Consider the following 56,833-nt stretch of genomic DNA (forward strand, 5'->3'; position numbering starts at 1 on the left):
GACGGTCGAGCCCCCGAGGCGCCTCGGCTTCGGCTCCCGCCTCATCGAGCGCAGCATCCGGGACGAACTCGGCGGCTGCCTCGACCTGTGCTTCCAGCCCGAGGGCCTGCGCTGCTCGCTGCGCCTGCCCCTGTGACCCGGCCCTCCGGGGCCGCGCCGGGCGGTGCCCTCGTCGAACGGGGGAGCACCGGATCGGTCCCCAGGGCAGGGGCGTTGCCGGATCCGATGCTCCCGATGCGCTGGCCTTCGCCTCAGCGCCGGATCCATGACGGTTCGCGCATGGCCCGCTGGCGCTGGTCGCGCCAGAAGGCGCGATACTCGTCCAGCTCGTAGAGGAGCGCGTCGGCGAAGAGGTGGCGCCGCTGCAGGTAGCAGGGCGGCCCGAAGCCGCCCTGGCAGCTTTCGTTCTTCTGGCAGGCGCGCCGGCGGCAGATGCGGTGCATCAGGAACACGTCCGACAGGCGGCGCAGGGTGTCGTCGAAATCGGGCATGGTGAACAGGGGAATGTCGTCGTCGTCGATCATGACGGGCCTCGCGGGCAATGGGATGGATGGCAATGGGTGGACAAGACGATGGGGTGGACAGGACTATGGGGAGGAAAGGACCTTGGTGATGAAGGGACCATGGGTCTTCGCTCCCGGGGCCGGTCGGCCCCGGGGCTGAAGGTCAGTCGAGGGAGGTGCGCTGCATCGCCCGGCTCGCTGTGTGGTGTGGAAGTGGAAGAGCCAGGCGGCGCCTCGCACGCGGTTCTTTTCAGGTGGACCAACTGGGACGACGCCCAAGGTCGACCTCCCGCGACCACAGGTGTGCGAGACCTGCGGCGGGACCGCCTCCCGCCCCACTCTTGCGACGCCTCGCGAGCGCGCCCCTCGTGGGCGGGAGTAGGGAATGATATAGCCAAGCTTGCAGCCGCTGTCAAGAACAAAGTAAGAACATATCGCTGCGCGGATCGTTCCCGCGCCGTCATGGCCGCACTCGTTGCGGCCACCCACGTCTTCGGGATCTCACCGTCGCCAAGACGGGGATGGCCGTCCCCGGATCAAGTCCGGGGAGGTGATGACGTGGAGGGCGTCCCGCTAGCGACGTGCAGGTATCATCCCCGGCGGCCGTAGGCCGGGAAGGGGAACCACTCCCACGCGCCGAGCGATGGCTTCTTGTCCCCTTCGCGACGCGTCCTCCCGGGAATGACACGGGTGCGCCGTGACAAGCGGGTGGCCGGGGCCGATCCCCGGACCAGGTCCGGGCCGGCCGTGCCCAGGGAGGGTGGCCGGAACCTGTCGCGCGTCAGCCCGGCGCTCAGGCCTGCGGCTCGCCTGCGCCGTTCAGCAGGTCATAGACCCGCAGCCAGAAGCGCACGGCGGCCGGATTCCTGTCCCGCTCCTCCAGGAACGCCCGCAACAGCACCTCGGCCCCGGCCTCCTCGCCATAGCAATCCACGATCACGCGCACCGCCTGCACCGGATCGAGCCGGCGCCAGAGGGAGGTTTTGTGGGAGCGTATCCAGGAGACGGGCATGGCCCGAGTGGGTAACAGAATTAGCTAAAACAGCAAATAGCTATTTTGGCTAATTCGCTGTTTCAGCATATTTCGACTGCCCGTCACATTTGGGCTGGGCATGCAGAAATCCATTCATACGGAACGCCAGGAGCGCCTTCGCGCCCTGCTGAAGGCTGCCCGCAAAAAAGCCGGTCTGACGCAGGATGAACTCACTGAGCGCATGGGAGCCTACAAAACCTTCGTCAGCAAATACGAACGCGGCGAACGGCAGCTCGACGTGATCGAGTTTATCGCTTTGGCGGAGGCGTTGGAGCTGGATCCGAAGGTGGTGATTGATCAGCTGATGCAGGCGTAGAACCGCTCCGCCTGATCGATTTCAGGCATGAGAGCGCTAAGGCTGCACACCCATATTGTTGAGAGCTCATGGCGGGGCAATGACTGGGGTATTTAGGCTTTGTGGGAGCGGTATCAATGCGCTCGAAACTGTCCAATATGACAGTATTAACTTGTTTAAAACCCATCAGACACATAGCACGTGCTTATACGATCCATTAAATTTATAAATCTGCTTCTCGGTTTTTGAAGAATAGGTTCAGGTATGCAGATGCATTGGGCGAAATCCTCGCTGCTGGAGCAGGGGCCAATCGTCCTGATGAGCATTCGTCCCCAGTATGTAAGGAAAATATTAGAAGGCACTAAAACTGTCGAACTGCGACGAAAATTTTCACAGAATTTTCAATCTGGAGTGTTGCTAATCTATGCAACAGCACCTGTAATGGCAGTTGTTGGTGCCGCTCGAATTGTATTGGCAAAGGATATGCCCATCACACAAATTTGGAGAATGCATCGAAAGGAGTCTGGAGTGTGTAAGACTGAATTTGACGCATATTTTCATAATGTAGAGCGTGGGTATGTCTTGAGTTTAAGCCAGGTAATGCCTCTCGAGAATTGTGTTACTCGCGGTGAGATGTATGAGAGGTATGGCCTCGTTCCTCCTCAATCATATCGAATACTTGATGCACATATCGCCCGGGATATATTGAATGCCAATCGGGCGAATTCTGATTGACACAAATGTTCTCATCCCACTTGAGGATGCGACAGAGGTGCCGGAAACCCATGCTGCCTTGCTTCGCACGCTCGCTGAGCAAGGAATTACAGTCTTCGTGCATCGGGCATCATACGACGATATTAGTCGCGATAAAAACATAGCTAGACGTAAGCAGTCCATATCTAAGCTTGCTAAATATCCTGTCTTTGAAAAGGTTATCGTCTCGGAGGAGACCCTTTCAAAGGAGTTTGGGCAAATCAGCAACAAGAATGATCTTTGTGATTGCTACATACTTAAGACGATATCTGACGATCTATGTGACTTTCTGATATCGGAAGACAACGGCCTACATAAGAGGGCTGCTGCGGTAGGTCTAGGGCAGAGAGTTCTTCGTGTCAGAGAAGCGCTAGACCTGATTAAAGGTGTCTACGTTGATGCAGAAATCTCGCTCCATCGTGTCGAAGATGTGTTCTGCTATCAATTAGATAAAAACGATCCAATATTCTTTTCGCTTAGAGATGATTATGACGAGTTCGATGATTGGTTCGAGAAATGCTGCAAGCTGAATCGAAAAGCCTGGATTGTTCGCGATGGAAATGGCATTTGCGGACTGGTTATCGTTAAAGATGAAACCAACGAAACAGACATTCCTCGCTTCCAAGAGAGCCGCCTTCTCAAAGTTTGTACGTTCAAAATAGCGGACACTTACAGGGGAGGGCGCTTAGGGGAGCATCTCCTTAGAAAAATCCTTTGGTATGCTTTCGAATCCAAGTATCAGGTCGTCTACCTCACAGCCTTTGAGAAGCAGTATCATCTTCGCGAGTTGCTTGCGTACTTTGGATTCAAAGAGCTTGGGCAAAATGCTAGAGGAGAGATAATTACATACAAGGAATGGCCTGCTAATATAGAAGATGCTGAAGACGATTATGATTTTCATAGATTAGCTTATCCGGAAAGAAGAATTGGCACTAGTTCGGCTTATATTATTCCGATATGGCCAGTCTATCACCAGCGTTTGTTCCCCGAGGGGACTAAGAAAACTTCATCTCAATTAGAGCTATTTAGCGAGAACGATGCTGATCCACGCACGCCTCCCTCAAATTCAATTAGGAAGGTATATCTTTGCTCCTCGCCAACAAAGAAGATCAAGCGGGGGTCTTTCGTATATTTTTATATGACGCAAGATGACGCCTTCTCAGCTTCGCAACGTATTACATGTGTCGGTGTAGTTGACTCATTTCGGGAGATTAGCTGTATTTCTGAGTTAATCGCCGCTACAGCAAAGCGATCGGTCTATTCGATCGCGGAGCAGGAGGTATTACTGAGAAAAGGCCCCGTTAAGGTCCTCGATTTTATTATGCTTGGCTACTGCCAACCTGCTCTGAATTTGGAGAGATTACTTGAACTCAATATTTTAAGAGCGCACCCGCAATCCATAGTAAAAATAACTGAACGTCAGCATTCTGTGCTGCAGAGCGTAGTTAATATATCCTTGCGACCCGAATCCTAACACGCGGCCACCCCTGGCCCACGTAACGACGATCAGCCTCCCCATCCCTCGAACCCCACTACCATCTGCTACGTTCTCCCCGTCCAACGGAGAACGCGTCATGCCTCTTTCCATCCAGGCGGGGCTCTGGGCCTGCTCAGCGGGTCGGCCTTGGTGCTGGGGGCGCTCATCGGGACTTTCGCAAAGCTGCCGCAGCGGGCCATCGCGGCCGTGATGGCGTTCGGGGCGGGGGTGCTGATCTCGGCCTTGTCCTTCGACCTCATGGACGAGGCCTATCGCACGGGCGGCATTCTCTCCACGTCGCTGGGCTTTCTCGCGGGCGCGGCGGTCTACACGGGGGCGAACATCCTCGTGTCGCGCCGGGGCGCCAAGCACCGCAAGCGCTCCGGCTATGCGGAGGACGCCCGGCAGGCGCATAGCAGCGAGCAGGGGAGCGGGCTCGCCATCGCGCTCGGCGCGCTCCTCGACGGCATCCCGGAATCCATCGTCATCGGGGTGAGCCTTCTCGCGGGCGAGGGGGTGAGCCTGGTGGCCGTGGCGGCGGTGTTTCTCTCCAACCTGCCGGAGGGGCTCTCCAGCGCCGCCGGGATGCGCCGGGCCGGGCGCTCCATGGCCTATATCTTCGGCATCTGGATCGGCATCGCGCTGGCCTCGGGCGTCGCGGCGCTCCTCGGCTACGCGGTCTTTTCCCAGACGGGGCCCACCACCATCGCGTTCGTGACCGCCGTGGCGGCCGGGGCGATCCTCGCCATGCTCTCCGACACCATGGTGCCGGAGGCCTTCGAGACCGCCCACGAATTCGCCGGGCTCATCACCGTCGCGGGCTTCCTGGCCGCCTTCACCCTGTCGCGGGTTCTGGGGGCTTAGCGCATCGGGCATGAGTTCGACTTCATGTCCGATGCTCTAAGTTTTTGTTTTCTCGCATCTTTCCACGCAAAACCGGTTCCCACTTTTGCGTTCGATGCTTTAGAACCACGTCATCCCCGGCCTTGTGCCGGGGATCCACGCCTTCGATGCGGCTGAGGTCAGGAAGACGTGGGTGGCCGGAACAAGTCCGGCCATGACGGCGAGGGTTTCGGCGAGCGGATGGAGGCTCCGGCCGATGATGCCACGCCGCCCGTTCGAGCCTGTGCGGAATGGCACCTCTCTGCAATCGAAGCTTGCATGAAGCGATTGACGCAGTTTCCAATTGCTAGGAATATGTTACTTTATAGCGTTTAACTAGCAGAGGGGCCCCATGATCTACTCTCCCGATACTCCGCCGCTCCCCAGCGGGCCTGTCGCACGCCACTATCACATCGATGCGTCGAACTCCCGCATAACTTTTCAAAAACCCGCCTTGACGCTCGGCTCGAACGACACGTTGGATCTGGCAAGCGGCGGCAGTCTCGTGTCCCGCGGGTTCGCGTCTCTCGCGTATGGCGTCGCAGCCTTGGGCAACAACATTCGAATGAATGTTTCCGGCACCGTCGCCGCTGATGAAGTTGGAATCTACGCCTCGGGCAACAACAATCGCGTTTATATCGGGACGGGTGGCACCATCGTTGCGAGGACCGGTGTCGCGCTCAATGGTGAGAATGGGTGGATCGAGAACCACAGCCTCATTCTCGGAACGAGCATCGGCATCGATCTTTTGAGCTACAAGAGCAGCTACTATACGGGACAGATCCATAATTACGGCATCATCTCGGGTCCGACCGCCATTCGCGGTTCGCTCGCCCGCGAGGCCGTCTACAACTACGATCTGATCGACGGGAAGGTGCAGCTCCTGGGGGGAGACGATGTTTTCGTGAATTCCGGTGCCAATGCCCGGGTCGTGGGCACCATCGACTTGGGCGCCGGCAGGGACGTGGCCATCGGAGGAAACAAGACCGACATCATCTTGGGAGGCGACAACAACGACACGATCTATGGCGGCCAGGGCGAAGATGTCCTGTACGGCAACCAGGGGGCGGATACCTTCGTGTTCCACACCTCTCCGGGATTTGGAGCGGTCGACCGGCTTCCCGATTTCACCTCGGGCGAGGACCAGATCTCCCTGTCGTCGGCCATCTTCTCGGCGTTTCGGCCCGGCTCCATGCCCGTTGTCGTTCGCGGCCTAGAATATCTGCCAACGGCCGGGATCATCCATCACACGGATGGGCACGTCTATTACGATCCGGATGGGACCGCGGGACGCGCAGCGCCTCAGGTTTTCGCTTACATCAACCCGTCGGTTCATCTGAAGACCGGGGACGTCATCGTCTACTGAGCATGAAGGCGCCGCCCGGCTTGCTCGGGTGGCGCCTTTGGCAACGATTTCTCAGGCTGGAAGCCGCCGCGCGTATTCCTCCTTCAGCCGCGCCCAGCTCTCCCAGAACGGCTGCGGGGCCTCGTCGGACAGGCGGGCGGCCAGGATGTCCAGGTGGGCGTGCCAGCCGGCGCTGACGTTGAGCAGGGTCGCGCGGTCGGTGACGCGGCGATGGGTGAGGGTGAGCAGCACGTCGGCGCCCTGCTGTTCCAGGGTGAAGGTGACGCCGCCGGTCGTGCCCCAGGTGATGGCGAGGGTGTGGGGCGGGTCGAGCTCGGTGATCCGGCTCGTCATGCGGTGCTCTTCGGGGAAGCCGGGCGGGCGCGCGGCGGGCGGGTCCGTGAGCTCGTCGTTGCGCCAGACGAGTTCGAGCGGCGCCCCGAGGGTCAGGTCCATGGCGCCCGAGGCGAGCCAGCGGCCGCGCAGCTCGCTTTCGGTGAGATAGGCCCAGACCCGCTCGATGGGGCCGGGGAGAAGGCGCTGGATCGTGAGCGTCGCGGGCTCGGTCAGCGCACCATAGGTGTCGAGGGTGGCAAGGTCGGTCATGCATCGTCTCCTTCTTCGGCGGGGGGCAGGGATGTCGGGGGTGGGGATGGCCGGGCATCCTCCTCGCGGAGGAGCCGTTCCAGCACGTCCAGACGCTCGGTCCAGAAGTGTTCGTAGGCGGCGAGCCATTGGTGGGCGCTCGCCAGCGGTCCGGGGTCGAGGCGGCAGACATGGGTGCGGCCGCGGATCTCGCGCCGGAGCAGGCCTGCCTGCTCCAGCACCTTGATGTGCTTCGAGGCGGCCGCCAGCGAGATCGAGAACGGCTCGGCCAGCTGGCTCACCGTCCTGTCGCCGCCGCCCAGAGCGCTCAGCATCCGGCGCCGGGTGGAATCGGCCAGGGCGTGGAAGATGGTGTCGAGGGGGGATGTCTGTAATTCAACCATGTGGTTGAATATGCACGCATGGCTCGAAACATTCAACCGATTGGTTTAATATTCTTCGCCATACGGCGGGGTCTGCGAGACCGGAGCACGGGAGGGCATCTCCGGCCGGGGCGGCGGTCGCGGGTCGGGAAGGCTACGAAGCGTCAAAGCGAAAGCGAGCGGGGCAGCGGCCGTTCTCTCCGCCGGCCTCGCTTCGTGTCATCCGGCATCGCTTGCCGCGACAGCGGTTTCCGCTTTTCTCGCGCGGCGTTTCAGGCGGGACGACCTGCATGGCGCCCTCGCCGGGGGAGGGCGCGTGCCGTCCGGCCGGGATCCCGGATCAGGGCTCGCGCCGAACCCGGGATGACGGTCGAACGTGAGACAATCAGCGCTTCTCGGCGGTGTCGCTCTTCTCGCCTTTGGCGCCCTTGGCCTTGCTCGTCTTGCTCTTGCTGTGATCGCTGGAGCGGTTGACGTATTTGACCTTCTTGGGCTCGCCCCGGGCGTCCTGCTCGGCGCCGGATTCCTCACCCACGAGGCGCGCGGGCAGGAAGTGGCGGGCGGCTTCCGTCACCACGCCGGCGACGGCGCCGGCGGCCGTGTGGGTCAGGTCGGCACCTTCCGCGCCGGCCTGGGCGGCGGCGGATCCGGCCTTCTTGGCCGCGCGGGTCTTGGTGAGGGCGGCGGCGGCCGCGCCCGCGGCGGCGATCAGGGCATCGGCCAGGATTTCGCGGCCGAGATCCGAGTTGATGAGGTCCATGAGGCCGGACTTCTTCGCCGTCTTCGCCAGCTGCGTCCCGGGGCTCTTCTTCGCTTTCGAGCCGGACTTCTTGTCTTTGTCCTTAGCCTTGTCCTTGGCCTTCGCCATGTTCATCTCCTGATGGTCAAGCTTCCGGAACAACCCATATGGAACCACAGGGGTTCCAAAAGGCCAAGCTCATCCGAAATGGCGGGCCAGGACGTCGCGAACGGCCTTGACGAGATCGGTCTCGGGCACGGAGAACTGGGCCGGGCGGGCGGCCTTCCATTCCTCGTTGGACGCGATGGCCCCGGCCGCCTTGGCGCCTTCGATCAGGTCCTTGATCTCGACCTCGCCGCGCTCGCGCTCGTTGGAGCCCTGGATCACCACGCAGGGGCTCTGGCGCCGGTCGGCATATTTCATCTGCGCCTTCATGCCCGAGGAGCCGAGATAGAGCTCGGCCCGGATGCCGGCCTGGCGCAGGGTCGAGACCATGCGCTGGTAGGCGGCGACCTGGTCCTTGTCCATGACGAGCACCACCACCGGGCCGGGCTTCTCGGCGCCGGACACGATGGGGCTCTTGATCATCTGGAGCGCCGAGAGCAGACGCGAGACGCCGATGGAGAAGCCGGTCGCCGGAACCGGCTCGGAGCGGAAGCGCCCCACGAGGCCGTCATAGCGCCCGCCGCCGCCCACCGAGCCGAAGCGCACCGGGCGCCCGTCCTCGTCCTGCACCTGGAAGGTCAGCTCGGCCTCGTAGACCGGGCCGGTATAGTATTCGAGGCCGCGCACGACCGAGGGGTCGATAAGTATCCGACCGTCATCATAGCCTGCTGCAGCAGCTAGCTCGGCTATTTGACGCAACTCATTAACGCCTTCTTTAAAGATGGGGCTGGACCCATAAGCGTTATCCATCGCGGAAAGCATATCAAGCTCATAGGCCTCAGAGCCATCATCAGGCGCTAATCGTAAAGTTGGATTAACCCGGTTGATACTGCTCTCGGATAATCCAATGGGTTTGCTTCTCAACGTTACGAACCAGATTAAGCGGTTGATTTGGCCAGCCGTCAGATTTGCACCTGGAGTGATATCTCCGCTTTCATCAACTCGCTCCTTGCCAAGCAAAGCGCGAACTCCTGATTCCCCAAGGCGATCGTACTTATCTAGTGCTCGCAGAACGGTTAGACGCTGATCTGCCTTATCCTCGCCTCCAAGTCCGATGGCTTCCATGACACCATCGAGAACCTTGCGGTTGTTAACCTTGATCACGTAGTCGCCCCGCTTGAGGCCGAGCTTCTCCATCGTGTCGGCGGCCATCATGCAGATCTCCGCGTCAGCCGCCACGGAGGCGGCGCCCACCGTGTCGGCGTCGAACTGCATGAACTGGCGGAAGCGGCCCGGGCCCGGCTTCTCGTTGCGGAACACCCAGCCGACGCGATAGCTGCGATAGGGCTTGGGCAGGGCGTCGAAGTTCTCGGCCACGTAGCGGGCCAGCGGCGCCGTCAGGTCGTAGCGCAGCGACAGCCATTGCTCGTCGTCGTCCTGAAACGAGAACACACCCTCGTTGGGCCGGTCCTGGTCGGGCAGGAACTTGCCGAGGGAATCCGTGTACTCGACGAAGGGGGTCTCGACGCCCTCGAAGCCGTAGAGCTCGTAGGACTCGCGGATCGCCGCCAGCATGCGCTCGGTGGCGGCGAGGTCGGCGGGATTGCGGTCGGCAAAGCCGCGCGGCGCGCGGGCCTTGATTTTGTCGGCCTTGGACATGGTTTTACAGCAGCCGTTGAATTGGGAAAAACGTGCTGCGGTCCTACTCCCTGCGGCCGGGAGGGGCAAGGCTTATGCAGATGCCGGAGCCGTAAGCCCTGCAAGAATATCCGCCGCCGAGCGGACGCGAGCCACGCGGGGCAGAATCTTGTCGATGGAGAAGCGGTGCATGTCGGCATCGATGCTGGAAGAGGCATCCTCCGCGACGATGGCCGAATAGCTGTGCTGCCAGGCATCCCGCGCCGTGGATTCGACTCCGAAATTGGTCATGACGCCGCCGATAACGATCGTCGAAATGCCCCTGCGCCGGAGCTGAAGATCGAGTTCCGTACCGTGGAAGGCGCTCCAATGGCGCTTGGTGATGACCACATCGGATTCGACATCGAAGTCGCGGGAGAATGCGAGGGCTTCCGGAGACAACCCGCCTTCAGGCAGGGGCAGAGCCACGTCCACCGGTTGGCGCAGGGCATCGGCGTAGCCTGGCGAGAAGGCTGCGCGTGTCAGAATGATCGTGCCGCCAGCCTTCTTCAGACCGCGCGCCAGACGGCATGCCTGGCCCACGACCGTCGAGGCCTGATGCGGTGCGAGCGGCATCCCGAGCGTCCAGTTCTGCAGATCGATCAGGATAAGGGCAGTGCGGCGCGCATCAAGATCGTTCAGCATGGTGTGGCCCTGAAGTAAGAGAGAGATAGACAGGAGTTTCCACCCAAGTCAGCGGCATATATATGAGACCATCCTCATAAAGTGATTTATATGAGCATATCCTCACAAAAAGCAAGCAGGGCGGCCGATGCCACTCCGCGTACTCCCCAGCGAAAGCGGGGGCGCGAGCGCGTGACCGCTCTCCTGAAGGCGGGGGCCGAGGTGTTCTCCGAGAAAGGCTATGATGCGGCGACGATGACGGAGATCGCGGCCCGGGCCGGTGCGTCCATCGGCTCGCTCTATCAGTTCTTCCCCACCAAGGAGCTTCTGGCGAAGGCGCTGCACGAGGCCTATCTCGCCGATCTCTCGTCCATGCTGGAAGAATTGCGATCCGATGTTTCGGGCCGGGGCGCCGCCGGAATGGCGGACCGGCTGTTCGACGGGCTGCTTGCTTTCCTGGCCGAGCGTCCGGCCTTCAGTGCTCTCGCGGAAAGGCGCGACATCGACAAGGAGCAGAAGAGCCGGACAGGCGCTGCGATGCGGCAGCGGATTGCCGGCTTGCTTGCTGCTGCGTCGCCGCCCTTTCCTGAGCCTCGCCGTGAGGCCATGGCGGCTATCGTGCTGCAGTTGATGAAAGTCGCGGTTTCCCTCAGCTCCGAAGAGGATTCGGAACGGCGCCACGCCATTCAGGCCGAGTTGCGGCAGATGCTGAAAGGCCACCTGAACGGTGTCCAGGTGGCCTGAAAGTTAGGTCTCGACAGCCTCAAGCCACCGCCCTGATCACCTTGGTGAGCTTGTCGACGATCTCGCCGATCTGCTCCTCGGTGATGATGAGGGGCGGGGAGAGGGCGATGGTGTCGCCGGTGATGCGCATCATCAGGCCGTATTCCTGGAAGGCGCGGTCCATGGCCTCGAAGGCGCGCTTGCCCACCGCGTCGGGACGCGAGGCGAGGTCGATGGCGGCCACGAGTCCGATGGTGCGGATGTCGAGCACGTTCGGCAGGTCCTTCAGCGCGTGGATCGCATCGGCCCAGACCGGCTCCAGGGCCCGGGCGCGCTCGAACAGCTTCTCGTCCCGGTAGACGTCCTGGGTGGCCAGCGCCGCCGCGCAGGCGAGCGGGTGGCCGGAATAGGTGTAGCCGTGGAACAGCTCGATCACGTGCTCTGGGCCGTTCATGAAGGTGTCGTAGAGCCCCTCGCGCACCAGCACGCCGCCCATGGGAACGGTGCCGGAATTCACCCCCTTGGCGAAGGTGATCATGTCCGGGATCACGCCGTAGCGCTCGGCCGCGAAGGCGGTGCCGAGGCGGCCGAAGCCCGAGATCACCTCGTCGAAGATGAGCAGGATGCCGTGCTTGTCGCAGATCTCGCGCAGGCGCTTGAGATAGCCCTTCGGCGGCGGCAGCACGCCCGTGGAACCGGCCATCGGCTCGACGATGACGGCCGCGATCGTCGAGGCGTCGTGGAGCGCCACGATGCGCTCCAGCTCGTCCGCCAGGTGCGCGCCCCATTCGGGCTCGCCGCGGGAGAAGGCCTGCTCGGCCCGGTTATAGGTGTGGGGAAGGTGGTCGACTCCCGCCAGAAGGGTGCCGAAGAACTGCCGGTTCTTGACGATGCCGCCCACCGAGATGCCGCCGAAGCCGACGCCGTGATAGCCGCGCTCGCGGCCGATGAGGCGCGTCTTGCTGCCCTGGCCCTTCACGTTCCAATAGGCGAGCGCCACCTTGAGCGCCGTATCCACGGCCTCGGAGCCCGAGTTGCAGAAGAACACGTGGTTCAGGTCGCCCGGCGCGAGCCCTGCCAGGCGCGACGCGAGGGTGAAGCCGCCCGCATGGCCGAACTGGAAGGCGGGCGAGTAATCGAGCTCCTGCGCCTGGGCCTGGATGGCGGCGGTGATCTCGTCCCGGTTATGGCCGGCGTTGCAGCACCAGAGCCCGGCGGCCCCGTCGATCACCTCCCGGCCGTCGGGGGTGTAGTAGTACATGCCCTTGGCGCGGGCGATCATCCGGGGGCGCTGCTTGAACGAGCGGTTGGCCGTGAACGGAAGCCACCAGGCATCCAGGTCGTTGGGTGCAATGAGGTCGTTGGCGGCTCTGGATGTCTGTGCGGTCATCATGGTCCCCGAAGAAGGCTGATGGGCGGGAGCCTATCAGCCGTCTCGGGGCGCCGCAAAAGGAACTTTCGGCAGAGCTATGAACCGGATGCAGGGCTCCGCTCAACCGGTCATGGCGCGGGCCTCATAGCCGGCCGCGTCGAGGGCGCGCGCGACCTCGACGCTCTGCGCCCGGGTCGTCACGTGCACGCGGCCATGGTCGAGGTCCACGTCCACCGTGGCGCCGGGATCGAGGCGCTGGATGGCCTTGGTCACCGAGGCGACGCAGCCCTGGCAGGTCATGCCGTCGACCTGCATCAGCAGGTCCTTTCGAGGTTCTTCCATCGACAATGCCTTTCCATTCCGCCGCAGAATTCAGCGGATCTCACGGGCGGGAAACGCGCGATCGCGAAATAATATCCATTTCGGAAAGACGAAACTTGCCCCGCGAGTCGCGCTGATTCATTGTCTGTTAACACACTGATTCGCGCACATTTGCCGAGCCAGGGGAGCGGGGGCACCCATGGTGACGAACACAAAGAACATTCCTGTCCTGAAGGGCGGGAAAACGACGCTGCTTGCCTTCACGCCGGCGATTCTGACGGCCGTGGTTTCGGCCTGGGTGCCGCTGGAGACAGGCCATATCCTGCCGGTTTTCGGCTTCCTGGTCATGGCCGTCTTTTTCGGCCTCGTCATCCTGTGGTGGCAGGCCGAGACGGCGCGGCAGGCCAGGAGTCTGCAACCGGTCACCTTCGATCCGGAGGAGCCGGCTCGGGCCACGCCGCTCGTCGTGCGTCCGCCTGTGCGGGCCGATAGCCCGGTCTCGGTCCTGCGCGAGCTGGCGATGTCCGCCGGCGCGCAGGTTTATGGGGCCGCGCCCGCTCCGGGGCGGGCGGAAACGGTGCCGCCTGCGCATTTCCCCGAGCCGTCCCTGCTGCCGTCCATGCGCCAGCCCTCGACCGAGGAGATCAGTCATGTGCGGCTGGTCAATCAGGCCTTCGAGGCTGACCGGATCGAGCTGCACCTGCAGCCCGTGGTCTCGCTGCCGAAGCACAAGATCCGCTTCTACGAGGCCCTGGCCCGGCTGCGCCTCGCGGACGGAACCCTCCTGAGGCCGGCCGAATTCCTGCCGATCATCGAGGCGTCCGGCCGCGCATCGGCTTTCGACCGCCGGGTGCTGATGCGCACCATGGCCGTCGCCCGTCATCTCGTGGCCCGCGGCAGCGAGGCCATCGTCGGCGTGAACCTCACGGCTCATTCCATCGCCGAGCCCGGCTTCCTGTGGTCCCTGGCCCGGTCGTTCGACGCCAGTCCCGACCTTCTCGGCAAGATCGTCCTGGAAATGTCGCAGCAGAGCTGGCGCTCTCTCGACGCGGATCACAGGGCGGCGCTCGCGGCCCTGCGTGAGCGAGGCGTGCCGTTCTCCCTCGACCGCGCGACCGATCTCCGGTTCGACCCGGTGAGGCTGGCCGATCTCGGCATCCGGTTCATGAAGCTGCCGGCGGACCTCTTGATCGACGCCGCCGAGCGGGCCGATGGCCGCTATGCCGGACCGGAGCCCGACGTGCGCGACTTCGCCCCGGCGCTGCGCCGCCAGGGTATCCTGCTCATCGCCGACCGGGTCGAGGAGGAGAGCATGGTGCCGCTGCTCTGCGATCTCGGCGTGCCGCTGGCGCAAGGCTTCGCCTTCGCGGCCCCGCGTCCCGTCAAGCCGGAGATTGCCATCGAGCAGCCGGTTCAGCAATTCCCCGGCTTCGAAAACGCGCCGGAGCTTCTGCGGCAGGCCGGTTGAAGCAAGCGCGAGGGTTGAGCATGCGATGACCCGAGGTCGTCGGTTTGACTTGACTTGCGCATCGTTTGGCGGGGAAAACCGGGCCACTTTTCACATACGTGGCCCTTCGGGTCCGCACGATGCTCTGGTGAGACCCCATGACCGCTTTGACCCGCCCGGCCCATGTCGAGGGCCTGCATGCTCTCGCCGATCGATACGATCTCGTCCTGTGCGACGTCTGGGGCGTGCTGCACAACGGCGTCAAGGCCTATGAGGCGGCCAGCGATGCGCTCACGCGTTTTCGCGCCGGGGGAGGGCGGGTCGTTCTCGTGTCGAACGCGCCGCGCCCCGGCGCCTCCGTGGGAACGCAGCTCGACGGGTTCGGGGTGCCGCGCACGGCCTACGACGCCATCGTCACCTCCGGCGACCTGACGCGGCTCGCCATCGAAGAGCGCATCGACAGGGTCGTCCACCATATCGGACCGCCGCGCGACATGCCGATCTACAACGGTCTCGATGTCCGTTTCGGCTCCGTCGAGGAGGCCGATTACGTGGTCTGCTCCGGTTTCGACAACGACGAGGAGGAGACGGTCGAGGATTATCGGCATCAGCTCGAAGCCATGCTGCGACGCGACCTGCTGATGGTCTGCGCCAACCCGGACCTCATCGTCGAACGCGGCCACATGATCCTGCCCTGCGCGGGAACCATCGCGCTCGCCTACGAGGAGATGGGCGGCAAGGTGTTCTATGCCGGCAAGCCCCATGGCCCCGTTTACGACCGGGCGCTCTCCGTCGCGGCCGAGCTGAGCGGTCGGGCCGTTCCGAAGGACAGGGTTCTCGCCGTCGGCGATGCCATCCGCACCGACATCGCCGGGGCCGTGGGCTACGGCATCGACTCGCTCATGATCGCCCGCGGCATCCATGCGGAGGAGCTGGGCCTTCACAAGGGTGACCTGGTCTCGGATCACGTGCAGGATTGGGTGGACCGTCAACCCGTCCAGCCGACCGCCTTCATGGAAGTTCTGGCTTGGTGAGGTCGGTCTAGGCCATCTCCACGTCATCACCGGCCTCGTGCCGGTGATCTCGATTGGAAGAGCGCTGCGCTCCAGAGGATCGGGATGGCCGGCACAAGGCCGGCCATGACGTCAGACGGTTCGATGATCCCACAAGAGGATCGAATCGCCCGTGCTTCCCTTGACCCGAAGGCCGCTTTTCGACAGGGTCGCGCCCGCACCGATATCCGCACCGATGAGTTCCGAGATTTCTCCTCCGATGTCCCCTTCTTTCGCGGTCTGTCGCGATGGCGAGCCCGTTCCCGAGAGTCTCAGGGGCGCCATGGCGGCCATCGGCAATTTCGACGGGGTGCACCGGGGGCATCAGTATCTCCTGGGCATGGCTCGGAACTCCGGAAAGCCGGCGGCGGCCGTGACTTTCGAGCCGCATCCGCGAACCTTTTTCCAGCCCGACAGGCCCCTGTTCCGGATCACGCCCGAACCCGTGAAGCTCAAGATCTTCGCGCGTCTCGGCCTCGACGGCGTCTTCCAGCGGCGCTTCAGCGGCAATCTCGCGGCCCTGACGGCGGCGGGCTTCGTGGACCTGCTGGCGAACGAGCTGCAGCTCTCGGGCGTGGTGATCGGCCATGACTTTCATTTCGGCCGCGGGCGGGAAGGCAATCCGGCGCGCATGGCGGAGCTTTGCCGGGAGCGGGGGCTCGACTGCCTGATCGCTCCGGCGGTCGTGGAGGGGACGGAGCCCGTTTCCTCTAGCGCTATCAGGGTCGCCCTGGAGGCGGGCGACATCGCCACGGCCAACCGGCTTCTCGGCTATCGCTGGTTCGTTCAGGCTGAGGTGCGCCACGGGGACAAGCGCGGCCGGGTGCTCGGTTATCCCACGGCCAATATGCGCCTCCCCGACGATTGCCGCCTGCGGCACGGCATCTACGCGGTCCGGGCGTCCGTGGCGGGCCGGCCGGTCGACGGCGTCGCCAGCTTCGGCCGCAGGCCGACCTTCGACAATGGCGCCCCGCTGCTCGAGGTGCACCTCTTCGACTTCTCCGGCGACCTCTACGGGCAGGTCCTGGATGTGGAGTTCGTCGGCTGGATTCGCGGCGAGGAGCGCTTCGACGGGATCGACGCGCTGATCGCCCAGATGGACCGCGACTCGCTCGAGGCGAAGCGGGTGCTCGCCGAGGATAAGACGGTTTCGATGATCGGTTGAGCTGACGGTGTCATCCCCGGCGCACGCAGTGCGGGAAGGGGATCCATGGCGTTGCGCCTGATCGTGGATTCCCTTCCCCTCCGCTGCGCTTCGGCCGGGAATGACAAATGGGCCCGAAGCGGCATCCCTCACGTGGCCGGCTTCAGCGACCGCGCCGCCATGGCGTAGCCGCCCATGGCGCCGTCGACGAAATGGATGTGGTCGCTGCGGGTGGCCGAGGGGACGAAGCAGGTCATGAGGGCTGCGTTCTGGCGGTGCAGGCCGTAACGGGCAACGCCCTGCAGCCGCGCATCCGTCAGCAGCGCCTCCAGGCGGTCGGCGAGGGCGGGGGTGCAGTCGAGGGTCATGCGCAGGCCGTCGTCGAACTTGCGGAAATCCGTGTTCTCGACGAGCTGATGCCGGTAGCGGACCGGATCGAAACCGCCGACCTTGAGGCCAGACCGGAGGATCAGGAACGCGGCCAGGCGAAGGCTCGCGATCTTCGCCAGGGTGAAGAGGCCCGCGGCGGTCTTCCTGACGGTCTTCGCTTCGAGATCGAAACTCTTGAAGGGCGTGGACAGGGTGGGGCCGCCTTCCGGCACCGGTCGCCCGGCCTCCTTTCCCTCGGCCAGGGACAGGACCTGACCGACGAGAGCGTTGAAGGCGTCCAAGCCCGCCTCGCGACCGGGGAGCAGGATCAGGGACAGGATGATGCCGCGCTCCGGCTTGATCTCGTCGAAGCGGCAGGTCAGTCCGGACAGATCGGGCAGGGTGCCGGGGCGTGCCGGAGCAATGGCGAAGGCGCCTTCCTTCATTCGCCGCTCCGCATAGGCGAGGCCGCCGCCGGAGAACATGGCATAGGAGACGTCGGGCGACGCCGCGAAACGGGCGATCCGCACGTCGTGGCCCTCGGCGCGGATCGCGGAGACCGGGACGAGAGCGATGCGCAGCTCGAAGCCGAAGGAATCCCGCACCCAGGCGGCCACGGTGGAAAGGACTTCGCGGGCGAGATCGGCTTGCGTGGCGGGCAGCGCGAAGCTTGCCCCGTCGCCGCCGAACACGAACGGGAACGTGCTCGTGCCGAGCTTGTTGGAGACGGCGGCGATCACGGCGGCCGCTGCCGTGTTGACCTCCTTGTAGCGCCCGGCCTCCACGGCGGAGGTCGAGCGCACGATATCGCTGAGGCCCAGCACCCAATCGTCCGGGACCGGCATGTAGAGCTCGGGGTCGGTCAGCTGGGAGAAATGGTCGAAGACGGGCAGCCGGGCATAGAAGTCGGATCCGGCCCGGCTTCCCGTCGCATGTGCGGTGGTGCTCATGGGCCGTCAGCCCACGGTTTCACCTTCCGGCGCACCCCGGCCGAGCTCGTCCGGCAGCGGATCGCCGTCGGCCACGAAGCGCATGGAGACCGAATTCATGCAGTAGCGCTCGCCGGTCGGGGGCGGGCCGTCGTTGAACACGTGGCCGAGATGGCCCTCGCAGCGGGCGCAGCGGATCTCGGTGCGGACCATGCCGTAGCTGGTGTCGCGCACGAAGGCGATGTGGTCCCGGTCGATGGGGTCGAAGAAGCTCGGCCAGCCGGTGCCGGATTCGAACTTGGTGCCGGCATTGAACAGGGGCAGGCCGCAGAGGCGGCAGCAATAGGTGCCCTTCTCCTTCGCCTCGTTGAAGATGCCGCAGAACGGCCTCTCCGTGCCGTGCTCGAGCAGGACCCGGCGCTCCTCGTCATCGAGATTGGCCACGAGGGCGTGCATCTGCTCGGAACTGGGCGGGGTGAGGTCGAAACCGGCGTTCGAGCGCCGTTCGGCCGTAGAGGTCAAGTCTGCCATGATCAATCCTTCCTGCCCGTCGCTTCGTTCGGGTGACTATAGGGCTGGTTCCGCTCCTTAAATAGGGAGCCGCCCCGGCAATCACCACGCTTTATTATCCGGCCCGGCGCTGCTAAAAGGCTCGGCATGCCCATGGTTTCTCAGGCTCTGCATGCGGCCCGCATTGGCGCGGCGCGAATTATCGGCCCGGCTTTCGCATGATCTGCGAAGGTCCGGGATCCTAGCCGTTCGCCCTGAAAGAGAAGCCGTTGCGCCTGCCGATCGCAGGCCACCAAGACCGATTGACCGTCATGACCGATAAGCCCGAGAGCGCCGCCCGCGACTATTCCGAAACCCTGTTCCTGCCCCAGACCGAGTTCCCCATGCGGGCCGGCCTGCCGCAGCGCGAGCCGCAGTTCCTGCAGCGCTGGAACGAGAACCGGCTCTACGAGCGCCTGCGTGAGGTCCAGAAGGGCCGTCCGCGCTTCGTGCTGCACGACGGCCCTCCCTATGCCAACGGCAACATCCATATCGGCCACGCGCTCAACAAGATCCTGAAGGACATGGTGGTCCGCTCCCAGGGCATGCTCGGCTTCGATTCCAACTACGTGCCCGGCTGGGACTGCCACGGCCTGCCGATCGAGTGGAAGATCGAGGAGGAGTATCGCGCCAAGGGCAAGAACAAGGACGACGTGGACATCGTCGAGTTCCGCCGTGAGTGCCGCGCCTTCGCCGAGAAATGGATCGACGTGCAGCGCGAGGAGTTCAAGCGCCTCGGCGTCGAGGGCGACTGGACGAACCCGTATCAGACCATGAGCTATGACGCGGAAGCGCAGATCGCCCGCGAGATCATGAAGTTCGCCGTGAGCGACCAGCTCTATCGCGGCTCCAAGCCGGTCATGTGGTCCTCCGTCGAGAAGACCGCGCTCGCCGAGGCCGAGGTCGAGTATCACGAGAAGACCTCCACGACGATCTGGGTGAAGTTCAGGATCACCAACACGCTCGACGGCGATCTCGACGGTGCGTCGGTGGTCATCTGGACGACGACTCCCTGGACGATCCCGGCCAACCGCGCCATCGCCTATGGCGAGATCATCGCCTACGGCCTTTACGAGGTCACCGAGGCGGCGGACGACAATTGGGCGAAGCTGGGCGACCGTCTCGTCATCGCCGACAAGCTCGCGGCGGACGTGTTCGCGGCCGCGCGCGTCGCCGGGTACGAGCGCGTGAAGGACGTGCTGCCGGTGATGATCGAGCGCTGCGCGCATCCATTCCGCGGGCTGGAGGGCGCGAACGGCTACTGGGATTTCGGCGTTCCGGTGCTGCCGGCCGACTACGTCACCGACGATGCGGGCACGGGCTTCGTGCACACGGCCCCCGGCCACGGCGCGGACGACTACAACACCTATGTGAAGCACCGCGACGTGTTCGCCGCCTGCGGCACGAAGGAAGTGCCGCACACGGTCTCGCCGGATTCGTCCTACTTCCCCGACGTGCCGTTCTTCGCGGGCGAGCGCATCTACGACGACAAGGGCAAGGATGCGGGCGCCAACGAGGCGGTGATCAAGAAGCTCGTCGAGGTCGGCGCGCTCATCGCGCGCGGTCGCCTCAAGCACCAATATCCCCATTCCTGGCGCTCGAAAGGTCCGCTGATCTTCCGCAACACGCCGCAATGGTTCATCTCCATGGACAAGCCGCTCGACGAGAAGGGCGACACCCTGCGTCAGCGCGCGCTCCATGGCATCAAGACGGTCGAATGGGTGCCGGAATCGGGCGAGAACCGCATCACCGGCATGATCGAGAACCGACCCGACTGGGTGGTCTCGCGCCAGCGCGCCTGGGGCGTGCCGATCGCGGTGTTCGTGAAGAAGGGTACCAACGAGATCCTCAAGGACGAGCGCGTGAACGCCGCTATCGCGGACGCTTTCGAGAAGGAAGGCGCGGACGCATGGTACGCGGGTGACGGCTCGCGCTTCCTGGCGGCGGGCGGCTACGACCTCGCCGAATTCGACAAGATCAACGACATCCTCGACGTGTGGTTCGATTCCGGCTGCACCCATGCTTTCGCGCTCGAAAAGCGCGAGGACCTGAAGGTTCAGCGCAAGGTGGATGGCGGACCCGATCAGGTCATGTACCTGGAAGGCTCCGACCAGCATCGCGGCTGGTTCCACTCCTCGCTGCTGGAGAGCTGCGGCACGCGCGGACGCGCTCCTTACGACATCGTCCTGACCCACGGCTTCGTCCTCGACGAGAAGGGGCAGAAGATGTCGAAGTCGCTCGGCAACGTGGTGGCGCCGCAGAAGGTGATCCAGGATTCCGGCGCCGACATCCTTCGCCTGTGGGTGGCGGCGTCCGATTACTCGGATGATCTGCGCATCGGTCCGGAGATCCTGAAGACCTTCATCGAGACCTATCGCAAGCTGCGCAACACGATCCGCTGGATGCTGGGCTCGCTCGCGCATTTCCACGAAGCCGACAAGGTCGCCGTGAGCGAGATGCCGGAACTGGAGCGCTTCGTCCTGCACCGCCTCGCCGAACTCGACGGCGAGATGCGCGAGGCCTATGCCACGTTCGACTACAAGCGCGTGATCGCGTTGCTGAACTCGTTCATGACCACGGATCTGTCGGCCTTCTATTTCGATGTTCGCAAGGACTCGCTCTATTGCGACCCGATCTCCAGCACCGTCCGCAAGAGCGCCTTGACGGTGATCGACCAGACCTTCCGCTGCGTAGCGACCTGGATCGCGCCGATCCTCGCCTTCACGGCGGAAGAGGCCTGGCTCGCCCGCTATCCGCAGGCCGAGTCCGTGCATCTCGAAACCTTCCCGCAGGTGCCGGCGGAATGGCGGGACGATGCGCTCGCCGAGCGCTGGGCGAAGGTGCGTCGCGTGCGCCGCGTCGTCACCGGCGCGCTTGAGATCGAGCGCGCGCAGAAGCGCATCGGCGCGAGCCTGGAGGCGGCACCTGTCGTGCACATCGCCGATGAGAGCCTGTTCAAGGCCGTTCAGGGGCTCGACCTCGCGGAGATCTGCATCACATCCGGCATCCAGGTGGGGCAGGGCGACGGCCCAGCCGAGGCGTTCCGTCTCGACGACGTGAAGGGCGTGGCGGTCGTGCCGGCTCTCGCGCAGGGCCGCAAATGTGCCCGTTCGTGGAAGGTGACGCCGGATGTGGGCACCGATCCCGATTACCCGGACGTGACGCCCCGCGACGCGGCGGCCCTGCGCGAATGGGACCAGCTGAAGGCGGCCGCCGAATGAGCAAACCCGAGGATACCGGCGCCCCGCTCGCTGACGCGGGAACGACATCCCGACCCGGCTCGTCGCGCCCGCGCGCGGCGAGCCGGCCCCGTGCCCAGAAGGGACCGGGCAGGGCGCGCGCGGCAGCCCGGAAGGGTCTGTCGGTCGCGGCGATCCTAGGCTTTTCCATTGCGCTGATCACGTTCCTCCTCGACCAGGCGACGAAGCTCTACACGTTCTATGTCTACGATCTTCCGGTGAAGGAGCCGGTCGAGCTGACCTCCTTCGTGAACCTGATCGTGGTCTGGAACAGGGGCATCTCCTACGGCCTGTTCCAGCAGAGCACCGATTTCGGCCGCTGGGGACTGATCGTCGTCTCCATCCTGGCCGCCATCGGCCTGTCCTTCTGGATCCGTCGGACCGACGCCAAGCTCCTGGCGGCCTCCCTCGGGCTGATCGTGGGCGGGGCGATCGGGAACGTCATCGACCGTCTCTGGTTCGGGGCCGTGTTCGATTTCATCCAGATCCACTTCGGGTCGTGGTCCTGGTACGTGTTCAACGTGGCCGACGCCGCCATCGTTGCGGGGGTGGTCGGTTTGCTCTATGACTCCTTCGTCCTGGAGGGGCGGCGGACGAAATAACGATATTTTGTGGCGGCTTTTGCCATATGTTCGCCAGAATGAGCGATCAGGCCTTCCGGCCACAATGAGAAACGAATGGTGGGTGCCATGAAGGGAATGAAAATCATAGGCCGTGCGGGGGCCTTGGCGCTTCTGATCGCCGCCACCGGCGCGTCGGCCCAAGAAGGCGAGGCGATGAAGAGCATCCTCGGCGCCATCGGCATCATTCCCAAGGAGAAGGCGCCCATCGTGTACAACGAGCGCGCTCCGCTCGTGCTCCCGCCCAAGATGGACCTGCCGGCCCCGGCTCCGGGCGGCGGCGCCGAGGCGCGCAACGGCAACTGGCCCAAGGATCCGGATGTGGCGGCTCGCCGCAAGGCCGCGGCCGAAGCCCGGACGCCCTATACCAGCTCCGAATACTACAAGAACACGGAGGGCAAGCGCCTCTCGATCGAAGAGATGCGCGCCGGCCGCAATCCCAATGCCTCGACCGTTCAGCAGGGTCCGGTCGGTCGCCAGGCCGATATGAGCCGCATGACTCCGGACGAGCTGCGCGCCTTCGCCAAGGATGAGAAGCCGGAGCTGCAAGGCAACGGCATCGATCGCCGCTATCTCAGCGATCCTCCGGGCGACTTGCTCAGGGCCCAGGGCGGCGCCAAGCTCAAGGCGTCCGCGGATCCCGTGGTATCAGGCGATCCCGACAGCCCATCGGCCTATCTCCGCCAGCGGCAAAGCAGGCAGTAAGCCTTGTCTCTTTCCCTCTTCCTTCAGGCGAACGGGTTCACCCGTTCGCCTGAAAACGTTATGGGGCCGTGAAAAGCCAAGCCTTCGTCCGACGACACCGGACAAACAATGCCGCACAGGAAACATTCGCGGCTTCGCTTGCATAGGCTCCTAATTCGACTATCCCCTAAGAAACACCCTGCGAAACGATTTGATGTCGCCAAGGTTGGAACATTATGGACACTGCCTCTAAGCCTCTTCTCCGCGCTGACGCCGCCTCTTTCGGGCGGACGGAAGGCAGTGGTCCGAACCTGTCTTCCTTCACGCTCGACAACGGACTCGACGTCGTGGTCATTCCGGATCGCCGCGTTCCCGTTGTCACGCACATGATCTGGTACCGCAACGGTTCGGCTGACGATCCGATCGGACAATCGGGCATCGCGCACTTCCTCGAACACCTGATGTTCAAAGGCACGGAGAAGCATCCGGCCGGCGAGTTCTCGAAGGTGGTCTCGGGCCTCGGCGGTCAGGAGAATGCGTTCACGTCGTTCGACTACACGGCCTATTTCCAGCGCGTCGCCCGCGAGAACCTCAAGACCATGATGGAATTCGAGGCGGATCGCATGACGAACCTTCTCCTCGAGGAATCCGTCATCGGTCCCGAGCGCGACGTGGTGCTCGAAGAGCGCCGCATGCGAGTCGAGACCGATCCGTCGGCACAGCTCTCGGAAGCGATGGCGGCGTCGCTCTTCGTGCATCACCCCTACGGCATTCCGATCATCGGCTGGATGCACGAGATCGAGACGCTCAACCGCGATCACGCGCTCGATTATTATCGCCGCTTCTATACCCCCGAGAACGGCATCCTTGTCGTTGCGGGCGATGTGAGCGAGGACGAGGTACGCCGTCTGGCCGATGCCACCTATGGCCGCATCGCGCCTCAGGGCAAGCGCCCGGTGCGCCTGCGTCCGCGCGAGCCGGAGCCCGTGGCGGCGCGTCACATCACCGTGGCCGATCCGAAGGTCGAGCAGCCGACCCTGCAGCGGCTCTACCTCGTTCCTTCCTGCCGCACCGCTTCTCAGCGCGATTGCTATTCGCTTGAGCTCCTCGCCGAAGTGATCGGCGGCGGCCCGACTTCGTATCTCTACCGCAAGCTCGTGATGGAGCGCGGCATCGCGGTTAATGCGGGCGCCTGGTACATGTCCTCCGCCATGGAGGACACCCGGTTCTGCGTCTATGCGGTTCCGGCCGAAGGCGTGTCGCTTCAGGCTCTGGAAGAAGCGGTCGATCAGGTGCTCAAGACGATCCCGGCCGAGGCCTTGGATGCGGATTCGATCGAGCGCGCCAAGACGCGGCTCGTGGCCGAGACGATCTATTCCACCGACAGCCAATCCTCTCTCGCCCGCATCTACGGTTCGGCGCTCGCCATCGGCGAGACCATCGAGGAGGTGCGCCGCTGGCCGGTCGAGATCGAGACCGTCATGAAGGACGATCTCGCCTCCGCGGCCGAGCGCTATCTCATCCCCCGCCGTTCCGTCACGGGCTATCTGCAGAAGCCGGCTTCCTGAAATCCGCCTGCGCAAGAATCGAGGTAATCATGACAGCTTCTGTCGAAACCATGTCCTCGTCGCCGACCACGGTGAAGGCGCTGACCTCCGCCAAAGGCGTCGAGGCCTGGCACGTCGAATCCGACGTCGTGCCGCTGATCGCCGTTTCCTTCATCTTCGAAGGCGGCTCGGCGCACGATCCTGCGGACAAGCCCGGCGTGGCGCAGATGCTGGCTCGCCTGCTCGACGAAGGCGCGGGCGAATATGATTCCGATGCGTTCCAGGAACGGCTTGCGGCGAACGCCATCGAGCTGTCCTTCAACGCGGGCAACGATGCGCTCGGCGGTTCGCTCAAGACGCTGGTGAAGCATGCGGACGAGGCCTTCGAACTCCTGCGCCTCGCGCTCGCCGAGCCGCGCTTCGACCAGGATTCCATCGAGCGCGTGCGGGCCCAGACGATCGCGGGCCTCAAGTACCAGCAGAACGATCCGGGTGTCATGGCGACGCGCCGCTTCTTCGAGGAAGGCTTCGCCGGCCATCCCTACGGCCGGCCGACCTCCGGAACGCCCGAGAGCGTGGCGGCGATCACGCGGGACGATCTCATCGCCATGCACCGGTCGATCATTGCGCGCGGACGCGTGAAGGTCGCGGTCGTCGGCGCGATCGGCGGCGACAACCTCTCGGCTCTGCTCGACAAGGTGTTCGGCTCCCTGCCGGATGCGAAGCCGCTCGGCATCATCGAGCCCGCTTCGCTGCAGAAGCTGGGTTCGCGCATCGTGGTCGATCTCGACGTGCCGCAATCGGTGATCCGCTTCGGCATGAACGGCATCGCCTGGCGCGATCCGGGCTTCATTCCGGCTTACGTGCTCAACCACATCCTGGGCGGCGGCGCCTTCACGTCGCGCCTGTTCCAGGAGGTGCGCGAGAAGCGCGGCCTGGCCTACAGCGTCGGCACGTCGCTCGTGAGCTACCGCTCGGCGAGCATGACCTGGGGCTACACCGCGACCAAGAACGAGCGCGTCGTCGAGGCGCTTGACGTGATCGCCGACGAGATGGCGAAGCTGACGAGCGAAGGCCCGTCCGACGAGGAACTGCAGAAGGCGAAGGATTACCTCATCGGCTCCTACGCCCTCGGGTTCGACACCTCGACCAAGATCGCCCACACCCTGGCGCAGATCGCCTTCGAGGGCCTCGGCATCGACTACATCGCCCGCCGCAACGGACTGGTCGGTGCCGTGACGCAGTCCGACATCCGCACGGCCGCCGAACGCATCTTCGGCGATGGCCGGATGTTCACGGTGATCGCAGGCCGGCCGGCCGGCGTGTAGTCATCCCGGTCAGAGATAGCGGGCGGCCCTAGCCTCGGGGCCGTCTCTGCCCTAATCTTCCGCTCCTGCTTTGAACGAGTCGGAGTACGCTTATGGCCCTGCAGCAATCGATCGATCTTGCCCTTGAGACCAATATCGGGGGAGGCGGTCTGGCGCAGGCGGCGCTCGACGACGCGCTTAAACTCGTCGGGGAGGCCATGAAGCGGCTTGCCGAGGACGATGCATCGGGCCGGCTGCCGCTGCTCCACATGCCTCGCACCACGGACGATCTGGCGAGCATCCGCGAGGCCGCCGCCTTCCTGCGCGACGATGCCACCGACGTGGTCGTTCTCGGCGTCGGCGGATCGAGCCTCGGCGGCCAGACCCTGGCGCAGCTGAAGGATTACGCGGTGCCCGGCACCGGGCGCTTCACCGAGAGCCCGCGCATCCACTTCCTCGACAATCTCGATCCCATCACGTTCGACCGCGTCCTGCACAAGCTGCCGCTCTCTTCGACCCGGTTCGTCGCGATCTCGAAATCGGGCGGCACGGGCGAGACGCTGATGCAGACCATCGCCGTGCTCACGGCCCTGGAGAAGGCGGGCCTGCGCGCGCATCCCAAGGATGTGTTCCTCGGCGTGTCCGAGCCGCGCAGGGACGGGGTCAAGAACGCCATTCGCGACCTCCTGGAGCCCGAGGGCGTACGCTTCCTCGATCACCACACCGGCATCGGCGGACGGTATTCGGTCCTGACCAATGTGGGCCTTCTGCCCGCTGCCGCGCTCGGGCTCGACATCGAGGCCATCCGCCGGGGCGCGGCCGAGGCCTATGAGCCCTTCCGCAACGGAGCGGCGGCCAAAGACGCGCCCGCCGCCCTGGGGGCCGCCCTGAACGTCGCGGCGGCGAAAGCCGGCAAGGGCATCGCGGTCACCATGGCCTATGCGGACCGCCTCGAGCGCTTCACCCGCTGGTGGGTTCAGCTCTGGGCCGAGAGCGTGGGCAAGGACGGCAAGGGCACGCAGCCCGTCGCGGCCATCGGTCCCGTGGACCAGCACAGCCAGCAGCAGCTCTATCTCGCGGGCCCCAACGACAAGCTCTTCACGGTGCTGACCACCGGCGTCGCCGGCAAGGGCCCGATCATGAACGAGGCGCTGGCCAAGCGCGCCGGCCAGGCGGCCTTCGCGGGCAAGACCATCGGCGACCTCGTGGCCGCCCAGGGCCGCGCCATGGCCGACACCTTCGCCAAGAACAGCCGACCGACCCGCCAAATCCACGTCGAGACCCTGGACGAGCGCGCCTTGGGCGAGCTTCTCATGCACTTCATGCTGGAGACGATCCTGGCCGGCTACGCCATGGGCGTCGATCCGTTCGACCAGCCTGCCGTGGAAGAGGCCAAGATCCTGGCGAAGGAATACCTCGCGCAGGGCTGACGGCGGAAGAGAGCCTGGGGAATAACGCCGCGCGTTCTGGTTTCCGTCGCTGGGAGCCCCTATGTTCTCTGTCCCGAATCCGAACGCGCGACCCTTCGCATGCATGTCCGCCGCCTCGATCCCATCCTCGTCGACCGCATCGCTGCGGGCGAGGTCGTCGAGCGTCCGGCGGCTGCCGTCAAGGAACTGGTCGAGAACGCCGTCGATGCGGGCGCGACCTCCATCGAGATCGCCGTCGAGGCCGGCGGGCGGCGCCTGATCCGCATCGTCGACGACGGACGCGGCATGACGCCGGAAGATCTGGAACTGGCGGTCGAGCGCCACGCCACCTCCAAGCTGCCGGACGGCGATCTGTTCACGATCAGCACCCTCGGTTTTCGCGGCGAGGCCCTGCCGTCCATCGGGGCGGTCGCGCGCCTCTCCATCGTCACCCGCACGGCGGAGGCCGAGACCGGCTCGTCGCTCGTGGTCGAGGCGGGCGTGAAGGGGCCGGTTCGTCCCGCGCCCGCGCCGAAGGGCACCCGCGTCGAGGTGACGGACCTGTTCTCCGCCACGCCCGCGCGCCTGAAGTTCCTGAAGAGCGACCGCTCCGAGGCGCAGGCCGTCGCCGAGATCGTCAAGCGGCTCGCCATCGCGCATCCGACGATCCGTTTCACGCTCTCGGGCGAGCACATCACCGCCTTCACCTATCCGCCGGAGGAGCCCGGCGAGCACGGTTTCCTGCGCCGCCTGTCGCGGGTGCTGGGCGCGGAGTTCCATGAGAACGCCATGTCCATCGGGGTCGAGCGCGAGGGCGTGCGGCTCACCGGTTTCGCCAGCCTGCCGACCTATCATCGCGGCACCGGGACGGCGATCCATTTCGTGGTCAACGGACGGCCGGTGCGCGACAAGCTGCTGCTCGGCGCGGTGCGCGGCGCCTATGCGGACGTGATGGCCTCCGACCGGCATCCGGTGCTCGCCGTCATGATCGATCTCGATCCCCGTGCCGTGGACGTCAACGTGCATCCGGCCAAGACCGAAGTGCGCTTCCGCGATCCGGCCTTCGTGCGCGGCTTCGTCGTCGGCGCGCTGAAGGAAGCGATCACCCGCTATGCCTTCCGGGCGTCCTCGACCGGCGGCACGCGCACGCTGGAGAGCCTGCGTCCGCAGGGCGGGCTGCCGCCGCGCCCGGCCTATCCGCACCGCACCCATGCGATCCGCCCGACCAGCGCCTTCGCCCAGTGGCAGGCACCACTCGACGGGCCGGAGCGCTCCTACGCGCCCGCTTCGGGCCTCGGCGAGCGGCAGGCGAACCTGCCCGATTTCGCGAGCCCTTCGGCCGACAGCCGCGCCACCCTGCATGAGATCGAGCCTCAGACGGAGGAGGCGCCGCTGGGCGCCGCCCGCGCGCAATTGCACGGCACCTATATCGTCGCGCAGACGCAGGACGGCATCGTCATCGTCGACCAGCACGCGGCCCATGAGCGCCTCGTCTATGAGCGCCTGAAACGCGAGCGCGCCGCCTCGGGCATCGCCCGTCAATTGCTGCTGATCCCCGAGGTGGTCGATCTCGATCCCGTCGATGCGGACCGGGTGCTGGCCGAGGCTTCGTCGCTCGAAAGCCTGGGTCTCGTGGTCGAGCCCTTCGGTCATGGCGCGCTGTTGGTGCGCGAGGTGCCCTCGGCGCTCGCGGGTGGGCGCATCAAGGCGCTGGTGCAGGATGTGGCCGATGCTCTGGCGGAATGGGGCCAGGGGGCATCGAGTCCGCTGGAGGAGCGCCTCGACGCCGTGCTCTCGCGCATGTCCTGCCACGGCTCCATCCGAGCCGGACGGCGCATGCGGCCCGAGGAGATGAACGCGCTCCTACGCGAGATGGAAGCGACACCGCTCTCCGGCCAGTGCAATCACGGCCGGCCGACCTATGTCGAGCTGAAGCTGACGGATATCGAGCGGCTGTTCGGGCGGCGTTGAATTCCTGAAAAGCCGGGGCCCGGGCCCCGATCAGGCCGTGGTGCGATAGAGCTTGAGGTTCTTGCGGGCCGGTTTCGCCGCGAGATGGACCGGCATGGCGGCCTGTTCGAGGCAGACCTCGAACCGCAGCGCCTCGGGGGCCTCGGCTGCCGGTGCGAGATCAGCCTCCTCGGCGCTGAACGCGACTCCGGCGAAATCGCCGTCGCGCCAGCATACCCGTGCGCGGCGCACCTGAAGGTCGTGCGCCGCGATGTACAGCTCGAAGCTCTCCGGCAGGTCCATGTGCCGCTTGACCGCGATCCTGGCCCCGCCGGTGGAGATGTCCTTCACCAGGCACGAAATCATCGCCTCCGGACCCAGCATGATCTTTGCCGGGTGATGCGTGGGAAAACGCCTGTCTTTCCGACGGTTGTCGAGGGCGGTGACGGAATTCATGGGGTGACCTTAGGTCAAGTGGCCAATGAAGCTTGGCATTAACCACTTGTTAACCGACTTCTCAAGTCCCTCGGAAGGAGTATACGCCTAAAAGCTGAGGCTTTCCGTGGATTACCGGGACGGCCCCTTCCGCTCGGCCGAGGCCGCCCAGATGTTGAGGCCGCCCTCGCCGGCGTAGCGGTTGATCTCGGCGAGTTCGTCGGCCGTGAAGGAGAGGTTCTTGAGTGCGCCGACGCAGTCGACGACCTGCTCGGGACGGCTCGCGCCGATGAGCGCCGAGGTGACGCGTCCGCCGCGCAGAACCCAGGCCAAGGCCATCTGGGCCAAGGTCTGGCCGCGCCGTTCGGCGATGCCGTTGAGATCGCGGATGCGGGCGATGTTGTCCTCGTTGAGGAAACTCGTACGCAGGGATTTCCCCTGGGCCGCGCGGCTCTCGTCGGGAATGCCGTTGAGATATTTCGTCGTCAGCATGCCCTGCGCCAGCGGCGAGAACACGATGGAACCCATGCCGAGCTCGTCGAGAGTGTCGAGCAGCCCGTCCTCCTCGATCCAGCGGTTGAGCATGGAATAGCTCGGCTGATGGATGATGCAGGGCGTCTTCAGCTCGCGCAGGATCGCCAGGGCTTCGCGGGTGCGCTGGCTGTTGTAGGACGAGAGGCCGACATAGAGCGCCTTGCCCTGCCGCACGGCCGAATCGAGGGCCAGCATGGTCTCCTCCAGCGGCGTGTTCGGATCGAAGCGGTGGGAATAGAAGATGTCGACATAGTCGAGCCCCATGCGCTTGAGGCTCTGGTCGAGGCTCGACAGGAGATACTTGCGGCTGCCCCATTCCCCGTAAGGCCCCGGCCACATGCGGTAGCCCGCCTTGGTGGAGATCACCAGTTCGTCGCGCAGGTCGTGGAAGTCCTTGCGCAGGATTTCGCCGAACAGGGTTTCGGCCGAGCCGGGAGGGGGGCCGTAATTGTTGGCGAGGTCGAAATGCGTGATGCCGAGGTCGAAGGCGGTCCGGCAGATCTCCCGCGCCGTCGCGGCCGACTTGTCCTCGCCGAAATTGTGCCAAAGCCCGAGGGAGATCGCCGGCAGGAGCAGCCCGCTGCGGCCGCACCGGTTGTAGAGCATCTCGTCGTAGCGGGTCTCAGCGGGCAGATAGGCCATCGAACTCTCCAGCAGGGCATGAGGCAGAGGAGTTACATAGCGCGTCTCCCGCGCCGTCAACAACCTGCGGATCGAACGGATGAGTGAGCTCTCGCCTCATCCGTTCGGGACAGAACGAAAGGGGCATCGCCCGCTCCAGTCGAACGGTGTAGACTGCGCCGGGGGCACGGAGGGAGATCCGCCATGCCCATCTTCCTGGACCGGCACGAGCTCAAGGGGCTGACCGCCGCCGACATCGCCCAGGTGCACCAGCAGGACCTGGAGGTCCAGGGACGCTACGGGGTTCGGTTCCTGACCTACTGGTTCGACGATACCCGCGGCACCGCGTTCTGCCTCATCGACGCCCCCGACATCGAAACCGCCATGCGGGTGCACGACGAGGCGCATGGGGAGGTCGCCCGCGACGTGATCGAGGTCGACCTGTCGGCCGTCGAGGCGTTTCTCGGCCGCATCTCAGATCCGGAACCGGCGGTCCACCGCCCCGACGGCGAAGTCGATCCGGCCCTGCGGACCATCATGTTCACCGATCTCGTCGACTCCACCGCCATGACCGCGCGCCTCGGCGATACGCGCGCCGTCGAGATGGTGCGGGCGCATGACGCCATGGTCCGCCGGGCCCTGCGCGATAAGAACGGGCGCGAGGTCAAGCATACCGGCGACGGGATCATGGCAGCCTTCGACGATGTGACCGCCGCCGTGGATGCCGCCCGGTCAATCCTCCAGGCCTTCGAGGCCTTCAACCTGGCGAGCCGCGAAAAGCTGAGCGTGCGCATTGGCCTCGACGCGGGCGAACCCGTGGCCGACCACAACGACCTGTTCGGCGCCACGGTGCAGCGGGCCGCCCGCCTGTGCCAGAGCGCCGAGCCCGACAGCATCGTGGTGTCGGAGATCATCACGACCCTCGTCGCACCCCGCTTCTCCTTCGTGGATCTCGGGAGCCGCGTCGTGAAAGGTTTCACCGAGCCGATGGAGGCGTTCGCGGTGAACTGGCGGTGATGTCTCCACTTTATTATCAAAATTAGATGTTATATATTATCATTGTTGTCGAGGATTGCTGACTTGCAACATCGGCATAATCTTCATGTGATGAAAAACTGAGATCATGAAATTCATCAATCTTGCTGGTGCTGCCGCCATCGTGATTCTGGGTGGTTGCGTAAGCGTTTCCCGAATTCCAGATGAGAAGAACCCCGCAATTTTCTATGGGGAAGCCTCATATCTCGCATCGCGCTGTCCGAAGCTTGCGCAGCACAGATTCCTTGATGCTGCATTTACCTACTGCCTTTCCAACAAGATTTATGCAGGTGGATGTGAGAGAAGGATGACCGAAAACTTCTTTGCCGATCAGGCGAGAGGAGAGGCACGCGCTCGTGAAGAATTCGCCAGCATGAAAGACGAGCAGGTTTGTCGTATTGCACAGGAGCGCTTTGGTCCAAACGGATCACGTTTCGCCAAGGTTTTGCTGCCAAGAAAGAAGTAGTGAGAGCTTTCACGCGTCAATCACAGACTTCTCTCATTTGAAAATGCAGTCCACAGTGCTGACCGTGTTAGGATGTCTTTTCCTCTTGCTTATGTGGCAAGCCTCGTTCCGGCCATCCCGATGCGGGAGGGCTCGGCGCTTCAAGCAATCGAGATCACCGGCACAAGGCCGGCGATGACATTCACAGAATACGTGGCTACCGGCCCTTGCGTCCCTTGTATTTCGGCTTCTGTCCGGCGAAGCCTTGCGTCGAGCGGGCGGCCGGGCGTTCGCGGTAGTTCAGCGGGACCTCGCGGTCCGTCCCTGGGCCCATCTCGTCGAGGCCGGGTTTGCGGATGCGGGTGCCCTCATCGGAGCGGCCCTTGCCGGTCGGGCCGTAGGAATCGGAATCCTCGTCGCCGGCCGTCGCACCTTCGCCGGAGGGCGGCAGGCCCTTCGGCGGCAGGTTGGCGCTGCGGCCGTATTTGCGCGAGCCGCCGTACTTGCCGGCTTCCTTCTCCACATCGCTCTGACGCGCCATCGGGTCGTCGCTGATCGCGAGCTCCGTCGCCTGCAGGCGCTTGAGCTCGTCGCGCAGGCGCGCGGCCTCCTCGAATTCCAAATTCGCGGCGGCTTCGCGCATGCGCTTTTCCATGTCGGCGATCACGGCCTTGAGGTTGTGGCCGACAGTCCGGTCGGCGAGGCCTGTATCGACCGACACGTGATCGCGCTCGTAGACGCTCTCGAGGATGTCGGCGATGTTCTTCTTCACGCTCTGCGGCGTGATACCGTGCTCGGCGTTGTAAGCGAGCTGCTTCTCGCGGCGCCGGTTGGTCTCCGCGATGGCACGCTCCATGGAGCCGGTGATCTTGTCGGCATAGAGGATCGCCTTGCCTTCCACGTTACGCGCCGCGCGGCCGATGGTCTGCACCAGCGAGGTCTCGGAGCGCAGGAAGCCCTCCTTGTCCGCGTCGAGAATGGCCACGAGCGCGCATTCCGGAATGTCGAGTCCCTCGCGCAGGAGGTTGATGCCGATGAGCACGTCGAAGGCGCCGAGGCGCAGGTCGCGGATGATCTCGATGCGTTCAAGCGTGTCGATGTCCGAGTGCATGTAGCGCACGCGGATGCCGTTCTCGTGCATGTATTCGGTGAGATCTTCGGCCATGCGCTTGGTGAGCGTGGTCACGAGCGTGCGGTAGCCCTGCGCGGAGAGCTCCTTGACCTCGTGCACGAGATCGTCGACCTGGCTGCGCGCCGGCCTGATCTCCACGATCGGATCGACGAGACCGGTGGGACGGATGACCTGCTCGACGAAGATGCCGCCGGTCTGCTCCATCTCCCACTTGGCAGGCGTCGCCGACACGTGGACCGATTGCGGCCGCATGGCGTCCCATTCCTCGAAGCGCAGAGGGCGGTTGTCGAGGCAGGAGGGCAGGCGGAAGCCGTATTCGGCGAGCGTCGCCTTGCGGCGGAAGTCGCCGCGATACATGCCGCCGATCTGCGGCACGGTCACGTGGCTCTCGTCGGTGAAGACGAGCGCGTTGTCGGGCAGGTACTCGAACAGGGTCGGCGGCGGCTCGCCAGGCTTGCGGCCGGTGAGGTAACGCGAATAGTTCTCGATGCCGTTGCACACGCCGGTGGCTTCGATCATCTCCAGGTCGAACTGCGTGCGCTGTTCCAGGCGCTGCGCTTCGAGCAGGCGGCCCATGCGGGCGAGTTCCTGCAGGCGGTGCTGCAGCTCGTCCTGAATGCCCTTCACGGCCTGCTGCAGGGTCGGACGCGGCGTCACGTAGTGCGAGTTCGCATAGACCTTCACGAATTGCAGGTCATTGGTCTTCTTGCCGGTGAGCGGATCGAACTCGACGATGCTCTCGATCTCGTCGCCGAATAATCCGATGCGCCAGGCACGGTCCTCCAAGTGGGCCGGGAACAGCTCGATCACATCGCCGCGCACGCGAAAGGTGCCGCGCGCGAAATCGCTCTGGATGCGCTTGTATTGCAGGGCCACGAGATCGGCGATGAGCTGGCGCTGCTCGATGCGCTCGCCCACCTTCACGGAGAAGGTCATGGCCGTATAGGTCTCGACCGAGCCGATACCGTAGATGCATGACACGGACGCCACGATGATCACGTCGTCGCGTTCGAGGAGCGCGCGCGTGGCCGAGTGGCGCATGCGGTCGATCTGTTCGTTGATGGAGCTTTCCTTCTCGATGAAGGTGTCCGAGCGCGGCACATAGGCCTCGGGCTGGTAGTAGTCGTAATACGAGACGAAGTACTCCACGGCGTTGTCGGGGAAGAACGACTTGAACTCGCCGTAGAGCTGGGCGGCCAGGGTCTTGTTCGGCGCGAGGATGAGGGCGGGGCGCTGCGTCTCCTCGATCACCTTGGCCATGGTGAAGGTCTTGCCCGAGCCGGTGACGCCGAGGAGGACCTGGTCACGCTCGGCCCGCCGCACGCCGTCCACCAGTTCGCGGATGGCATTGGGCTGGTCGCCGGAGGGCGTGAAATCGGACTTGATCTTGAACGGGATGCCACCTTCCGACTTCTCGGGGCGGGGTGGGCGGTGCGGCACCCAGGGCTTGCCGTTCTTGAAGCGCGGATCGCCTTCCGTGAGCAGCCGCGACAGCGCGTCGACGGTGGCGGAAAAGCCGGATTCAGGGACGATGTCGCCCAGCTCATTGGCCACGTCCGGCCCGTCGTCCGGGCCCTTCAGGCCGAGCTTCTTGGCCAGCGCCGGGTCGACATCGGTGATGTCGCCATGGATGAAGGTTTCCTGCGCCCGCTCGGCAAAGCCCTCGGCCGCCTCCCGCTCCCGGTTCACCGCCGGGTTGAGAAGTTCTGCCAAGTGCGGGGCCAGGGGCTTCAGATCAGGTTTGGACGCCTTCCCGGTGGAAAGCTTGGGCTTTTTGGGTGATTTGGCCATAGAACGAATATGGTACGAACCGTTGGATAAGGGAAGAGTGCAGACGGTTATACCGTAGGCTTCCCGGCCTTCCGTCCCCCGCCGCGCAGGGCCCTCAGCAGCGGCACTGCGACGAAGTGGACGATAGGGATCAGGATGGCCCCGAGGATGAGGCCGACGAGGCCCGAGGCGGCGGCCGAGACGAGCCATTCCACCGCGCCGCCGATGCTCGGGACCGTGTGGCCGGCGGCCACGGCGATCGCGTGGATGGCATGGCCGAGGCCGGTGAAGCCGTAGCCTTCGAGGCCATGGACGATGATGCCGCCGCCGACCCAGACCATCGCGGCGGTGCCCACAATGGCGAGTGTCTTGAGCAGACCCGGCATGGCCTTCACCAGACCGCGGCCGAACGCCCGGGTGAGGGGCGCCAGCAGACGATCCGTGTGCAAGGGAGCGCTCTCGGGATCGCGCCGCAGCAGGCGCGACAGCGGGCGATCGGTTCGGGCGAGCGCCACGCCCATATCGTCCGCCTTCACGATCAGGGCGACACCGCCATAGACCAGGGCCGTGATGCCGATGCCCACGATGGCGAGCACGGCGGCCTGCATCCAGGTCGACCCCACCGGGATGCTGGCCAGCGTGATCGCCATGATCTCGGCCGAGAGGATGAAGTCGGTCTTGATGGCGCTGCTGACCTTCTCGTCCTCGACATTCCCGGCTATCTGGGTGGCCCGCTCATGCTCATGGGCACCATGGGGGAACAGGGCCCCGAACACCTTTTCCGAACCCTCGTAGCACAGATAGGCGCCGCCCATCATGAGCAGCGGCGTGATGGCCCAGGGGGCGAAGAAGCTCAGGATGAGAGCCAGCGGGAGAAGGTAGATCAGCTTGTTCTTGAGGGAGCCCAAGGCGATCCTGCCGACGATCGGCAGTTCCCTGGCGGCCGAGAAGCCCGTCACGTAGCGCGGGGTTACGGCGGCATCGTCGATCACCACGCCGGCCGCCTTCGCGCCGGCCTTGGCAGCCTGGGCGGCGACATCGTCGAGCGAGGCGGCGGCGACCTTGGCGATGGCCGCGATGTCGTCCAGCAAGGCGATCAGGCCGATGCTCATGAAGGCTCCTGTCGAAATCGGTCAAGCTTTACGGGGCTCGATGTGCAACAGCTATCGATTGGCTCCGGTCTCGACAACGCCCTGGTGGGAGATTCGGTGCAAAACAGTTCAGTTTCCCTTGCAGCATCAGTTGTCATCGGCCTGTCATGGACGGGGCGCATGAGGGGCCGGCCAATCTTGACCGTCTCGTGGGGACTCCATGCACCGCTCTTTCCTCGCCGGCTCGCTCGCCGTTGCACTCCTCTCCGGCACGGCGCTCAGCGCCTCCGCGGCCGAGTATTTCGACCGCATCGCCAGCTTCCCCATCACCTCGAACCTGCCGAAGGACTCGGACCAGAAGGCCGAGACCGTGGCCGAGATCATCTCGGCGAGCGAAGACGGCAAGCTGCTGGTCTACACGGACAGCCCCCGCAAGGCGCTGGGCTTCATCGACATCACCGATCCGGCTTCCCCTCAACCGGGCGGGATGCTTGCGGTGGGCGGCGAGCCCACCTCGGTGAAGGTCGTGGGCGGGAAGGCCTATGTGGCCGTCAATACTTCTGAGAGCTTCACCAACCCGAGCGGCAAGCTCGTGGCCGTGAACCTCGCGAACCGCAAGATCGTGGCCGAATGCCCGCTGCCGGGTCAGCCCGATTCCGTGGCCGCCCATGCGGGCATCCTCGCCGTCGCCATCGAGAACGAGCGCAACGAGGAGATCAACGACGGCGCGCTTCCGCAATTGCCCGCCGGCGCCCTGGTGGTCGCGTCCCTCAACGGCGACGCGCTCGATTGCGCGGCTCTCAGGACCGTCGATCTGACGGGCCTCGCGGCCGTCGCCGGCGAGGACCCAGAGCCGGAATTCGTGGATGTGTCCGAGGACGGCAAGGTCGTCGTGACCTTGCAGGAGAACAACCATATCGCCATCGTCGACGGCAAGAGCGGCAAGGTCGAGGCGCATTTCTCCGCCGGCACCGTCGACCTGAAGAACATCGACACCAAGAAGGACGGCAAGATCGATCTGACCGGCGCCATGGACAAGGTCGCCCGCGAGCCGGATGCGGTGCACTGGATCGACGGCAATCGCTTCGTGACGGCGAACGAGGGCGACTGGAAGGGCGGCTCGCGCGGCTTCACCATCTTCAACAAGGACGGCAGCGTCGCTTACGAATCCGGCGCGAGCCTGGAGCACGAGATCGTCTCGCTCGGCCATTACCCGGACAAGCGCAACAAGAAGGGCGTCGAAATCGAAGGCATCGAGACGGGCCGCTTCGGCAACGACACTCTCATCTTCGTCGGCTCCGAGCGCGGTTCGGTCGTCGCGGTTTACCGCGACACGGGCGCGGCGCCGGAACTCCTGCAGGTTCTGCCCTCCGGCATCGGCCCGGAGGGCCTTCTCGCCATCCCGTCGCGCAATCTCTTCGTGTCCACGAGCGAGACGGATCTACACGGTGAGGGAGGTGCCGCTCCGCATGTGATGATCTACCAGCGCGCCGAGCGCGCGGCTCCTGCCTATCCGACGATCCGTTCAGCGAAGAACGCCGAGGGACTGCCCATGGGCTGGGGCGCCCTGTCCGGCCTCGCCGCCGACAAGACGCAGGCCGGCAAGCTCTATGCGATCACGGACAGCTTCTACAGCGCGGCGCCGCGCATCCTCACCATCGACGCCACGAAGAAGCCCGCGCTGATCACGGCCGAGACGCTCGTGACGCGCAACGGCGCCGCCGCCGAGAAGCTCGACCTCGAAGGCATCGCCGTGGCGCGGGACGGGTTCTGGCTCGCCTCTGAGGGCAATCTGGAAAAAGGTGTCAAGAACCTGCTCATCCGCACCGATGCCATGGGGGCGATCCAGGAAGAGATCAACGTCCCGGCGGAGCTCGAAAAAGGTGCGAAGAATTACGGCTTCGAAGGTGTGACCGTGACAGGCTCGGGGTCTGAGGAGATCGTCTGGCTCGCGGTCCAGCGCGAATGGGCGGACGACGGCAAGAACGCCGTGAAGCTTCTCGCCTACAAGCCGTCCGACAAGAGCTGGAGCGCCGTGCGCTATCCGCTCGAGAGCGCGGAAGCCGGCTGGATCGGCCTGTCGGAGATCACCGCGGCGGGCGACCGCGTCATCATCATCGAGCGCGACAACCAGATTGCCGAGAAGGCCAAGGTGAAGCGGCTCTATGCGGTGTCCCTCGCGGACATGAAGCCCGTCACGCCCGGCGGCGAGCTGCCGCTCGTGCGGAAGACCCTGGTGCGCGATCTCCTGCCGGATCTCAAATCCGCCAAGGGCTACGTGCTCGACAAGGTCGAAGGCTTCGCCATCGATGCGGCGGGCGATGCCTATATCGTCACCGACAACGACGGCGTCGACAATTCCTCCGGCGAGACGCAGTTCCTCAAGCTCGGCAAGCTTTGAGCTTCATCGGCCATACGACAGACGAGAAGGGCCCTCGCAGGGTCCTTCTTGCATCTTACGCAACCTTGCGGGCGAGGTAGCGTCCGTCCGGCGTCGTGGCGATGCGGCCATAGCGGACGAGGGTCACGAGGGCCTGCTCGACGCGCGGCTCGATGCGCTTGCCGCCGCGCTTGAAGCCGCGCGCCAGCGCAGCCGCATCCATGGGCCGGCCGGCCGACAGAAGGGCGTGCTCGACCGCGAGCGAATCCTCGTGCCGATCCTTCGGAAAGGCCGGGAGAGAGCGGTCGATGGCCACCACATTCGCCGTGAGGTCGAGTTCTTCGGTCCTCGTCGCCGTGCCCCTGGCGAAGCGCGGGATCTGGTAATCGGGCCGGAGCCAGCGCACAAGCCCGGCCGCTTCTTCCGGGGCCCGCTCGGCATTCAGCGCCACCAACCGTTCGAGGATTTCCTCGTCAGTGAGATTATCCGGCCAGCCATAGGCCTGGAACACGAGCCGGTCGAGTCGCTCGTGCAGTTCCTTCAGGATGAGGATCAACCCCTGGTCCTTGATGCGCTCCTCGTCGGGCGTGAGCACGACCGGCTCGCCCTGTGTCATCCCCGGCGAGCCGGAGGCGCAGGAAGGGGACCCATGATCAGGCGCCGCGAGCCCTCTCCCCCCTTGTGGAGGAGAGATGGAGAGGGGGGTGCCGGCGCCATGCTCTGAGATGCTGGCGCCGGCACCCCCACCCCTAGCCCCTCCCCACAAGGAGGAGGGGGATCCAGTGCGCGCCGCCTCCATCACCTTCAGCTTCTCCAGCACGTTGTACATCTGCGTCAGCGTGAGCTTCGGATGCTCGGCCTGGCGAGACTTGCGGAACGCGTCGAGTTCCTCCGCGACGGCGCGGATTTCGGCCTTCAGGGTCTCGGATGGATCGGGGAAGGGAAACTTATTAAAGCACTCCGTGTGATTATACGTATGGTCGTTACCAGCACCGAGCCATCCGCCAGTATGAAGTGCAAAAGTGATATGAGGACGGGAGGATAGAATGCCTAAATGCAAACTATCGTTAATGGCTATTGCGATTACCTTGCTCTCTGGCAGAAAGTCCTTGTCATAGAAGCTAAATATTTTGTGCTTTGCAGTTCGAGAGGTGCAAATATATCGCTTGATGTTAACAAGCGCCTCTCTAAGGCGCGGAGCGGGCTCCCCGTATCTCCACCACTTTATTCTACGAATGTCGCGCCGGTTTAAGTCTCGCTCCGGCTTAACTGTGCCTAGAAGATGATTGTAGATAATTGGTGCGTTTTTTCGGAGAAATTCATCGGAGTAGTCATCTGTGTCTATGACGAACACTCCTCTTGGAGCTCCAACAACATCTCGCCCATTGATGAACTTTTTGATCAGCCCGGCGTAAAGGAGGCTATGGCTGCTCCAGTTAAGTGCCGTCTTCTCATCAAGGATAAAGCCTTCACCATTTAGCTGCACTCCCTTATGAGCCAAGCTTCTAGTCGCTTCCAACTCTTGGAGATTGGACAGGTCATGACCAATCGAAAGATCTGGATTTATCCTGCCTATAGAGGAGCTAAATTGTAGATATGGCTGGTCTGTATCTAGTGCATCCTCACAAGTAACCTCTAAAAGCACGCCATCCTGCTCGCCCTTCGTTGCGACCGTCATCGCAATGCGCACTGCCGCTGAGTCCGCCGCCGCCTTCGTCCATGGATGATCCGGGATCGCCATCACCAGTGACACGGGCGTCTTCGCCTCCATGCGCTTCTTCATCACGCGGCGTGAGAATTCCTGCGTAATCGAGTTGGTGGTCACGAAGCCGAAGCGGCGCAGGAGTGAGTTCTTCGCGGTCAGGATTTCCGCCGCGTGGTCCCACCAATACATGACGAGATCGGCGCTGTCGTTCATGTGCCTGTGCGCTGCCCAGAGCGCTTCCGTGTAGGCGTCGCCGAGGCGGGCGCGCAGATCCTTGCCGCCGATGAACGGCGGATTGCCCACGATGAACTCCGCTTCCGGCCATTCGGGACGGCGGGCATTCGGATAGGTTTCGATGCGCTTGCCGTCTTTCTCCATGACCTGCGGCACAGGATAGCCGTCCCATGTAAGGACGGCGTCGTAGCCCTGGCGCCGGCCGAAATTGATGGTCTGGAAGGCGCGCAGGATCGGCTCGGATGGGTGACCCGTGCGGTTGCGGTAATGCTGCTGCAAGAAGCCGATCCATACCACGAGTTCGGCGATCGCCGCGGCGCGCGGGTTGAGCTCGAGGCCGAGGAACTGGTGCGGGTCGACGGTCTCCCGGTCGAGGCCCATGCTTTCCGGCTCGCCGAGCTGCGCCAGTGTCTCCAGCACCTCGCCTTCGAGCTTCTTCATCAGCTCCAGCGAAACATACAGGAAGTTGCCGGTGCCGCAGGCGGGGTCGAGCACCCGCGTGGTGCAGAGACGGCGGTGGAAGGCGTGCACGATGGCGATCGCCGCCTTCTCGTCGCCGGTTTCCTTGGCGTGCTCGGCCTTGCGCAGGGCGGTCTGCCAGTCGTCGCGCAGCGGCTCCATGACGGTGGCCTGCACGAGGCGCTGCACGTAGGCGCGCGGCGTGTAATGGGCGCCGAGCTTTCGGCGCTCGGTCCTGTCGAGAGCCTGTTCCAAGAGCGTTCCGAAGATGGCGGGGTCGACCTCGGTCCACGAGTACTTCGCAGCCGCCAGCAGCTCGCCGATCTCCTCGCGGCCGAGGTCGAACACGGTCGTGTCCTTGAACAGGCCGCCGTTGAAGTGGCGCACGCGGGTTTCGATCACATGGCTGAACTCGTCTCCCTTCTCCATCTGCTGCCAGAGCGCCTTGAGCCGGTGCGGGAAGTGCTCAGGGTCCACGACGCTCTTCTCCAGGATCGCCTTGAAACTGTCGGGGGGAAGCAGCGCGACATCCTCGGCGAACATGGTGAAGAGGCAGCGCATGAGGAAATGGGCCACGTCCTCCGCGTCGCATCCGCGCTCCTCCAGGGACTTGCTCACCTGCGCGAGGCGCTTGGCGATGTCGCGGGTGACGCGGGCCGCCTCCTTGGACGGATCGAGCCCGTGGGGCTCCTGCCAGATTCGCTTCAGAAGCGTGCGCGTCGCCTCCGTGCGCAGATCCTGCAGGTAGACGCGATAGCCGTTACGATCCGGGAAATGGCTGTAGGCGCGTCCCGTGCCGGTGAAATCCGCATAGAGCTCCAGGCAATGGCCCACGTCGCACACGATGATGAAGGGCGGCGCAGGATGGTCCGGATCGAGCAGGAAGACATAGGATTCCGCCTGCTGGCGCGCATTCTTCATCATCACGTCCCATCCCCGCGCGATGCCGCGGCGACCGAGATCGGCGGGCTCTTCGGCGAGCATGGAAAGCTGGCCCGGAATGGCCTTCTGTTTGCCCGGCAGGCGCGATTGCTTGGCCTCGAGGATGAAGGCGTTCTTCTTGTAGAGATCGATGCGCTTGTGAGCGGTCGCCGCGTCTCCGTCCCGGGGGCGGACGGCGCGCTCGAACACGTAGTCGTTCCGCTCCCGCTCCGCGCCCGCCGGGTCGGGGCGCCGCACGCCGAGCACATCGCAGAGCTCCGCCAGAAACATCTGGTAATTGGCGCGCTCCGCGCCGCCCTCCCGCGAGGTCCACCGGTTGATGAAGACGTCGACAGCGTCGACAGAGGAGGCAGGAGACATCGACTACGCAACATGAGGAGGCCGGACAAACCGGACGTTGCGAATTTCTACAACCTAAAAATGAATAGAGTCAAAATACACCTATAAGGTGCAGACGCGCTCACGGCCCGGCGCTCCCCGCCGATGAGCCAGGAGGTATCGGACCGGACCCCGAACGCGGCTTCACGTCGGGGTCCGATGGCTCTAGGAAGCGTTCGGTTGTCGGGAGAGCGCCCCTGCGCGGGGCCGGGTGCCGGCCTGCGAGGCAGGCAGGGAGAGAGGGGACGGGATCAGGCGGTGAAGGCCGTCGGACCCCTCATGTAGGCTTCCACCCGGTCGATATCGACCTGGGTTTCGTCCGGAGACGTATTGGGCTGCGTGTCCGGCTGCGTGTCCGGCTGCGTCTCGGCCAGGGGCTGTTCTTCCGCCGGATCGGTCAGGGGGGCGAGGTCGTTCGCGGCGTCGTGAACGGTTTGAAGAAACTCGCTCTGCCCGTCGTCGTCCGGGCTCTCAGGGGGTAGGCGCGGACTCATGGCATTCTCCTTTGGGAGTAGGCAGGATTATTGGCGCGATCCATGTCACAAATAGGGCGCCGCCCCGGACGGACGATGCCGATCGCGTGATCGCGACGGGTATCGATCCTGGTTCCGGATGGCGGCTCCGCCGTGCCTCAGGCGCAGCTGCGGCCCATGGCGTTGAGGCCCTCGTCGAGGAGGTCGGCCAGGTTGGGAATGCCGATGAGCCAGTCGGCCGTCGAGAGCGAGCTTGCCGCCTCGCGTTCGCGGGCGAGGCGCACGGCGGCGCCCCATTCCTCCGGCTCCATGTCGCCGCGGCCGATATAGACCAGGGCGATCAGGTCGGCGCGCTCGTCGTCGTTGAGACCCGTGATCACGTCGCGGATCTCCTCCTCCGTCGCGTCGTCCGGCGAGGAGGTGAGGGCGTCGACGCTGCCGTCGTCGATAGGGTTCGAGCCCGAGGCCGGATCCGTGATGCCTTCCTTCACATCGATGGCCCTGACCCGGAGAATGAGTTCGCAAACCTTATCGAGCGCGATGTCCATAAAACCCTCTTGGCATGTAACGCGTGACTGACCTGACAGGGAAACCCGGAAAAGGGCATTCGGTTCAGCTTAAAGCGTCGGCCCGGCCTAAGGGGCGATCCTTGGCTTTCGCGGCGGTCTGCGCCTAAACTGGACTGAGGCTGGGATCTGTCATGCACCGCTTGCTCGCTTTCTGTCTGGTTGGACTCTCGCTCGCCATCGGCCCATTCCATGAGGCGCACGGCCAGCCGGCTCGCAGGGCCGAGGCGGGCAAACTGGCGCCACAACGTCCGGGGCAGACCGACGTCTATATCCTGTCGTTCGGCCTCTGGGGGCCGCAGAGCGTGTTCGAGAGCGAGGCCCGGGGAGCGGCGCGTATCCTCGAGACGCAGTTCGACGGGAAGGGGCGCTCCATCGTCCGGGTCAACACCAAGCGCCGCGCCGGCGCGATGCCCGAGACCCTGATGGCCGCCGCCGCGGCGGCCGGGAAGGCGCTCGATCCCGCCGAGGACATCGTGGTGCTCGTCCTCACCTCGCATGGCGGCCCGGAAGGGATCGGGCTCGTGGCCGGGCGCGACGCGCTTCTCGTCACGCCGGACAATGTCCGGGAGCTGCTCGACCGGACCCGGGCCGAGCATCGGGTGCTGATCGTCTCAGCCTGCTATTCGGGCGTCTTCGCCCGGGAGCTGGCGGACCCCCGCACCCTCGTCATCACGGCGGCGGCGGCCGACAAGCCATCCTTCGGCTGCCGGGACGGGGCGACCTGGACCTATTTCGGCGATGCCTTCTTCAACAGAGCCCTGAGGAGCGAGGTCCGCTTCGACGCCGCCTTCGAGACGGCCCGCGGCCTCGTCACGGAACGGGAGAAACGGGAAGGGTTCGATCCGTCGAACCCGCAGATCGCCGGTGGGGAGGAGGTCCTGGGACGGTTGAGGGAAGCCTGCCGGGCTGCTCCCGCGCAGCAGGCTGGGCGCGCGGCGCGATCGGCCAGCTGCTGAGCCTGCGGCGTTCGGTCTCTTCATCGTAATCCGGCCGATCGACGTTCATTGGCTTGACAGTCCCATCAGGACGATTAGGGCAGAGCGCCCTGTCGATCTGAGCCCGTACCGGAACCACCATGAGCCCCCATACGACACCCGTCCTGATGCTGGTCGCATCGAACGTCTTCATGACCTTCGCTTGGTACGGACATCTCAAGTTCAAGACGTCGCCCCTCTGGATCGCCGTCATGGCGAGCTGGGCCATCGCCTTCGTCGAATACTGGTTCGCCGTGCCGGCCAACCGGATCGGCTCGTCCGTCTACTCGGCGGCCGAGCTCAAGACCATGCAGGAGGTCATCACCCTCGTGGTCTTCGCGGTCTTCTCGGTGTTCTACCTGAAGGAGCCCCTCGGCTGGAACCATCTCGTCGGCTTCGGCCTCATCGCCACGGGCGCGGCCTTCATCTTCCAGGCGCGCTGAGCATGAGCGCGGGCTATTCCGGAACGCCCTTGCCGAAGAAGCTCGGGTTTAGGGATGGTCAGCGGGCTGCTTTCATCGGGCTCCCCAACGACCTTTCCTGGCTGGCGGGCAGCGTGGACCTGCAAGAGGCCTGGCTTGAACCGGCGTTCACGGACACCTTACCCCATGGCCTGGATGTCGTGCACCTGTTCACTGTTGAGGCAGAGCCGCTTGGGAAGCTGCTTGACGGTCTCAAGCAGCGCATCGTGCCGAATGGGATGATCTGGGTTTCATGGCCGAAGAAGAGCGCGAAGGTGCCGACCGACGTAACGGAGGACGTGATACGCTCCGCCGCCCTGGGCCGAGGTCTCGTGGATGTGAAGGTCTGCGCGGTGGATGCGGTGTGGTCAGGCCTGAAGCTCGTGATCCCGAAAGCACTGCGAGCTGCCACGTCGTGATGGCGAAGGATCCCATGGGGCTCGCCTCGTTCACTCGTCCGCTGGCGAAGCGATGACGTTCCTCGTCTATGCCGGCGCGGCGCTCGCCGAGATCGCCGGGTGCTTTTCCTTCTGGGCCTGGCTGCGATTGGGGAAGTCGCCGCTTTGGCTCGTGCCCGGTATGGGGGCGCTCGCCCTCTTCGCCTATCTCCTGACCCTGGCGCCTGCCGATGCCGCAGGCCGGGCCTACGCCGCCTATGGCGGCGTCTACATTGTCGCGTCGATCCTGTGGCTCTGGATCGCCGAGGGCGCGCGCCCCGACCGTTGGGACGTGGCGGGCGCCGGCATCTGCCTGGCCGGCGCGGCGCTCATCCTGTTCGGGCCGCGGGGGTGACGCTCCATACTCTCCACCTCATCGCCGGCTTCATGCCGGTTATAACGTGGGAGGGCGGGTGAGCGTTACGCCCCTCATGTCGCCGGCTTCATGCGCAGGATGCGACCGTTGCGGGAATCGGTCAGCAGGTAGACGAGCCCGTCGGGGCCCTGACGGACGTCGCGGATGCGCTCGCCGAGCTGCTGCAGCATGCGCTCCTCGCCCGTGACCCGGTTGCCGTCGGTTTCGAGCCGAGCGACCAACTTGCCGGACAGGGCGCCGATGAGGATGCTGCCGCGCCAAGCCGGGAACTGGTCGCCCGTGTAGAAGGCCATGCCGGAAGGCGCGATGGACGGGTCCCAGTAGAAGACCGGCTGCTCCATGCCGGCCTTTTTCGTGCCTTCGCCGATTTTCGCGCCGGAATAATCGACCCCGTAGGAGATCACCGGCCAGCCGTAGTTCCGCCCCTTCTGCGGGATGTTCAGCTCGTCGCCGCCTCGCGCGCCGTGCTCCACGGTCCAGAGCTCGCCGGTGACGGGGTGGAGGGCGGCCGATTGCAGGTTGCGGTGGCCGATGGACCAGATCTCGGGACGGGCGTCCTCCCGGTTCAGGAACGGATTGCCCGGAGCGGGGGCTCCGTCGGGCTTGATGCGGACGATCTTGCCCAGATGGTTGGCCGGGTTCTGTGCCTGGTCGCGCAGGTCGAACCGGTCGCCCAGGGTCACGAAGAGGTTGCCGTCCCGGTCGAACACCAGGCGCGAGCCCCAGTGGTTGTTGCCCGTATGGGCCGGTTCCTGGCGGAAGATGACCTGCGTCTCCTCCAGGGCGGTCCCGTCTTGGCTGAGGCGGCCACGGGCCACGGCGGTGCCGGCGCGGCCTTCCCCGCGGTCCTCCGCCAAGCTCAGGTAGACGAGGCGGCTCTGCGCGAAGTTCGGGTCGAGGGCGACGTCGAGGAGGCCGCCCTGTCCCCGCGCGGCGATCGGCGGGAGGCCACGGATCGGCTCGGACAGGGTGCCGTCGGCCTCCGCGATGCGCAGGCGGCCGGGGCGCTCCGTCACCAGCATGCGGTTGTCGGGGAGGAAGGCGAGGCCCCAGGGATTCTCGAGGTTGCGGGCGAGCGTCTCGACGATCACCTCGACCTTGTCGGTGCGGAGGCGCTGGGTGTCCTGGGCCAGGGCGGGGGACGCGGCGCCGAGAGCAAGCGCGCAGGCCAGGGCAATTCGGGGGCTCAGCATCTGGGATTCTCTCCGTCGATTGTCATGCCGGAGAGCTAAACGTCTGGGGCAGGCCGTCAACCGGGCCGCCGTTCACTCACGCGTTATCGCAGCGAATGGACGTGGATGGTTTTCGTGTCCCTGGCCGACAGGGTTTGGGTGGTGGCCATCACGGAGAGAGTGGCAAGGCCCAGCAGCATGACGAGGGCCAGCGAGCAACGGCTTTCCTGGCGCGGGTCGAGCCGGTGGGCACGGGTGGAAACACGGGTAGTGTGCCTTGGTCGGAAAGTCTTCATCGGTCCATTCCCAGCAGCCGATCAGGAGCTGCAGAAGAAAAACTTGTGCGATTCAAGAAAGTTCCCGCCTTATCCGAAAGCGCTGCTTCCGGTTTTTCGGCTAAGTGTCCGTATTAACTAATTATTAACCATTGTGGCAGCGTATGCTCAAGCTTTGCGGCTCAGCTCGACCGACGCCGCCGAGCGTTCCGTCGGCCCATGATGGACCGCCTCGATATTGTGCCCGTCCGGATCGAAGGCAAAGGCGGCATAATAGCCCAGGTGATAGGACCGTTCTCCCGGCCCACCGTTGTCGCGGCCGCCATGAGAGAGCGCGGCCGCGTGGAAGGCGTGGACGGCCTCCCTGTCCTGCGCCTGGAAGGCGAGGTGCACCCGCGACACCGGGCCGTCCGCCCGGTCCACCCACAGTTCGTCGGAGGCGAAATGCGTCGGGCTCTCCGAGGTGAAGTCGCGGCCGATGGCGTTCAGGACCGCCCGGTAGAACCGCCGGCTGGACTCGAGGTCAGACACGCGCAAGTGAATGTGGTCGATGAGACGGCCCTGGTGGTACGGCACGAGAGGTCTCCTTTTCGGTCGTCCCGGGGCTGCGCGGCAGAACCCGGGATCGTGTGACGAGAATGGCGCGCTTTTCTGAAGCCGATCCCGGATCGGCTTGCGCCGTCCGGGATGACAGCAGTGGCCTCACTCGGCCTTGATGCCCGCCGCCTTGATGATCTCGGCCCAAGTCTGAATCTCCTTGGCGAGATAGGGCTTGAACGCTTCCGGATCGCGCACGTTCAGCGTGAAGCCGAGCTTGGTGATGCGCTCCTTCACGTCGGGCTTGTTGAGGATCGCGATGATCGTGCCGGACAGCTTGTCGAGGACGGGCTTGGGCGTGTTCACCGGTGCGAAGAAGGCGGCCCAGGATTCCGCGTCGGCATCGGTGATGCCCTGCTCGCGCAGGGTCGGCACGTCCGGAGCCTGCGGGTTGCGCTGCGGGCTCGCGATGCCGATGGCGCGCATCTGGCCGCCCTGGAACTGGGTCAGCACGCTGGGCAGGGTCGAGTTCGACACGTCGATACGGCCCGCCATGATCTCCGTCACGAGAGGCGCGGCGCCCCGGAACGGCACGTGGGTCATCTTGATGCCCGTTCGGGTCATGAAGAGCTCGGTCGCCAGGTGCGAGCCGGAGCCGACGCCGGTCGAGCCGTAGTTCAGCTTGCCCGGATCCTTCTTGGCGAGCTCGATCAGCTCGGGAATGGTTTTCACCGGCAGGTCGTTCTTCACCACGAAGACGTGCTCGAAGGCGCCCGCGCCCGCGAGCGGCGCGAAGTCCTTCACCGCGTCGTAGCCCGGCTCCTTCAGCAGGAACATGTTGTTGCCGTGCGTCTGGTTATTGCCGAACACGATGGTGTAGCCGTCGGGCTCCGCCTTGGCGACGCTGCGCGTGCCGACCGCCCCCGAGGCGCCGGCCAGGTTCTCGACGATCACGTTCTGGCCGAGATCCTTGCCCATCTCCTCCGCGACGATGCGGGCGATCACGTCGGTCGGGCCGCCGGCCGGGTAGGGCACCACCATCTTGATGATGCGGGTCGGGAAGTCCTGGGCGGAGGCTGCGGTGGCGAAGAGGGCCGCGCCGGCGACGAGGCCGAGCGCGAGGCGGCGGGTGACGGATATGGTCATCGGAAAAGGCGGCTCCTCGAAAGCCCGTTCGCGACGGGCTGCTTTTGCTTGCTGTTTCGCTTGCTTGGGCGGCTTGGCCGCATTAGGGTCCGCCGCCGTCACGGTTCCCTTCTTAACGCCCCAATCGGAGGATTCCCATGGGCTTTTTGTCTGACGCCCTTTCCCGCATCAAGCCGTCTGCAACCATCGTCATCACGCAGAAAGCGCGGGATCTGAAAGCTCAGGGGCGGGACGTGATCAGCCTCTCCGTCGGCGAGCCGGATTTCGACACGCCCGACAACATCAAGGAAGCCGCCATCGCGGCCATCCGCCGCGGCGAGACGAAGTACACGCCGGTCTCCGGCATCGTGCCATTGCGCGAGGCCATCTCCCGCAAGTTCAAGCGCGAGAACGGCCTCGACTACAAGCCCTCGCAGACCATCGTGTCCACCGGCGGCAAGCAGGTGATCTATAACGCGCTGCTCGCCACCCTGAACCCGGGCGACGAGGTCATCATCCCGGCGCCGTACTGGGTGTCCTACCCTGAGATGGTGGGGCTCTGCGGCGGCAAGCCCGTCTTCGTCGACTGCACCATGGAGCATGACTTCAAGCTCCAGCCGGAGCCGCTCGAGCGCGCCATCACGCCTAAGACCAAGTGGATCATCCTCAACTCGCCGTCGAACCCGACCGGCGCGGCCTATTCGCGCGCGGAGATGAAGGCGATCACCGACGTGCTGATGCGCCATCCGCATGTGTGGGTGCTTACCGATGACATGTACGAGCACCTGACCTACGGCGATTTTGAGTTCGTCACGCCGGCCCAGGTCGAGCCGAACCTCTACGAGCGTACGCTCACCATGAACGGCGTGTCGAAGGCCTATGCCATGACCGGCTGGCGCATCGGCTACGCGGCCGGTCCCGATCACCTCATCAAGGCGATGGATTTCGTGCAGGGGCAGCAGACCTCCGGCGCCGCCTCGATCTCGCAATGGGCCGCCGTGGAGGCGCTCGACGGGCCGCAGGATCACCTCAAGGTCTTCAAGAAGGCCTTCGAGGAGCGCCGCGACCTCGTCGTCTCCATGCTCAACCAGTCCAAGTACCTGAAGTGCCCGATGCCGGAAGGCGCGTTCTATGTCTATCCGTCCTGCGCGGAGGCGATCGGCAAGACGGCGCCTTCGGGCAAGGTGCTGGCGACGGATGAGGACTTCGTGTCCGAGCTGCTCGAAGCCGAGGGCGTCGCGGCGGTTCACGGCTCGGCCTTCGGCCTCGGCCCGAACTTCCGCATTTCCTACGCCACGTCCAATGCGGCGCTCGAGGATGCCTGCAACCGCATCCAGCGTTTCTGCGGAAGCCTGCGCTAAGGCGTAAGAGTGGGGGGAGCCTCATCAGGCTCCCCTAAAGCCCTCATCCTGAGGGGGTTGCGCTAGCAATCCGTCTCGAAGGACGAGGGCGCCTCCAGCGTACTCTGGATGATCCTTCGAGACGCAGCTGTGCTGCTCCCCAGGATGAGGTCAGAGATTGATGAGATAATCTCCAGGGAGCACGCTGTGCAGATGACATTGCCCCGGACCTTCCATCCGGATCCCGGGGCGGAGCCCTATCGGGCCGATCCGGCCTCCACGCACCGGGTGAAGTTCGACGCCCGCGTCGACTTCACCAATGGCGGCTATGTGGAGGCCAAGGACTTCCTCCTCGACATCCAGGGCGAGGATATCCCGCCTGAGCGCCTGGCCGAGATGATCGTCTCGGCCATGAACCTCCTGCGCGCCGGCCCCGTGACGATCACGGCCATGCGCGTCGTCAAGCGCGGCGAGCATCAAGACGGGTGAACCTGCGCTTGTCGTGATCGTCTCACGTCATCAACGGCACAAGGCAGGTGATGACGTGAGTGGGTGTCGCCCCGTCCCCTACAGGACGAACCAGCCCTTGCTGAGTTCGAGCGAGCCTTTGAGCTTGATCACGGCCTCCGCCGCCTTATCGTTGTCGGTGTTGAGGTAGAGGTAAGTTGCGCTCTTCGTCTTCTCGAAGCGCGCTTCGCCGGCCTTGCTGAAGTCCTTCTTGCCGATGAAGCTGAACTTCTGGTCTCCCCGCTTGCGGGTGTTGGCATCGATGGCGGACAGGTCGATCTTGTCGCCCTCCCGGCGCGAGACGTCGAGGATGATGTCCGCTTTGGCCTTGGACGAGCTGGTCTCCCGGTTTGCGAACGCGAACACGTCGCGGCCGGCGCCGCCGGTGAGTCTGTCCTGACCAGGCCCGCCGCTTAGCCGGTCGTCGCCGCCTCCGCCATTCACGACATCCGCGTCCGCACCGCCGTTCATGGTGTCGGCATCTGCACCGCCATCCATGATATCGGCGCCTGTCCCGCCGTCCATGGTGTCGGCACCTGCACCGCCATCGAGTCGGTCGTTGCCGCCTGCTCCGTTGAGAAAGTTGCGGAACGCATCGCCGGTGAGAGTATCGTGGCCCGCGCTGCCCGAGAGCGTGTCGGCGAGCGCGGTGTTGCGCACCATGGTACCGGTCCCGACGTCGATGGTATGGGCCACGTTCCAGGTGAGCGCACCTTCGACTATGGTGACGGTGGCGGCCTTTGGGCCGGTCGAGGCATAGGCGTGGTTGAACACGGCGCGTCCGGCGGTGGGTGTCACAACGCTGCTGGTGCCGTCGCCCCAGGCAATGCTGGCGCTGGAGGCATTACCGACCGCGAGCGTCGTCTCAAGGAAACAGCCCTCGGCGATCGCCGCCGCATGTTCTTTGTAGAACAGATCGATCCGGAAGATGTCGAACGCGTCGTTCATATCGCCAGCGATGAGGTTGGAGGCGAAGCTGCCGAACGTTACGTATCGTCCGTCCAAGCTGAACTGGGCTTCCGCGCTGAAGTCATCTGCTTCGACCCCCATGACGGAGGTGGAGAGGCGGGTGACGGCACCGGTGCTCAGGTCCTTGAGGAAGATATCCGTTTGCCCATTGGTATCGCCGCCGACCAGATTGGAGGCCCGGCTTTGGAACACCACATAGCGTCCGTCGGAGCTGAACTGAGGGTTCGAGCTGTCTCCGTTGGTCTCAGTTCCGCCTGACCCATTGGACAGGCGGGTGACGGCGCCGGTGGTCAGGTTCTTGAGGAAGATATCGCGGCTATCACGGTCTGTCGTGCTGGTGCCATCGCCGTCCAGGTTGGAAGCCGAGCTTTCGAACACCATGAAGTGGCCGTCCGGGCTGAACTGAGGATTAAAGCTGTCGTCGTTCGCTGCATTTCCATTGGCGGCGGTGGAGAGGCGGGTGACGGCACCGGTGGTCAGATCCTTGAGGAAGATGTCGTTTATTGTGTTGTTGGTGTCGCCGGTGACTAGGCTGGGGGCCCTGCTTGCAAACACCACATAATGTCCGTCCGGGCTGAACCGCGCATCGGAGCTGTCAAACTGTCTTCCAAATTGTGGAACTTCAACGGCTCCAACCGGGGTCGAAAGACGCGTGATAGCGCCGGTGACCAGGTTCTTGAGGAAAATGTCGGTACTACGATTGCTGTCGTCACCGTCGACCAGATTGGTGGCCATGCTTTCGAACACCACAAAGCACCCATCGGGGCTGAATTGAGGGTTCAAGCTGTCGTTGTTTGCCTGGGCACCGTTCGATGTGGTGGAGATGCGAGTGACAGTGCCGATGCTCAGGTCCTTGAGGAAGATGTCGCGGTCATCCCTGGTGTCGCCGACGATCAGATTGGTGGCGCTGCTTTCGAACACCACGAAGCGCCCATCGGGGCTGAAGTGAGGACTACTGCTGCTCTCGTTCGCCTCTGCTCCACTGGTCGTGGTCGAGATCCGCGTCAGGATATCGGCGCTGGTTGGACGGAAGACGGATTGCACGGACAGGAACATCATGGACCTCCTACAGCCACTCATGAATTGAGTTGCTAAGCTAGGCCGATTACGGCGTGGACTACTCTCTGAACGGAGGGGATCGGGTGCGTGAGCGCACACCGGACGTGCAGGGGAGAAGCGTGATTTCCGTCCCCTTAACCCAGGATAGACATCCTCTCCGTGGAACGGCGCCGCGCTTGCGCCGTTAAGCGCTAAGCTTGACCAAGCTTAGGAGCTCATCATGCGTCGCGCCGCTCTCCCCGTTGCCGCCCTTGCTCTTCTTGCCGCTTTTGGTGCCACCGAGGCCCAGGCTCAGAACCGGGGGCGGGTCGGTGTCCTGTCCTGCAGCGTCTCGGGCGGGATCGGCCTCATCGTCACCTCGCAGAAGACCACGCTGTGTACCTTCAATCCCCGGCGCGGGCGGCCCGAGCGCTATGTGGGCGTGATCCGCCGGTTCGGGCTCGATATCGGGGCAACACGGCGGGGCATCCTGACATGGGCGGTGTTCTCCCGCGGCAGCGTCGCGCCGGGCTCCCTCGCCGGGAGCTATGTGGGCGGGACCGCCGAGGCGACGGCCGGTGCCGGCGTCGGTGCCAACGTCCTGGTCGGCGGCTCGAACCAGAGCATTTCTCTCCAGCCCCTATCCGTCAGCGGCCAGACCGGCCTCAACCTCGCCCTCGGGGTGGCCGATTTCGAACTGCGACGGGCGCGATAGGCGGGAGCGTTCCATCCCAAAGATGAAATTCCATCCTGCGTCATCACCGGCCTCGTGCCGATGATGACGTCGAGGGTGTCATTCTCCACCCGCCCCCACGTCCTCCCGTCCAAGCACAATCCTCTTGCCATTCCACGACGAGAGGCAGAGCATTCATGGCAACGCGTCCCGCAAGAGCGCGCCGATGAATGGGGGCAGGGAGGATGATGTCCTATGGCACCCAACGGCAGACTAGGTTCGGGCCCGCGATGCATCGCGATCGTCGGCCCGTTTCAGAGCGGCAAGACCACGCTTCTCGAAGCTATCGTGGAGCGCACCGGAGCGATTTCGCGCGCGGGCCGCGTGTCCAGCGGCGACAGCGTCGGAGATGCGAGCGCGGAGGCCCGCGCCCATGCCATGAGCATCGAGCCCAACGTGGCGACGGTGGAATTCCTCGGCGAGAGCATGACCTTCGTGGACTGCCCCGGCTCGACGGAATTCCTGCACGAGATGCGCAACGTCACGCCGGTCTGCGACGCGGCGATCGTCGTCTGCGAGGCGGACGAGCGCAAGATTCCGGCCCTTGAAATCATCCTGCGGGAGCTCGAGGAGGCGGATATCCCGCGCTTCCTCTTCATCAACAAGATCGACACCGCGACCCAGCGCATCCGCGAGACGCTCGCGCTGCTGCAGCAGGCCTCGCGCACGCCCCTGCTCCTGCGCCAGATCCCCCTCTGGAAGGACGGCATCGCCGTCGGCTTCATCGATCTCGCCCTGGAGCGCGCCTTCATCTATCGCGAGCATGCACCGAGCGAGATCGTGGACCTGCCCGAGGGCGAGCTGCCCCGCGAGAAGGAAGCGCGCTTCGCCATGCTCGAACGCCTGGCCGATTACGACGACGAGCTCATGGAGGAGCTGATCTCGGAGATCGAGCCGCCGCGCGACCAGATCTTCGACGACCTGTCGAAGGAGCTGAAGGAGCGTCATGTGGTGCCGGCCCTGATCGGCTCGGCCGAGCGCGGCAACGGCATCACGCGGCTCCTGAAGGCCCTCCGTCACGAGGCGCCGACCCTGGCGGAGACCCGTGCCCGCCTCGGCGTTCCCGAGGAGGGCGCGCCCCTGGCCCAAGCCATGAAGACCCTGCATATGGGGCAGGGCGGCAAACTCACCATCGCCCGGGTCCTGCGCGGCACCTTCCACGAGGGCGACACTGTCGTCGGCTCGCGCGGGGCGGAGGCGCGGATCGGCAGCCTCGCGACGCTTCTCGGCAGCGCGCTCAACCGCAAGGCGGAAGCGGTGGCCGGCGACACGGTCGGGTTCGGCCGGCTGGAGGGGATTGCCACCGGGGACGCCTTCGCGGCCGGCAAGGCCAGGCCCGAGGCCATCGTATCGCCCGCGCCGCCCGAATCCGTCTACGTGCTGGCCCTCAAGGTGAAGGACCGCAAAGACGACGTGCGCCTGTCGAGCGCGCTCGCCAAGATCACCGAGGAGGACCCGTCCCTCGTGATCGAAAACCGGCCCGAGATGGGGGAGATCCGGCTCCACGGGCAAGGCGAGATGCACCTGCGCGTGGCCGTGGAGAAGCTGGCTTCGCGCTTCCAGGTCGGCGTCGAGACGGCGAAGCCCCGGGTGGCCTATTGCGAGACGATCAAGCTGCCCGCCGCCGCCCGCGGCCGGCACCGCAAGCAGACCGGCGGGCACGGCCAGTTCGGCGACGTGATGATCGAGATCAGGCCGCTGCCGCGCGGGGAGGGGTTCGCGTTCCAGGACCAGATCACGGGGGGCGTGGTGCCGCGCCAGTACATCCCGTCGGTCGAAACGGGGGTGCGGGATGCGCTCAAATGCGGGCCGCTGGGCTTCCCCGTGGTCGACCTCGCGGTGATGCTCACCGACGGTTCCTACCACACGGTGGATTCCTCGGACGCGGCCTTCCAGGCGGCCGCCAAGCTCGCTCTGGCGGAGGCCCTGCCGAAGGCGAAGCCCGTGCTGCTGGAGCCCGTGCTGTCGGTGGAGATCACGATCCCGTCCGAGGCCCTGTCCAAGGCGACGGCCCTCGTGACCGGACGGCGCGGACAGATCCAGGGGTACGATGAGCGCCCCGGCTGGTCCGGCTGGCAAGTCCTGAGCGCCACCATTCCGGAGTCCGAAATCGGCGATCTGATTGTCGAGCTGCGCTCGGCTACGGCCGGCGTCGGGACCTTCTCGACCCGGTTCGACCACATGGCGGAGCTGAGCGGCCGCCCGGCCGACATGGTGCTGCAGAAGGCTCATTGAGAGTTAGGGAGATGGCTCACTTCCTCGGGCGTGAAGCTGACCGCCTATGACGTGGATTTACCTCTCCTTGAGGGAGAGGTCGCGCCGGAGGCGCGGGTGAGGGGGTACGGGTCCATCCGGAGAGGGCGTAACCCCTCATCCTCCCTGCGCTCGACCTCTCCCCACCGGGGAGAGGTGGTGGCCTCTCATCCAATCGTTCATCTCTAAACTATTTCCATCGACAAACGGGCTCGCCCGCGCCAAGTTATATTCTTATGGAGACGCCATCTCCCAGGAAACCAACCTCGCCCCGCAGCGGAGGACAATGATGACCGTGTCGACCCCGGCCCCTGCCACGGCAGGCGCGACGGATGCCTATGCCGCCCGCCCTTGGCTCGATTCCTACCCGGCGCAGGTTCCCAAGACGATCGACGAGGCCAGGATCGGCACCCTCAACGACATCTTCCGCCAAGCCGTCGCCGAGTACCCGAACCGGGCCGCCGTCGAGAGCTTCGGGACGCGTATGACCTACGCGACCCTGGGGCGGGAAGCCGATGCGGTTGCCGCGTGGCTTCAGGCCCAGGGCCTGAAGAAGGGCGACCGAGTGGCGATCATGCTGCCGAACGTGATGGCTTTTCCGGCGATCCTGTTCGGGGTGCTGCTCGCCGGCGGCACGGTGGTCAACGTCAACCCTCTCTATACCCCGCGGGAGCTGACCTATCAGCTCAAGGATTCCGGAGCGCGGTTCCTGTTCGTGCTGGAGAACTTCGCCACGACGGTCGAGGAATCCCTGCCCGATCTCAGACTCGACCGGGTGGTTCTGGTCACGCCGGGCGATCTCCTCGGTCTCAAGGGGGCCGTCGTCAACCTGGTCTCGCGCCACCTGAAGAAGGCCGTGAAGCCTTTCAGTCTGCCGCAGGCCGTCGCCTTCAAGTCCGTCATCGTCCAAGGGGGGCGGCAGAAGCCACAGCCGGTGGCCGTGTCGCCCGACGACGTCGCCTTCCTGCAATATACCGGCGGCACCACGGGCGTCGCCAAGGGCGCGACCCTGCTCCACCGCAACGTGGCCGCCAACGTGATCCAGTGCGAGGCCTGGATGCGGCCATTCTTTGGCGACCGGCAGGACCACCTGATGGTTACGGCCCTGCCGCTCTATCACATCTTTGCCCTCACGGTCTGCGCCATGCTGATGACGCGGATCGGCGGGTGCCAGCTCCTGATCGCCAATCCGCGCGACATCCCGGGCTTCGTCAAGACCCTGCAGAAGAGCCGGATCACCCTCATGTCCGGTCTCAATACGCTCTACAATGCGCTCGCAAATGCGCCGGGCATCGAGAAGGTCGATTTCTCCCAGATGGTCTTCGCCGTCTCCGGCGGCATGGCCACCCAGGAGGCGGTGGCGAAGAAAT

At 64.6% G+C, this 56,833-nt stretch carries 51 protein-coding genes (1 of these 51 running past the window's edge); 28 read left to right on the plus strand and 23 right to left on the minus strand.

Annotated features, from left to right (window positions below; genetic code table 11):
- Positions 1–251: 251 nt before the first annotated feature.
- Together OC446_RS12870 and OC446_RS12875 are read right to left on the minus strand one after the other, a co-directional pair.
- Positions 252–524 carry a hypothetical protein gene (locus OC446_RS12870; protein WP_181053846.1) on the minus strand — a complete coding sequence of 91 codons (273 nt, stop codon included), beginning with the start codon at positions 522–524 and terminating at the stop codon, positions 252–254.
- A gap of 772 nt (positions 525–1,296) precedes the next feature.
- Positions 1,297–1,515: a hypothetical protein gene (locus OC446_RS12875; RefSeq protein ID WP_262029427.1), complete on the minus strand. Its 219-nt coding sequence runs from the start codon at positions 1,513–1,515 to the stop codon at positions 1,297–1,299.
- 100 nt (positions 1,516–1,615) lie between these two features.
- On the opposite strand from OC446_RS12875, the gene OC446_RS12880 reads away from it, so the two are divergent.
- The 5 genes from OC446_RS12880 (at position 1,616) to OC446_RS12900 (ending at position 6,309) form a co-directional block, all read left to right on the plus strand.
- Positions 1,616–1,852, plus strand: a complete 237-nt coding sequence (locus OC446_RS12880) for a helix-turn-helix domain-containing protein (protein ID WP_262029428.1) — start codon at positions 1,616–1,618, stop codon at positions 1,850–1,852.
- A 249-nt stretch (positions 1,853–2,101) separates the two neighbouring features.
- Positions 2,102–2,566, plus strand: a complete 465-nt coding sequence (locus OC446_RS12885; protein WP_262029429.1) for a hypothetical protein — start codon at positions 2,102–2,104, stop codon at positions 2,564–2,566.
- A complete protein-coding gene (locus OC446_RS12890) occupies positions 2,541–4,058 on the plus strand; it encodes a GNAT family N-acetyltransferase (protein ID WP_262029430.1) in 1,518 nt (505 codons plus the stop codon). Before OC446_RS12885 ends, OC446_RS12890 begins: the two co-directional genes overlap by 26 nt.
- A 153-nt stretch (positions 4,059–4,211) precedes the next feature.
- A complete protein-coding gene (locus OC446_RS12895) occupies positions 4,212–4,925 on the plus strand; it encodes a ZIP family metal transporter (RefSeq protein ID WP_262029431.1) in 714 nt (237 codons plus the stop codon).
- Positions 4,926–5,295: 370 nt separating this feature from the next.
- Positions 5,296–6,309 carry a calcium-binding protein gene (locus tag OC446_RS12900; protein ID WP_262029432.1) on the plus strand — a complete coding sequence of 338 codons (1,014 nt, stop codon included), beginning with the start codon at positions 5,296–5,298 and terminating at the stop codon, positions 6,307–6,309.
- A gap of 51 nt (positions 6,310–6,360) precedes the next feature.
- On the opposite strand, the gene OC446_RS12905 is transcribed toward OC446_RS12900, so the two are convergent.
- From OC446_RS12905 to OC446_RS12925, 5 genes are all read right to left on the minus strand, one after another.
- Complete coding sequence (locus OC446_RS12905; RefSeq protein WP_262029433.1) at positions 6,361–6,894, minus strand: SRPBCC family protein; 534 nt, start codon at positions 6,892–6,894, stop codon at positions 6,361–6,363.
- Positions 6,891–7,277, minus strand: coding sequence for an ArsR/SmtB family transcription factor (locus OC446_RS12910; RefSeq protein WP_262029434.1), 387 nt, complete (start codon positions 7,275–7,277; stop codon positions 6,891–6,893). The genes OC446_RS12905 and OC446_RS12910 overlap by 4 nt, the downstream gene beginning before the upstream one ends.
- Before the next feature lie 364 nt (positions 7,278–7,641).
- The gene (locus OC446_RS12915) at positions 7,642–8,124 is read right to left on the minus strand and encodes a hypothetical protein (protein ID WP_262029435.1); all 483 of its coding nucleotides are present in this window, start codon (positions 8,122–8,124) and stop codon (positions 7,642–7,644) included.
- A gap of 69 nt (positions 8,125–8,193) precedes the next feature.
- The gene (gene hisS, locus OC446_RS12920; RefSeq protein ID WP_262029436.1) at positions 8,194–9,759 is read right to left on the minus strand and encodes a histidine--tRNA ligase; all 1,566 of its coding nucleotides are present in this window, start codon (positions 9,757–9,759) and stop codon (positions 8,194–8,196) included.
- Between the two features lie 72 nt (positions 9,760–9,831).
- Positions 9,832–10,422, minus strand: coding sequence for a hydrolase (locus OC446_RS12925; protein WP_315986501.1), 591 nt, complete (start codon positions 10,420–10,422; stop codon positions 9,832–9,834).
- Positions 10,423–10,593: 171 nt separating this feature from the next.
- On the opposite strand from OC446_RS12925, the gene OC446_RS12930 reads away from it, so the two are divergent.
- Positions 10,594–11,145: a TetR/AcrR family transcriptional regulator gene (locus tag OC446_RS12930; protein WP_262029437.1), complete on the plus strand. Its 552-nt coding sequence runs from the start codon at positions 10,594–10,596 to the stop codon at positions 11,143–11,145.
- A gap of 19 nt (positions 11,146–11,164) precedes the next feature.
- Here the strand turns inward: OC446_RS12930 and OC446_RS12935 are convergent, their stop codons facing one another.
- Both OC446_RS12935 and OC446_RS12940 read right to left on the minus strand, forming a co-directional pair.
- Positions 11,165–12,514: an aspartate aminotransferase family protein gene (locus OC446_RS12935; RefSeq protein ID WP_262029438.1), complete on the minus strand. Its 1,350-nt coding sequence runs from the start codon at positions 12,512–12,514 to the stop codon at positions 11,165–11,167.
- Between the two features lie 102 nt (positions 12,515–12,616).
- The gene (locus OC446_RS12940; protein WP_262029439.1) at positions 12,617–12,838 is read right to left on the minus strand and encodes a heavy-metal-associated domain-containing protein; all 222 of its coding nucleotides are present in this window, start codon (positions 12,836–12,838) and stop codon (positions 12,617–12,619) included.
- Between the two features lie 178 nt (positions 12,839–13,016).
- On the opposite strand from OC446_RS12940, the gene OC446_RS12945 reads away from it, so the two are divergent.
- From OC446_RS12945 to OC446_RS12955, 3 genes are all read left to right on the plus strand, one after another.
- A complete protein-coding gene (locus tag OC446_RS12945) occupies positions 13,017–14,285 on the plus strand; it encodes an EAL domain-containing protein (protein ID WP_262029440.1) in 1,269 nt (422 codons plus the stop codon).
- 137 nt (positions 14,286–14,422) lie between these two features.
- A complete protein-coding gene (locus tag OC446_RS12950) occupies positions 14,423–15,298 on the plus strand; it encodes a TIGR01459 family HAD-type hydrolase (RefSeq protein WP_262029441.1) in 876 nt (291 codons plus the stop codon).
- 238 nt (positions 15,299–15,536) lie between these two features.
- Complete coding sequence (locus tag OC446_RS12955) at positions 15,537–16,481, plus strand: bifunctional riboflavin kinase/FAD synthetase (RefSeq protein WP_262029442.1); 945 nt, start codon at positions 15,537–15,539, stop codon at positions 16,479–16,481.
- A 128-nt stretch (positions 16,482–16,609) separates the two neighbouring features.
- Here the strand turns inward: OC446_RS12955 and OC446_RS12960 are convergent, their stop codons facing one another.
- The gene (locus OC446_RS12960; protein ID WP_262029443.1) at positions 16,610–17,779 is read right to left on the minus strand and encodes a DUF3095 domain-containing protein; all 1,170 of its coding nucleotides are present in this window, start codon (positions 17,777–17,779) and stop codon (positions 16,610–16,612) included.
- A gap of 6 nt (positions 17,780–17,785) precedes the next feature.
- On the minus strand, positions 17,786–18,214 hold the full coding sequence (gene msrB / locus OC446_RS12965; RefSeq protein ID WP_262029491.1) for a peptide-methionine (R)-S-oxide reductase MsrB: 429 nt from the start codon (positions 18,212–18,214) through the stop codon (positions 17,786–17,788).
- A 365-nt stretch (positions 18,215–18,579) separates the two neighbouring features.
- Here msrB and ileS point away from each other — a divergent pair, with 365 nt between their 5' ends.
- The 7 genes from ileS to mutL all read left to right on the plus strand — a co-directional run bounded on the left by ileS (position 18,580) and on the right by mutL (position 29,084).
- Entirely contained in the window at positions 18,580–21,528 is a 2,949-nt protein-coding gene (ileS, locus tag OC446_RS12970; RefSeq protein WP_262029444.1) for an isoleucine--tRNA ligase, read from the plus strand.
- 152 nt (positions 21,529–21,680) lie between these two features.
- The gene (lspA, locus tag OC446_RS12975; protein ID WP_262029492.1) at positions 21,681–22,148 is read left to right on the plus strand and encodes a signal peptidase II; all 468 of its coding nucleotides are present in this window, start codon (positions 21,681–21,683) and stop codon (positions 22,146–22,148) included.
- A gap of 87 nt (positions 22,149–22,235) precedes the next feature.
- On the plus strand, positions 22,236–22,871 hold the full coding sequence (locus OC446_RS12980) for a hypothetical protein (RefSeq protein ID WP_262029445.1): 636 nt from the start codon (positions 22,236–22,238) through the stop codon (positions 22,869–22,871).
- Between the two features lie 215 nt (positions 22,872–23,086).
- Entirely contained in the window at positions 23,087–24,418 is a 1,332-nt protein-coding gene (locus OC446_RS12985) for a M16 family metallopeptidase (protein ID WP_262029446.1), read from the plus strand.
- Positions 24,419–24,447: 29 nt separating this feature from the next.
- Positions 24,448–25,725, plus strand: a complete 1,278-nt coding sequence (locus OC446_RS12990) for a M16 family metallopeptidase (RefSeq protein ID WP_262029447.1) — start codon at positions 24,448–24,450, stop codon at positions 25,723–25,725.
- Positions 25,726–25,817: 92 nt separating this feature from the next.
- Entirely contained in the window at positions 25,818–27,134 is a 1,317-nt protein-coding gene (locus OC446_RS12995; RefSeq protein WP_262029448.1) for a glucose-6-phosphate isomerase, read from the plus strand.
- Between the two features lie 99 nt (positions 27,135–27,233).
- Positions 27,234–29,084, plus strand: coding sequence for a DNA mismatch repair endonuclease MutL (gene mutL, locus OC446_RS13000; protein ID WP_262029449.1), 1,851 nt, complete (start codon positions 27,234–27,236; stop codon positions 29,082–29,084).
- A 30-nt stretch (positions 29,085–29,114) separates the two neighbouring features.
- Here mutL and OC446_RS13005 read toward each other — a convergent pair whose 3' ends face one another.
- Complete coding sequence (locus OC446_RS13005; RefSeq protein ID WP_262029450.1) at positions 29,115–29,519, minus strand: PilZ domain-containing protein; 405 nt, start codon at positions 29,517–29,519, stop codon at positions 29,115–29,117.
- Between the two features lie 111 nt (positions 29,520–29,630).
- Positions 29,631–30,674 carry an L-glyceraldehyde 3-phosphate reductase gene (gene mgrA, locus OC446_RS13010; RefSeq protein WP_262029451.1) on the minus strand — a complete coding sequence of 348 codons (1,044 nt, stop codon included), beginning with the start codon at positions 30,672–30,674 and terminating at the stop codon, positions 29,631–29,633.
- Between the two features lie 183 nt (positions 30,675–30,857).
- Between mgrA and OC446_RS13015 the strand changes: the two genes are divergently transcribed.
- Positions 30,858–31,670 carry a nickel-binding protein gene (locus OC446_RS13015; protein WP_262029452.1) on the plus strand — a complete coding sequence of 271 codons (813 nt, stop codon included), beginning with the start codon at positions 30,858–30,860 and terminating at the stop codon, positions 31,668–31,670.
- Positions 31,671–31,776: 106 nt separating this feature from the next.
- On the plus strand, positions 31,777–32,154 hold the full coding sequence (locus OC446_RS13020; RefSeq protein WP_262029453.1) for a hypothetical protein: 378 nt from the start codon (positions 31,777–31,779) through the stop codon (positions 32,152–32,154).
- Positions 32,155–32,350: 196 nt separating this feature from the next.
- Here the strand turns inward: OC446_RS13020 and uvrB are convergent, their stop codons facing one another.
- Together uvrB and OC446_RS13030 are read right to left on the minus strand one after the other, a co-directional pair.
- On the minus strand, positions 32,351–35,056 hold the full coding sequence (gene uvrB / locus OC446_RS13025; protein ID WP_262029454.1) for an excinuclease ABC subunit UvrB: 2,706 nt from the start codon (positions 35,054–35,056) through the stop codon (positions 32,351–32,353).
- 47 nt (positions 35,057–35,103) lie between these two features.
- The gene (locus OC446_RS13030; protein ID WP_262029455.1) at positions 35,104–36,147 is read right to left on the minus strand and encodes a DUF808 domain-containing protein; all 1,044 of its coding nucleotides are present in this window, start codon (positions 36,145–36,147) and stop codon (positions 35,104–35,106) included.
- A 199-nt stretch (positions 36,148–36,346) separates the two neighbouring features.
- On the opposite strand from OC446_RS13030, the gene OC446_RS13035 reads away from it, so the two are divergent.
- Positions 36,347–38,527: an esterase-like activity of phytase family protein gene (locus OC446_RS13035; RefSeq protein ID WP_262029456.1), complete on the plus strand. Its 2,181-nt coding sequence runs from the start codon at positions 36,347–36,349 to the stop codon at positions 38,525–38,527.
- A gap of 55 nt (positions 38,528–38,582) precedes the next feature.
- Here OC446_RS13035 and OC446_RS13040 read toward each other — a convergent pair whose 3' ends face one another.
- The 3 genes from OC446_RS13040 to OC446_RS13050 form a co-directional block, all read right to left on the minus strand.
- The gene (locus OC446_RS13040; RefSeq protein WP_262029457.1) at positions 38,583–42,206 is read right to left on the minus strand and encodes a class I SAM-dependent DNA methyltransferase; all 3,624 of its coding nucleotides are present in this window, start codon (positions 42,204–42,206) and stop codon (positions 38,583–38,585) included.
- Between the two features lie 269 nt (positions 42,207–42,475).
- Complete coding sequence (locus tag OC446_RS13045) at positions 42,476–42,718, minus strand: hypothetical protein (RefSeq protein WP_262029458.1); 243 nt, start codon at positions 42,716–42,718, stop codon at positions 42,476–42,478.
- Between the two features lie 137 nt (positions 42,719–42,855).
- Positions 42,856–43,245 carry a DUF3775 domain-containing protein gene (locus OC446_RS13050; RefSeq protein WP_262029459.1) on the minus strand — a complete coding sequence of 130 codons (390 nt, stop codon included), beginning with the start codon at positions 43,243–43,245 and terminating at the stop codon, positions 42,856–42,858.
- A gap of 152 nt (positions 43,246–43,397) precedes the next feature.
- Between OC446_RS13050 and OC446_RS13055 the strand changes: the two genes are divergently transcribed.
- The 4 genes from OC446_RS13055 (at position 43,398) to OC446_RS13070 (ending at position 45,493) form a co-directional block, all read left to right on the plus strand.
- A complete protein-coding gene (locus tag OC446_RS13055; RefSeq protein WP_262029460.1) occupies positions 43,398–44,222 on the plus strand; it encodes a C13 family peptidase in 825 nt (274 codons plus the stop codon).
- A 119-nt stretch (positions 44,223–44,341) separates the two neighbouring features.
- Positions 44,342–44,683 carry a DMT family protein gene (locus OC446_RS13060; RefSeq protein WP_262029461.1) on the plus strand — a complete coding sequence of 114 codons (342 nt, stop codon included), beginning with the start codon at positions 44,342–44,344 and terminating at the stop codon, positions 44,681–44,683.
- Positions 44,684–44,685: 2 nt separating this feature from the next.
- Positions 44,686–45,120 (plus strand): DUF3052 domain-containing protein, encoded by a 435-nt coding sequence (locus OC446_RS13065; RefSeq protein WP_262029462.1) that lies wholly within the window; start codon positions 44,686–44,688, stop codon positions 45,118–45,120.
- 52 nt (positions 45,121–45,172) lie between these two features.
- The gene (locus OC446_RS13070; RefSeq protein WP_262029463.1) at positions 45,173–45,493 is read left to right on the plus strand and encodes a YnfA family protein; all 321 of its coding nucleotides are present in this window, start codon (positions 45,173–45,175) and stop codon (positions 45,491–45,493) included.
- Between the two features lie 74 nt (positions 45,494–45,567).
- On the opposite strand, the gene OC446_RS13075 is transcribed toward OC446_RS13070, so the two are convergent.
- The 4 genes from OC446_RS13075 to OC446_RS13090 form a co-directional block, all read right to left on the minus strand.
- On the minus strand, positions 45,568–46,707 hold the full coding sequence (locus OC446_RS13075; RefSeq protein WP_262029464.1) for a PQQ-dependent sugar dehydrogenase: 1,140 nt from the start codon (positions 46,705–46,707) through the stop codon (positions 45,568–45,570).
- 83 nt (positions 46,708–46,790) lie between these two features.
- Positions 46,791–46,982, minus strand: a complete 192-nt coding sequence (locus tag OC446_RS13080) for a hypothetical protein (RefSeq protein ID WP_262029465.1) — start codon at positions 46,980–46,982, stop codon at positions 46,791–46,793.
- A gap of 147 nt (positions 46,983–47,129) precedes the next feature.
- Positions 47,130–47,537 (minus strand): VOC family protein, encoded by a 408-nt coding sequence (locus tag OC446_RS13085; protein ID WP_262029466.1) that lies wholly within the window; start codon positions 47,535–47,537, stop codon positions 47,130–47,132.
- 126 nt (positions 47,538–47,663) lie between these two features.
- The gene (locus tag OC446_RS13090; RefSeq protein ID WP_262029467.1) at positions 47,664–48,644 is read right to left on the minus strand and encodes a Bug family tripartite tricarboxylate transporter substrate binding protein; all 981 of its coding nucleotides are present in this window, start codon (positions 48,642–48,644) and stop codon (positions 47,664–47,666) included.
- A gap of 137 nt (positions 48,645–48,781) precedes the next feature.
- Here OC446_RS13090 and OC446_RS13095 point away from each other — a divergent pair, with 137 nt between their 5' ends.
- On the plus strand, positions 48,782–49,984 hold the full coding sequence (locus OC446_RS13095; protein WP_262029468.1) for a pyridoxal phosphate-dependent aminotransferase: 1,203 nt from the start codon (positions 48,782–48,784) through the stop codon (positions 49,982–49,984).
- 192 nt (positions 49,985–50,176) lie between these two features.
- Positions 50,177–50,452, plus strand: a complete 276-nt coding sequence (locus tag OC446_RS13100) for a hypothetical protein (protein WP_262029469.1) — start codon at positions 50,177–50,179, stop codon at positions 50,450–50,452.
- Between the two features lie 78 nt (positions 50,453–50,530).
- On the opposite strand, the gene OC446_RS13105 is transcribed toward OC446_RS13100, so the two are convergent.
- Positions 50,531–52,498: a hypothetical protein gene (locus OC446_RS13105; protein WP_262029470.1), complete on the minus strand. Its 1,968-nt coding sequence runs from the start codon at positions 52,496–52,498 to the stop codon at positions 50,531–50,533.
- A 220-nt stretch (positions 52,499–52,718) separates the two neighbouring features.
- Here OC446_RS13105 and OC446_RS13110 point away from each other — a divergent pair, with 220 nt between their 5' ends.
- The 3 genes from OC446_RS13110 to OC446_RS13120 form a co-directional block, all read left to right on the plus strand.
- Positions 52,719–53,192: a DUF992 domain-containing protein gene (locus OC446_RS13110; protein WP_262029471.1), complete on the plus strand. Its 474-nt coding sequence runs from the start codon at positions 52,719–52,721 to the stop codon at positions 53,190–53,192.
- Between the two features lie 213 nt (positions 53,193–53,405).
- Positions 53,406–55,445, plus strand: coding sequence for an elongation factor G (locus tag OC446_RS13115; RefSeq protein WP_262029472.1), 2,040 nt, complete (start codon positions 53,406–53,408; stop codon positions 55,443–55,445).
- Positions 55,446–55,752: 307 nt separating this feature from the next.
- A protein-coding gene (locus OC446_RS13120; RefSeq protein WP_262029493.1) for an AMP-binding protein crosses the window boundary here: on the plus strand, positions 55,753–56,833 show its 5' portion. It continues 647 nt past the right edge of the window; only the first 1,081 of its 1,728 coding nucleotides appear in the window; it begins with the start codon at positions 55,753–55,755; its stop codon lies off the right edge, out of view.

It is taken from the genome of Microvirga sp. Mcv34, assembly GCF_024519725.1.
In the GTDB taxonomy this organism is placed as follows: domain Bacteria; phylum Pseudomonadota; class Alphaproteobacteria; order Rhizobiales; family Beijerinckiaceae; genus Microvirga.

Bases quoted from the DNA above. Each gene is read 5' to 3' on its own strand.
- OC446_RS12870 (WP_181053846.1), bottom strand. From the start codon at position 524: ATGATCGACGACGACGACATTCCCCTGTTCACCATGCCCGATTTCGAC.
- OC446_RS12875 (WP_262029427.1), bottom strand. From the start codon at position 1,515: ATGCCCGTCTCCTGGATACGCTCCCACAAAACCTCCCTCTGGCGCCGG.
- OC446_RS12880 (WP_262029428.1), top strand. From the start codon at position 1,616: ATGCAGAAATCCATTCATACGGAACGCCAGGAGCGCCTTCGCGCCCTG.
- OC446_RS12885 (WP_262029429.1), top strand. From the start codon at position 2,102: ATGCATTGGGCGAAATCCTCGCTGCTGGAGCAGGGGCCAATCGTCCTG.
- OC446_RS12890 (WP_262029430.1), top strand. From the start codon at position 2,541: ATGCCAATCGGGCGAATTCTGATTGACACAAATGTTCTCATCCCACTT.
- OC446_RS12900 (WP_262029432.1), top strand. From the start codon at position 5,296: ATGATCTACTCTCCCGATACTCCGCCGCTCCCCAGCGGGCCTGTCGCA.
- OC446_RS12905 (WP_262029433.1), bottom strand. From the start codon at position 6,894: ATGACCGACCTTGCCACCCTCGACACCTATGGTGCGCTGACCGAGCCC.
- OC446_RS12910 (WP_262029434.1), bottom strand. From the start codon at position 7,277: ATGGTTGAATTACAGACATCCCCCCTCGACACCATCTTCCACGCCCTG.
- OC446_RS12915 (WP_262029435.1), bottom strand. From the start codon at position 8,124: ATGGCGAAGGCCAAGGACAAGGCTAAGGACAAAGACAAGAAGTCCGGC.
- hisS (WP_262029436.1), bottom strand. From the start codon at position 9,759: ATGTCCAAGGCCGACAAAATCAAGGCCCGCGCGCCGCGCGGCTTTGCC.
- OC446_RS12925 (WP_315986501.1), bottom strand. From the start codon at position 10,422: ATGCTGAACGATCTTGATGCGCGCCGCACTGCCCTTATCCTGATCGAT.
- OC446_RS12935 (WP_262029438.1), bottom strand. From the start codon at position 12,514: ATGACCGCACAGACATCCAGAGCCGCCAACGACCTCATTGCACCCAAC.
- OC446_RS12940 (WP_262029439.1), bottom strand. From the start codon at position 12,838: ATGGAAGAACCTCGAAAGGACCTGCTGATGCAGGTCGACGGCATGACC.
- OC446_RS12945 (WP_262029440.1), top strand. From the start codon at position 13,017: ATGGTGACGAACACAAAGAACATTCCTGTCCTGAAGGGCGGGAAAACG.
- OC446_RS12950 (WP_262029441.1), top strand. From the start codon at position 14,423: ATGACCGCTTTGACCCGCCCGGCCCATGTCGAGGGCCTGCATGCTCTC.
- OC446_RS12955 (WP_262029442.1), top strand. From the start codon at position 15,537: ATGTCCCCTTCTTTCGCGGTCTGTCGCGATGGCGAGCCCGTTCCCGAG.
- OC446_RS12960 (WP_262029443.1), bottom strand. From the start codon at position 17,779: ATGAGCACCACCGCACATGCGACGGGAAGCCGGGCCGGATCCGACTTC.
- msrB (WP_262029491.1), bottom strand. From the start codon at position 18,214: ATGCACGCCCTCGTGGCCAATCTCGATGACGAGGAGCGCCGGGTCCTG.
- ileS (WP_262029444.1), top strand. From the start codon at position 18,580: ATGACCGATAAGCCCGAGAGCGCCGCCCGCGACTATTCCGAAACCCTG.
- OC446_RS12980 (WP_262029445.1), top strand. From the start codon at position 22,236: ATGAAGGGAATGAAAATCATAGGCCGTGCGGGGGCCTTGGCGCTTCTG.
- OC446_RS12985 (WP_262029446.1), top strand. From the start codon at position 23,087: ATGGACACTGCCTCTAAGCCTCTTCTCCGCGCTGACGCCGCCTCTTTC.
- OC446_RS12990 (WP_262029447.1), top strand. From the start codon at position 24,448: ATGACAGCTTCTGTCGAAACCATGTCCTCGTCGCCGACCACGGTGAAG.
- OC446_RS12995 (WP_262029448.1), top strand. From the start codon at position 25,818: ATGGCCCTGCAGCAATCGATCGATCTTGCCCTTGAGACCAATATCGGG.
- mutL (WP_262029449.1), top strand. From the start codon at position 27,234: ATGCATGTCCGCCGCCTCGATCCCATCCTCGTCGACCGCATCGCTGCG.
- OC446_RS13005 (WP_262029450.1), bottom strand. From the start codon at position 29,519: ATGAATTCCGTCACCGCCCTCGACAACCGTCGGAAAGACAGGCGTTTT.
- mgrA (WP_262029451.1), bottom strand. From the start codon at position 30,674: ATGGCCTATCTGCCCGCTGAGACCCGCTACGACGAGATGCTCTACAAC.
- OC446_RS13015 (WP_262029452.1), top strand. From the start codon at position 30,858: ATGCCCATCTTCCTGGACCGGCACGAGCTCAAGGGGCTGACCGCCGCC.
- OC446_RS13020 (WP_262029453.1), top strand. From the start codon at position 31,777: ATGAAATTCATCAATCTTGCTGGTGCTGCCGCCATCGTGATTCTGGGT.
- uvrB (WP_262029454.1), bottom strand. From the start codon at position 35,056: ATGGCCAAATCACCCAAAAAGCCCAAGCTTTCCACCGGGAAGGCGTCC.
- OC446_RS13030 (WP_262029455.1), bottom strand. From the start codon at position 36,147: ATGAGCATCGGCCTGATCGCCTTGCTGGACGACATCGCGGCCATCGCC.
- OC446_RS13035 (WP_262029456.1), top strand. From the start codon at position 36,347: ATGCACCGCTCTTTCCTCGCCGGCTCGCTCGCCGTTGCACTCCTCTCC.
- OC446_RS13040 (WP_262029457.1), bottom strand. From the start codon at position 42,206: ATGTCTCCTGCCTCCTCTGTCGACGCTGTCGACGTCTTCATCAACCGG.
- OC446_RS13045 (WP_262029458.1), bottom strand. From the start codon at position 42,718: ATGAGTCCGCGCCTACCCCCTGAGAGCCCGGACGACGACGGGCAGAGC.
- OC446_RS13050 (WP_262029459.1), bottom strand. From the start codon at position 43,245: ATGGACATCGCGCTCGATAAGGTTTGCGAACTCATTCTCCGGGTCAGG.
- OC446_RS13055 (WP_262029460.1), top strand. From the start codon at position 43,398: ATGCACCGCTTGCTCGCTTTCTGTCTGGTTGGACTCTCGCTCGCCATC.
- OC446_RS13060 (WP_262029461.1), top strand. From the start codon at position 44,342: ATGAGCCCCCATACGACACCCGTCCTGATGCTGGTCGCATCGAACGTC.
- OC446_RS13065 (WP_262029462.1), top strand. From the start codon at position 44,686: ATGAGCGCGGGCTATTCCGGAACGCCCTTGCCGAAGAAGCTCGGGTTT.
- OC446_RS13070 (WP_262029463.1), top strand. From the start codon at position 45,173: ATGACGTTCCTCGTCTATGCCGGCGCGGCGCTCGCCGAGATCGCCGGG.
- OC446_RS13075 (WP_262029464.1), bottom strand. From the start codon at position 46,707: ATGCTGAGCCCCCGAATTGCCCTGGCCTGCGCGCTTGCTCTCGGCGCC.
- OC446_RS13080 (WP_262029465.1), bottom strand. From the start codon at position 46,982: ATGAAGACTTTCCGACCAAGGCACACTACCCGTGTTTCCACCCGTGCC.
- OC446_RS13090 (WP_262029467.1), bottom strand. From the start codon at position 48,644: ATGACCATATCCGTCACCCGCCGCCTCGCGCTCGGCCTCGTCGCCGGC.
- OC446_RS13095 (WP_262029468.1), top strand. From the start codon at position 48,782: ATGGGCTTTTTGTCTGACGCCCTTTCCCGCATCAAGCCGTCTGCAACC.
- OC446_RS13100 (WP_262029469.1), top strand. From the start codon at position 50,177: ATGACATTGCCCCGGACCTTCCATCCGGATCCCGGGGCGGAGCCCTAT.
- OC446_RS13105 (WP_262029470.1), bottom strand. From the start codon at position 52,498: ATGATGTTCCTGTCCGTGCAATCCGTCTTCCGTCCAACCAGCGCCGAT.
- OC446_RS13110 (WP_262029471.1), top strand. From the start codon at position 52,719: ATGCGTCGCGCCGCTCTCCCCGTTGCCGCCCTTGCTCTTCTTGCCGCT.
- OC446_RS13115 (WP_262029472.1), top strand. From the start codon at position 53,406: ATGGCACCCAACGGCAGACTAGGTTCGGGCCCGCGATGCATCGCGATC.